General features: G+C 41.1%; 49 protein-coding genes and 1 pseudogene (2 of these 50 running past the window's edge). 7 read left to right on the plus strand and 43 right to left on the minus strand.

Going from position 1 to position 57,671, the window contains the following annotated elements:
* Both mukB and AACQ83_RS04325 read left to right on the plus strand, forming a co-directional pair.
* Positions 1–2,170, plus strand: the 3' end of a protein-coding gene (mukB, locus tag AACQ83_RS04320) for a chromosome partition protein MukB (protein WP_112876614.1). Its footprint begins 2,279 nt before the window's first position; 2,170 of the gene's 4,449 nt are visible here — the last part of the coding sequence; its start codon lies off the left edge, out of view; the stop codon is at positions 2,168–2,170.
* Positions 2,171–2,442: 272 nt separating this feature from the next.
* The gene (locus AACQ83_RS04325; protein ID WP_112876665.1) at positions 2,443–2,694 is read left to right on the plus strand and encodes a type II toxin-antitoxin system prevent-host-death family antitoxin; all 252 of its coding nucleotides are present in this window, start codon (positions 2,443–2,445) and stop codon (positions 2,692–2,694) included.
* A 138-nt stretch (positions 2,695–2,832) separates the two neighbouring features.
* Here the strand turns inward: AACQ83_RS04325 and AACQ83_RS04330 are convergent, their stop codons facing one another.
* The 3 genes from AACQ83_RS04330 to AACQ83_RS04340 form a co-directional block, all read right to left on the minus strand.
* Positions 2,833–3,876: a fucose-binding lectin II gene (locus tag AACQ83_RS04330; RefSeq protein ID WP_112876612.1), complete on the minus strand. Its 1,044-nt coding sequence runs from the start codon at positions 3,874–3,876 to the stop codon at positions 2,833–2,835.
* 62 nt (positions 3,877–3,938) lie between these two features.
* Positions 3,939–4,682, minus strand: a complete 744-nt coding sequence (locus tag AACQ83_RS04335; RefSeq protein ID WP_112876611.1) for a tail fiber protein — start codon at positions 4,680–4,682, stop codon at positions 3,939–3,941.
* Positions 4,683–5,185: 503 nt separating this feature from the next.
* Positions 5,186–6,076 (minus strand): N-acyl homoserine lactonase, encoded by an 891-nt coding sequence (locus AACQ83_RS04340; RefSeq protein ID WP_112876609.1) that lies wholly within the window; start codon positions 6,074–6,076, stop codon positions 5,186–5,188.
* Positions 6,077–6,259: 183 nt separating this feature from the next.
* On the opposite strand from AACQ83_RS04340, the gene AACQ83_RS04345 reads away from it, so the two are divergent.
* Together AACQ83_RS04345 and AACQ83_RS04350 are read left to right on the plus strand one after the other, a co-directional pair.
* Positions 6,260–6,964 carry a helix-turn-helix transcriptional regulator gene (locus AACQ83_RS04345; RefSeq protein WP_112876608.1) on the plus strand — a complete coding sequence of 235 codons (705 nt, stop codon included), beginning with the start codon at positions 6,260–6,262 and terminating at the stop codon, positions 6,962–6,964.
* 123 nt (positions 6,965–7,087) lie between these two features.
* The gene (locus tag AACQ83_RS04350) at positions 7,088–7,957 is read left to right on the plus strand and encodes a hypothetical protein (RefSeq protein WP_112876607.1); all 870 of its coding nucleotides are present in this window, start codon (positions 7,088–7,090) and stop codon (positions 7,955–7,957) included.
* Positions 7,958–8,197: 240 nt separating this feature from the next.
* Here AACQ83_RS04350 and AACQ83_RS04355 read toward each other — a convergent pair whose 3' ends face one another.
* The 36 genes from AACQ83_RS04355 to AACQ83_RS04530 form a co-directional block, all read right to left on the minus strand.
* The gene (locus AACQ83_RS04355; RefSeq protein WP_112876606.1) at positions 8,198–9,100 is read right to left on the minus strand and encodes a DUF4255 domain-containing protein; all 903 of its coding nucleotides are present in this window, start codon (positions 9,098–9,100) and stop codon (positions 8,198–8,200) included.
* Positions 9,101–9,124: 24 nt separating this feature from the next.
* Positions 9,125–11,209: an ATP-binding protein gene (locus AACQ83_RS04360; RefSeq protein ID WP_112876605.1), complete on the minus strand. Its 2,085-nt coding sequence runs from the start codon at positions 11,207–11,209 to the stop codon at positions 9,125–9,127.
* A 9-nt stretch (positions 11,210–11,218) separates the two neighbouring features.
* The gene (locus AACQ83_RS04365; protein WP_112876604.1) at positions 11,219–13,078 is read right to left on the minus strand and encodes a contractile injection system tape measure protein; all 1,860 of its coding nucleotides are present in this window, start codon (positions 13,076–13,078) and stop codon (positions 11,219–11,221) included.
* 81 nt (positions 13,079–13,159) lie between these two features.
* Complete coding sequence (locus AACQ83_RS04370; RefSeq protein WP_112876603.1) at positions 13,160–14,440, minus strand: tail fiber protein; 1,281 nt, start codon at positions 14,438–14,440, stop codon at positions 13,160–13,162.
* 150 nt (positions 14,441–14,590) lie between these two features.
* Positions 14,591–17,491, minus strand: a complete 2,901-nt coding sequence (locus AACQ83_RS04375; protein WP_112876602.1) for a hypothetical protein — start codon at positions 17,489–17,491, stop codon at positions 14,591–14,593.
* Positions 17,484–20,189: a hypothetical protein gene (locus AACQ83_RS04380; protein WP_112876601.1), complete on the minus strand. Its 2,706-nt coding sequence runs from the start codon at positions 20,187–20,189 to the stop codon at positions 17,484–17,486. Before AACQ83_RS04380 ends, AACQ83_RS04375 begins: the two co-directional genes overlap by 8 nt.
* A 43-nt stretch (positions 20,190–20,232) precedes the next feature.
* Positions 20,233–20,649, minus strand: coding sequence for a hypothetical protein (locus AACQ83_RS04385; RefSeq protein ID WP_112876600.1), 417 nt, complete (start codon positions 20,647–20,649; stop codon positions 20,233–20,235).
* Positions 20,646–21,092 carry a GPW/gp25 family protein gene (locus AACQ83_RS04390; protein WP_112876599.1) on the minus strand — a complete coding sequence of 149 codons (447 nt, stop codon included), beginning with the start codon at positions 21,090–21,092 and terminating at the stop codon, positions 20,646–20,648. Before AACQ83_RS04390 ends, AACQ83_RS04385 begins: the two co-directional genes overlap by 4 nt.
* 12 nt (positions 21,093–21,104) lie before the next feature.
* The gene (locus tag AACQ83_RS04395; protein WP_112876598.1) at positions 21,105–22,706 is read right to left on the minus strand and encodes a phage baseplate assembly protein V; all 1,602 of its coding nucleotides are present in this window, start codon (positions 22,704–22,706) and stop codon (positions 21,105–21,107) included.
* Positions 22,703–23,386, minus strand: coding sequence for a CIS tube protein (locus AACQ83_RS04400; protein WP_112876597.1), 684 nt, complete (start codon positions 23,384–23,386; stop codon positions 22,703–22,705). Before AACQ83_RS04400 ends, AACQ83_RS04395 begins: the two co-directional genes overlap by 4 nt.
* Complete coding sequence (locus AACQ83_RS04405) at positions 23,373–23,567, minus strand: DUF5908 family protein (RefSeq protein WP_112876596.1); 195 nt, start codon at positions 23,565–23,567, stop codon at positions 23,373–23,375. Before AACQ83_RS04405 ends, AACQ83_RS04400 begins: the two co-directional genes overlap by 14 nt.
* Entirely contained in the window at positions 23,564–24,022 is a 459-nt protein-coding gene (locus AACQ83_RS04410) for a phage tail protein (protein WP_112876595.1), read from the minus strand. Before AACQ83_RS04410 ends, AACQ83_RS04405 begins: the two co-directional genes overlap by 4 nt.
* A gap of 34 nt (positions 24,023–24,056) precedes the next feature.
* Positions 24,057–25,232, minus strand: coding sequence for a phage tail sheath family protein (locus tag AACQ83_RS04415; RefSeq protein ID WP_112876594.1), 1,176 nt, complete (start codon positions 25,230–25,232; stop codon positions 24,057–24,059).
* Positions 25,233–25,286: 54 nt separating this feature from the next.
* Positions 25,287–26,675 (minus strand): phage tail sheath family protein, encoded by a 1,389-nt coding sequence (locus AACQ83_RS04420; protein WP_112876593.1) that lies wholly within the window; start codon positions 26,673–26,675, stop codon positions 25,287–25,289.
* A gap of 11 nt (positions 26,676–26,686) precedes the next feature.
* Positions 26,687–27,769, minus strand: coding sequence for a phage tail sheath family protein (locus tag AACQ83_RS04425; RefSeq protein WP_112876592.1), 1,083 nt, complete (start codon positions 27,767–27,769; stop codon positions 26,687–26,689).
* Between the two features lie 174 nt (positions 27,770–27,943).
* Positions 27,944–28,393, minus strand: coding sequence for a phage tail protein (locus tag AACQ83_RS04430; RefSeq protein ID WP_088372255.1), 450 nt, complete (start codon positions 28,391–28,393; stop codon positions 27,944–27,946).
* A gap of 662 nt (positions 28,394–29,055) precedes the next feature.
* The gene (locus AACQ83_RS04435) at positions 29,056–29,262 is read right to left on the minus strand and encodes a hypothetical protein (RefSeq protein ID WP_370446042.1); all 207 of its coding nucleotides are present in this window, start codon (positions 29,260–29,262) and stop codon (positions 29,056–29,058) included.
* 125 nt (positions 29,263–29,387) lie between these two features.
* A complete protein-coding gene (locus AACQ83_RS04440; protein WP_112876591.1) occupies positions 29,388–29,666 on the minus strand; it encodes a type II toxin-antitoxin system TacA family antitoxin in 279 nt (92 codons plus the stop codon).
* A 178-nt stretch (positions 29,667–29,844) separates the two neighbouring features.
* Complete coding sequence (locus AACQ83_RS04445) at positions 29,845–30,708, minus strand: cytotoxic necrotizing factor Rho-activating domain-containing protein (protein ID WP_112876590.1); 864 nt, start codon at positions 30,706–30,708, stop codon at positions 29,845–29,847.
* A gap of 424 nt (positions 30,709–31,132) precedes the next feature.
* Complete coding sequence (locus tag AACQ83_RS04450; RefSeq protein WP_112876589.1) at positions 31,133–32,041, minus strand: hypothetical protein; 909 nt, start codon at positions 32,039–32,041, stop codon at positions 31,133–31,135.
* Between the two features lie 279 nt (positions 32,042–32,320).
* Positions 32,321–33,223 (minus strand): DUF4255 domain-containing protein, encoded by a 903-nt coding sequence (locus AACQ83_RS04455; RefSeq protein WP_112876588.1) that lies wholly within the window; start codon positions 33,221–33,223, stop codon positions 32,321–32,323.
* 24 nt (positions 33,224–33,247) lie between these two features.
* Positions 33,248–35,326, minus strand: coding sequence for an ATP-binding protein (locus AACQ83_RS04460; protein ID WP_112876587.1), 2,079 nt, complete (start codon positions 35,324–35,326; stop codon positions 33,248–33,250).
* A gap of 9 nt (positions 35,327–35,335) precedes the next feature.
* Entirely contained in the window at positions 35,336–36,970 is a 1,635-nt protein-coding gene (locus AACQ83_RS04465) for a contractile injection system tape measure protein (protein WP_112876586.1), read from the minus strand.
* 63 nt (positions 36,971–37,033) lie between these two features.
* Entirely contained in the window at positions 37,034–38,116 is a 1,083-nt protein-coding gene (locus tag AACQ83_RS04470; protein WP_112876585.1) for a tail fiber protein, read from the minus strand.
* A gap of 267 nt (positions 38,117–38,383) precedes the next feature.
* The gene (locus AACQ83_RS04475) at positions 38,384–41,344 is read right to left on the minus strand and encodes a hypothetical protein (RefSeq protein ID WP_112876584.1); all 2,961 of its coding nucleotides are present in this window, start codon (positions 41,342–41,344) and stop codon (positions 38,384–38,386) included.
* Positions 41,341–43,176 carry a hypothetical protein gene (locus AACQ83_RS04480; protein WP_112876583.1) on the minus strand — a complete coding sequence of 612 codons (1,836 nt, stop codon included), beginning with the start codon at positions 43,174–43,176 and terminating at the stop codon, positions 41,341–41,343. Before AACQ83_RS04480 ends, AACQ83_RS04475 begins: the two co-directional genes overlap by 4 nt.
* A gap of 206 nt (positions 43,177–43,382) precedes the next feature.
* Positions 43,383–43,799, minus strand: coding sequence for a hypothetical protein (locus AACQ83_RS04485; protein ID WP_112876582.1), 417 nt, complete (start codon positions 43,797–43,799; stop codon positions 43,383–43,385).
* Positions 43,796–44,257 (minus strand): GPW/gp25 family protein, encoded by a 462-nt coding sequence (locus tag AACQ83_RS04490; RefSeq protein WP_112876581.1) that lies wholly within the window; start codon positions 44,255–44,257, stop codon positions 43,796–43,798. The genes AACQ83_RS04485 and AACQ83_RS04490 overlap by 4 nt, the downstream gene beginning before the upstream one ends.
* Before the next feature lie 13 nt (positions 44,258–44,270).
* The gene (locus AACQ83_RS04495) at positions 44,271–45,872 is read right to left on the minus strand and encodes a phage baseplate assembly protein V (protein ID WP_112876580.1); all 1,602 of its coding nucleotides are present in this window, start codon (positions 45,870–45,872) and stop codon (positions 44,271–44,273) included.
* Positions 45,869–46,552, minus strand: a complete 684-nt coding sequence (locus tag AACQ83_RS04500) for a CIS tube protein (protein WP_112876579.1) — start codon at positions 46,550–46,552, stop codon at positions 45,869–45,871. The genes AACQ83_RS04495 and AACQ83_RS04500 overlap by 4 nt, the downstream gene beginning before the upstream one ends.
* The gene (locus AACQ83_RS04505; protein ID WP_112876578.1) at positions 46,539–46,718 is read right to left on the minus strand and encodes a DUF5908 family protein; all 180 of its coding nucleotides are present in this window, start codon (positions 46,716–46,718) and stop codon (positions 46,539–46,541) included. Before AACQ83_RS04505 ends, AACQ83_RS04500 begins: the two co-directional genes overlap by 14 nt.
* A complete protein-coding gene (locus AACQ83_RS04510; protein ID WP_112876577.1) occupies positions 46,715–47,173 on the minus strand; it encodes a phage tail protein in 459 nt (152 codons plus the stop codon). The genes AACQ83_RS04505 and AACQ83_RS04510 overlap by 4 nt, the downstream gene beginning before the upstream one ends.
* A 13-nt stretch (positions 47,174–47,186) precedes the next feature.
* Positions 47,187–48,380, minus strand: a complete 1,194-nt coding sequence (locus tag AACQ83_RS04515; protein ID WP_112876576.1) for a phage tail sheath C-terminal domain-containing protein — start codon at positions 48,378–48,380, stop codon at positions 47,187–47,189.
* A gap of 48 nt (positions 48,381–48,428) precedes the next feature.
* Entirely contained in the window at positions 48,429–49,910 is a 1,482-nt protein-coding gene (locus tag AACQ83_RS04520) for a phage tail sheath family protein (protein WP_112876575.1), read from the minus strand.
* Positions 49,911–49,921: 11 nt separating this feature from the next.
* Positions 49,922–51,001: a phage tail sheath family protein gene (locus tag AACQ83_RS04525; protein ID WP_112876574.1), complete on the minus strand. Its 1,080-nt coding sequence runs from the start codon at positions 50,999–51,001 to the stop codon at positions 49,922–49,924.
* Positions 51,002–51,054: 53 nt separating this feature from the next.
* On the minus strand, positions 51,055–51,504 hold the full coding sequence (locus tag AACQ83_RS04530; RefSeq protein WP_112876573.1) for a phage tail protein: 450 nt from the start codon (positions 51,502–51,504) through the stop codon (positions 51,055–51,057).
* Between the two features lie 383 nt (positions 51,505–51,887).
* Between AACQ83_RS04530 and AACQ83_RS04535 the strand changes: the two genes are divergently transcribed.
* A complete protein-coding gene (locus AACQ83_RS04535; protein WP_255566867.1) occupies positions 51,888–52,022 on the plus strand; it encodes a hypothetical protein in 135 nt (44 codons plus the stop codon).
* Positions 52,023–52,410: 388 nt separating this feature from the next.
* Here AACQ83_RS04535 and AACQ83_RS04540 read toward each other — a convergent pair whose 3' ends face one another.
* Positions 52,411–53,385 (minus strand): Rpn family recombination-promoting nuclease/putative transposase, encoded by a 975-nt coding sequence (locus AACQ83_RS04540; RefSeq protein ID WP_112876572.1) that lies wholly within the window; start codon positions 53,383–53,385, stop codon positions 52,411–52,413.
* 505 nt (positions 53,386–53,890) lie between these two features.
* On the opposite strand from AACQ83_RS04540, the gene AACQ83_RS04545 reads away from it, so the two are divergent.
* A complete protein-coding gene (locus AACQ83_RS04545; protein ID WP_255566880.1) occupies positions 53,891–54,217 on the plus strand; it encodes an ABC-2 family transporter protein in 327 nt (108 codons plus the stop codon).
* A gap of 167 nt (positions 54,218–54,384) precedes the next feature.
* Here the strand turns inward: AACQ83_RS04545 and AACQ83_RS04550 are convergent, their stop codons facing one another.
* Positions 54,385–55,362 carry a hypothetical protein gene (locus AACQ83_RS04550; RefSeq protein ID WP_112876571.1) on the minus strand — a complete coding sequence of 326 codons (978 nt, stop codon included), beginning with the start codon at positions 55,360–55,362 and terminating at the stop codon, positions 54,385–54,387.
* Between the two features lie 35 nt (positions 55,363–55,397).
* Between AACQ83_RS04550 and AACQ83_RS24535 the strand changes: the two are divergent.
* A pseudogene (locus AACQ83_RS24535) lies at positions 55,398–55,511 on the plus strand (IS630 family transposase); the annotation flags it as partial.
* Positions 55,512–55,691: 180 nt separating this feature from the next.
* Here AACQ83_RS24535 and AACQ83_RS04560 read toward each other — a convergent pair.
* Both AACQ83_RS04560 and AACQ83_RS04565 read right to left on the minus strand, forming a co-directional pair.
* Positions 55,692–56,687 carry a hypothetical protein gene (locus AACQ83_RS04560; protein ID WP_112876570.1) on the minus strand — a complete coding sequence of 332 codons (996 nt, stop codon included), beginning with the start codon at positions 56,685–56,687 and terminating at the stop codon, positions 55,692–55,694.
* A gap of 174 nt (positions 56,688–56,861) precedes the next feature.
* On the minus strand, positions 56,862–57,671 hold the 3' portion of the coding sequence (locus AACQ83_RS04565) for a DUF4255 domain-containing protein (RefSeq protein ID WP_112876569.1). 93 nt of this gene lie beyond the right edge of the window; only the last 810 of its 903 coding nucleotides appear in the window; its start codon lies off the right edge, out of view — the gene reads right to left on this strand; the stop codon is at positions 56,862–56,864.

Consider the following 57,671-nt stretch of genomic DNA (forward strand, 5'->3'; position numbering starts at 1 on the left):
CAAATCGTCTGATCGCCAATGGCGTTATTCCCGCTATCCTGAATTGCCGCTGTTTGGCCGCGCTGCCAGAGAAAACCGTTTGGAAGCTTTGAATCTGGAGCGCGACACTTTGGCAGAGCGTTATGCCACGCTCTCTTTTGATGTGCAGAAAATCCAGCGTGCGCATCAGTCGTTCAGTCAGTTTGTGGGTAAACACCTCTCTGTCGCATTTGATGCTGATCCAGAAGCGGAAATCCGCGAACTGAAACAGCAGCGTACAGAGTTAGAGCGGGAGCTATCCCGGTTTGAAGAGCAGACTCAACAACAGCGCCAGCAATATACTCAGGCTAAAGAGAGCCTGACCGCATTAAATCGTTTGCTCCCCCAAATCACGCTATTGTTGGATGAAACCTTAATTGATCGCGTAGAAGAAATACGTGAAGAATTGGATGAAGCGCAAGAAGCCGCCCGTTTCTTGCAACGGCATGGTTCGGCACTGGTGAAGCTGGAACCGATGGTTGCTGTTCTGCAAAGCGATCCACAGCAGCATCAACAGTTGCAACAGGACTATGAAACCGCCAAACAGAACCAGCATCAAGCTAAACAACGGGCTTTTACGCTGGTGGAAGTGGTACAGCGTCGTGCGCATTTTAGCTACAGCGATTCTGCCGGTATGCTCAACGAAAATGCGGATCTGAATGACAAACTGCGTCAGCGTCTGGAACATGCAGAATCGGACCGCAGCCGCGCCCGCGAACAATTGCGTCAACAGCAAGCGCAGTATTCCCAATTTAACCAAGTGCTGGCATCGCTAAAAAGCTCTTACGAAACCAAACAGGATATGTTGAAAGAGTTGCAACAGGAGATGAAAGATATTGGTGTTCAGGCAGATGCCAATGCAGAAGCGCGTGCTCGTGAACGTCGTGATCACCTGCATGAAGCGCTTAGCGCTAACCGTTCCAGAGTCAATCAGCTTGAGAAACAGATTGCCTTTTGCGAAGCGGAAATGGAAAGCTTGCAGAAAAAACTGCGTAAACTGGAACGCGATTACTATCAAATCCGTGAGCAGGTGGTTTCTGCCAAAGCGGGTTGGTGCTCAGTGATGCGCATGGTGAAAGATAATGGTGTTGAGCGTCGTCTGCATCGCCGTGAACTGGCGTATATGGAGGGGGGCGCATTGCGTTCCATGTCGGATAAAGCACTGGGTGCATTGCGTCTGGCAGTAGCTGATAACGAACATCTACGTGATGCGTTGCGTTTATCCGAAGATCCAAAACGCCCTGAACGTAAAATTCAGTTCTTTATTGCTGTGTATCAGCACCTGCGTGAACGTATTCGTCAAGATATTATCCGCACTGACGATCCGGTGGATGCCATTGAACAGATGGAAATTGAGCTGGCCCGTCTGACAGAAGAACTGACCGCTCGCGAGCAAAAGTTAGCCATCAGTTCAAAAAGCGTGGCGAATATTATCCGCAAAACCATTCAGCGTGAGCAGAACCGTATCCGAATGCTAAATCAGGGATTGCAAGCGGTCTCCTTTGGTCAAGTGCGTGGTGTACGGTTGAATGTGAACGTGCGTGAAAGCTACGCGATATTGCTGGATGTGCTGTCTGAACAGCAGGAACAGCATCAGGATCTATTTAACAGCCAGCGATTAACCTTCTCGGAGGCAATGGCGAAACTGTATCAGCGCCTGAATCCGCAAGTAGATATGGGGCAGCGCTTGCCGCAAACCATAGGTGAAGAGTTGCTGGATTACCGTAACTACTTGGAACTGGACGTTGAAGTTAACCGTGGATCTGATGGCTGGTTAAAAGCAGAGAGTGGGGCGTTATCGACCGGTGAAGCGATTGGGACCGGCATGTCGATTCTGGTGATGGTGGTGCAGAGTTGGGAAGAAGAATCCCGCCGTTTGCGTGGTAAAGATATTTCCCCTTGCCGGTTGTTATTCCTTGATGAAGCGGCGCGTCTGGATGCCAAATCCATTGCCACTCTGTTTGAATTATGCGAACGCCTACAAATGCAGTTAATTATCGCCGCGCCCGAAAATATCAGCCCTGAAAAAGGGACCACCTATAAACTGGTGCGTAAAGTATTTAACAACCACGAACATGTTCATGTGGTTGGGCTGCGAGGATTTGGGCAGGATGTGCCGGCAACTCAACTGATTTCAGATGCTACCGCTTAATTAAATGGATGGTTTACGGTCATTATAAGTTGGGAAAATAAAGAAAGTGCGCCACGGATGGCGCAATAGATATGTAGCTTGAAAAATTGTACCATTATTTTCTGCTTATTAAGATTCGGTATTATTGATACGGGAAAAGGACATATTATGCGGAAGACAACATATATACCTAATAGATTTCGAGTTGCAGCGAGGCGGCAAGGGAGCGAATCCCCGGGAGCATAGATAACTATGTGACCGGGGTGAGTGAGTGCAGCCAACAAAGCAGCAGCTTGAAAGATGAAGGGTATAGCGTTGCAGAGGGAAATCTTGCTTCAATTATGGACCAAGCCGTTCAGGATGGTGTACCAATATTGATCACCAGACAAAACGGTGGAGATTGTGTCATTATTTCAAGTTCAGAATATGTAAGTCTTGAAGAAACCGCTTATTTATTACGATCACCAGTTAATGCAAAACATTTACTTAAATCATTAGAGCAGGTGAGTGGTGGGGGTTTGCAGGAAAGGCAGTCAAATAAATAAACGCTTTAATAAAGAAAATGCGCCAAGGGTGGCGCAATAATTATTCTAATCTAGCAAGTATTTTTATTTAAATATTTGTATTATGTAATAACATCGATTTTATTTATTGATAGTGGGATTTATCTAAGTATTTTTAGTTTATGTCAGAGGCCAATTCAAGAACACCACGCTATCATTGTAATGACTATTGGTACCATTTTCAGCACCGATAATAGCTGTTCCCGGATTTCCATCAAATGTATTATCGAAATAACGAAGCTTACATGGTTTGCCATCTCCTGCAATCTCAATACAGATTTTGCCTGTACCTGATGTGTAGGCTTTAGTCGCCATGAGATTATTTTGTCCTTTACCGGTTAATGTATCTACCAGAAGATCGTCAATATATACTTTTACAGTTTGCGGGATATTTGTATTAGCGTAGGCTATCAGGCCGAATCGAATACTTTGAGGTAACTTGAAACAATATTTACCCGTATCATTAGTACCACATGTTCCATTACAGACTTTACTATTGCCTCCATTATTGTCTCGGTGACTGCCTAATAAATCAGTATCGATCGATACTGCCGATTGAATATTTTTGAAGGTTAACCCTCTCCAACCCTCATTATCGCTGGAGATGATGATTGGCCCGGCATCAAGTGCATTCAAATTTGGGTCGAACCGAATAAAAGAATCACCTTTGAAAAAATAAATAAAATTTCCATCGATATCTGGCCATGAAATAACAGCACCCAGATTGCGACTAAATGCTGCATATTTCCCGGTCATTTCCCACCGTTCTGAAATAGTGCTGATCTTAATTGTGTGTAAATCGATGGTGTAATCTACACAATGTTCACCTTTAAAGAAACAAACGGTGTTTGTAGTCAATTCTATGGCTGCATCTATTCCATTTTCCAGTTCTGTTCCTTTTAATCCAGGCCACCCATCTATAATGAAGTTCGGTCCATCAACGACCTGTGCTTTCGCGATATCGAATTTAAGATATAGTGAACCTTTAAAAAAATATAAAAAACCATTTAAATTAATAATATCGTCAATATATCTTTGAAACCCGGCAGGCAGGTTGGGCCAATCTTTAGCGATGGGTTGGGGATAACCAATGTATGTATTTAAACATTGATTATTGAACTTAATGTTTTCTTCATTGAGAAAGAAGTAACTAGATATATTCATTGTTATATATCCTTTGTGATTATAAAATGAGAGATAATTTAAATCTTTTTGGTACAACGGAATTAAAGTTTCATAATAAAAGCTAATAAATAATAAGGCGGAATGATATCAACACTATGATTATGTGAAGGGGACGATGCTGTTGCCGGGTGATTATGTCCTTGTCCTCCTCCTGTGTTTGATGTATATGCGTAACGAGGTGCAGTGTCTCTAGTCATTACTGCGGCAGAGGAGTTGTTTATTTCCTCTGTTGTTGTTATCCCTAAAAGGTATAAGGTTCCATATTTCATTCCATGATTAGTCACATAAGCCATACCCCCAATATGTTTATGACTAGGTATTTGTGACTCTGTTAATATTGTATCTTCCACAGTAACATTGACCGAAACCGCAGTTGATGTTGTATTTTTGGAAAAGTTTTTTTCGGTGCCACTACCATTAGCTTTACTACTGCTTTGCCCTGTTTCAGAAATAGTTTCACTGCACATGACAAAACGGCTTCTTAAATCAGGGGTTCCATTATTGCCATCACAAAAAGCCCAGCCTGTAGGAGCATCCATACCGGAGAACATCATAATCATTCCTTTTGGCAGTACATTATTGGGATCAATACTGATGCCGTTACTGTCTACTTTTAAGCCGCCGTTAGGGTTAATTTTTATTGCTTGTGTATAGTCATCACCCGGTTTTAGCGCTGAATTTTGATTATCAGTCTGACCGGGCGTTTTACCAACTGTATGGCGATCCATAGTATTGGTATTCTCTGTGTTGGATTCTGAAGTGGACCGGTTATATTTTTTTTCCATTTTTATCACCTTGTATATGATATTGAGTTGTTTTGTTCAACAATGAAATTGATGATTTTTTCCTTTATTTACTATTTACATTTAAAATATAAAAAGCATTTATTACTTGGTTTTTATTGAAAAGTATAGCTACCGCAATAACATGATTTATAGATGTTATTGTTTATATTTAAAAATTTATCCAATAGTTATTTAAATGAATTTTCGTGAAACAAAACAATTATGGGGGGAGGATTTTTAGACACAACATCAATTAATAACAGAGATTGTTAATCGATATGTATTTTCTCTGGTTGTTCAATTTTAAGTATGACAGGTCGGGGATAATGAATAGTGTTATTTTTATTGCTTGGGATAAGTGGATTGGTTTTATTTTCAATGCTGTCCTTTTGCGACACCCTCTTCAGGGTGAGGAGGATGTCAAAGCAGAGTTCTGCTTCATTACGAAGAGCTACAGGTAAGCTCAGTATGAAAAATAGAGCTTACAGTAATCCAATAATCGTTTATGGCTTAATAACTTGATCTTCAATATTGAATTTGAATAATGCATCCTCATTTAAAGTTCTTGGTAGTAGCATTTTAACAATAGGTAAAAATTTACCTGTTGCGTTTTTATAATCACGCTGATCTTTTTGTGCATCAGCTAAACCTGAATTTTCTGAATAAAAAAGGGCTTCAATAGGTAATTTACTAGGATCATTTTCTTCCCAGGTTGAAATTCTGATTTCATTCTGTTTTGGTGGAATATTAGGAGTACGTGGAAGTTTTTTGATACTTTCTAACATTTGATAGAAAGCTATAGCTGGATTATCTACATCTTTAGTAACATTAAATCCACATTGAAAAAGATCTTGAGAGTTTACTTTCCTATAATTTTTTATCCAATCATCGGAATTCATCACATTTTGTTCTTGGCAAGATTTACCTTTATCTTTCGCCTTAGTAATATTTTCACCACAACCTTTATTCGTTCTCTCATTTGTATAGCCATCAATAGGAAATGCACACAATACAGAAAAATCGACGCTATCTTGAGGTGCTATATGTTCAGGGAAAACAATAAATCCATTTTTATAGCCATAAGCTAAGCGTTTAAATTTAGCGTCTTTCCTTAAATATGAAAAAGAAACACCACCACTTTTTATAGATGATGGGCTAGGTTGCCAAAATTTATGATTATTTGAATGTGTAGTGCCACGCAATATAACGCCAGAGCAAAGAAAAGCAGGTGATTGAGCATCACCACAATCTTTAACGGTATTATTATATTGTTGAGTTAATATACTCGCAATATTATTTTGTACCTCGGTTTCATTTTCCGTTTGAGTGAAAGCAGAAGTATTTTCTGAAAAAAAGACAATACTAAGGAGCAAACCTACAATAGGCTTTTTCATAAAATCCTCACTTAATTTAAAGTGTATTAATTGAAATTAAATTGTTCCTCGTTCACTTCCTAGTAAAGTCTTTCACTGTTTTGTTTATATCACAACTATCAGATTTGATAGTTGTTCTAGTCAATTATTGGACTAATCTTAGTATTAACATTTTGAAATATTTAACAATACCCAGGTTAAATTATGATTGACTTGTATGAATTTTATTCAGATTGTGTTGTTGAGGAATTTAATGATCTTCATTTTGTTATTAAAACCATTCAATCTATTACTGATATAGAATGGTACTCTCTCTTTTACTCTTCAACTAAAAATAATATTAAAGAAGCAAATTTCATTACCAATAATGATAAATTAGCCTTAACATATCAAAAAGAAAAATATATCAATAACAATCCCGTTTTTGAATATTGCATAAAAAACACTATCCCTTTCATATGGGATTGCAATAAACTAGAAGAAAAATCACTTTTTTTACATGAAATTAAAGATTATGGAATAAACCATGGCATATCTTTTCCTATGCATGGTATTAATCATGATTTTGGAATTTTAACTTTATCTTTTTATTGCAAAGAAGATGATTATACAAGGACAATAAATAAAAATTTCAATCAACTAATGGCATTAAGAGATATAATACTACATTATTTAATTATTTTAAAAAACAAAAAAAATAAAAAAAACAACATTAAATTAAGTGAAAGAGAAAAAGAAGTTTGTTCTTGGTATTTAATTGGCAAAACAACATGGGAGATATCACGCATACTTAATTGCTCAGAAGCAAATGTTAATTTTCATTTTAAAAAAATTAGAGAAAAATTTAATGTTAACTCTAGAGGCGCAGCCATAATAAAGGCCATTGAAAATGGCCAAATAGAATTATGAAGCCTTGTTTTACTATCAAATCTGATAGTTGTGATATAAGCAAAACAGTGAAAGACTTTACTAGGAAGTGAATGAGAAACAATTTAGTTTCAATTAACACACTTTAAATTAAGTGAGGATTTTATGAAAAAGCCTATTGTAGGTTTGCTCCTTGGTATTGTCTTTTTTTCAGCAAATACTTTTGCTTTCACTCAAACGGAAAATAAAACCGAGGTACAAAACGATATTGCCAATATATTAACCCAACAATATAATAATACTGTTAAAGATTGTGGTGATGCTCAATCACCCGCTTTTCTCTGCTCTGGAGTTTTGATGAGAGGGACTCGTCCTGGATTTAAATTTTGGAAGTTAAATCCATCTTCTATAAAAAATAATGGAGTTTCTTTTTCATATTTAAGAAAAGATGCTAAATTTGGCAATACATTTGCTAGCGTTAATGGTTTTATTCTTTTTCCTGAACAGATGGCCCCTGAAGATAAGGTTAAAGTTCCTGTATTATGCTCCTATGTTCTTGATGCAAATACTTGGGGGCGTCAGGGAAATTATTGTGGTGCACCGCCTAAACCTTCAGAGGGGAAATCATGCCAAGACTTTGGTGTTTTCACGGCTCATCAATTAAATAAAGCTATTGTAAGAAAATCTGCATGGGGAATCTGTGCATTTGATGTTAGACCGACGGCTAAAAATCCAGCAGATGCTTTTTATCAAACATTACTTGCAATGCCTTATCATGGTAATGGTTTAAATTATAATGAGATAGTCGTTCAACCTTGGGATGAGAATAAGCCACAAACATTACCTATTGAAGCCCTTTTTTATTCAGCAAATTCAGGTTTAGTTAATGCACAAAAAGATCAACGTGATTATAAAGATGCAACAGGTAAATTTTTACCTATTGTTAACATCGAATTACCTAAAGGTATAAATGTAAAACAGGCAACAGATGCTGTATTTACATTTAACCCTAAAGATCAAGTTGTGAGTCAGTAATATAACATTTTAGTTATATACCCTATGGATTTCAAATGCATCGCGACGGCAATTTATTTTACGGCATTAATGAGTAGAAAATAAAAAAATGCGCCACGGATGGCGCATAGATATTTAGTCTGAGATTGTACAGTTTATTTTCTGTTTATCAGGTTGAATGTTATTAATACGAAAGTTGGAAGAGCATGTTTTAATTTGTTGTTATTCTCGCGTGGGTATTCTATTGAATAAATAATAATTTTATATTGAAATTAAACCATCAGAATTTTCTTTAACGATAATAATACCTATCCCATTTACTTTAACCACGGATTCTTGCTTGTTTACCCATATAGAAAGAATATCTTTTATTTTGGGTAGATAGGTTGAGAGAGTAATACCTGAAACTTCAAGAATAACACTTTCATTTTTCTGATTATAATTATTATCTGGTGTGGATTTGGTTATCAGATTCACTTTAGCCAGAGCAAGGCGAATATCTTCTGTACCACCTAAATCGGCACATAATTTATCTGCCAGAGCTTGGCTTATTTGTGAATTATCCAGACTGGGTTTTTGAACCACGGAAGTGGATATTTGGCTAATTGGTGTAATATTGTCTTTAATATCTTGCAGTTTCATCGGTGCAGTAATGGAATAGAGTAAAGAGAGGCGAGGGCGATTGCCGAGAGATTGCCAAAAATTACCCAGGCTGTTTAAATTTTCCTGTTGGGGAATAACCCGGGTATAAGCACCGGGAATGCCGGTTAATTGGCGATTATTGATTAATGCATTTAAAACCCGGGTCATCACTTGTGCGGCTTGATTATTGGGTTGGCTGTCTGGGCTGGAGCTGTCGCTAGAGGGCTTACTGGCATCCCAGTAGGTAATTAAATAGTTACAATTGATATTGACCCATCCCGGTAATAATGTGTTGGTTGCCGGATTATAACGTCTTGATTCGGCGGATCGTAATTGTAGATCTTCATGGATTTCATAAAGAAATACACTGACTGTCGGTTCTGATTGAATGGAGTTAATTTCGGGTAGATCAAAACGAATATCAATTTTTTGACCGGGAATGTCTAAATATTGAGATAAAATAGTATTTAATGCTTGATTAATCTCGATAATCGCATTGTCAGATGCAATGATGGTTGTCATGTTTGTTCCTATTCTATTGAATATTTAAAAAGCTAATCGGCCAGTTTTATTTAATTCAAGTATCACGGCTCGATCTATATGTCTATTTTCGATTTGTTCACAGTTATCATCTACTGCTAATATTGATGACAATAAAGCAATATTTCTGATATTAGCACCAGTTAAATCAGCCCGTTTAGCCAGATGGGCAAAATCAATTTCATTAGATAGTGTCAGTTGTTCCGGCCAAATGACTTGCCACATTTTTTTACGTAACTCTTCATCGGGGTAAGTAAAGCGGGTAATAAAGGTAAAACGGCGGTTAAACGCGCTATCTAAATGACTACGATTATTGGTGGCTAAAATCACTAATCCCGGATAATTTTCCAGTCGTTGTAATAAGTAAGATACTTCAATATTCGCATGTCTGTCTTGAGCATCTTTGGTCTCGCTGCGTTTGCCAAATAGGGCATCGGCTTCATCGAAAAACAGTACCCCAGAATCTGCTTCGGCCAGATCGAAAATACGGGAGATATTTTTTTCCGTTTCACCGATGTATTTATTTACCACGGTAGAGAGATCAACTTTAATCAGATCAACACCAAGATAACCGGCAATTACCTCAGCAGCCATTGTTTTGCCGGTACCCGATTCTCCGTAAAATAGGGCGCTAATTCCGGTGCCGTAACTGATTTTTTCCTGAAAGCCGGCACCCAGAATTTGGTCACGGTAATTAATCGCTGAGATAATTTCTTTTAATTGTTGTGCTAATGTGTCTGAAACCACTAAATCGTCAAAACTGCGCTTTGGAGTAATTCGTTGAGCCAGTTTGCCGAAATTCTGTTGGGCGCGAAAACTTAATGCTTGACGCAGATCAGTTTCTTCCAGTTGGCCTTCTGGTTGCCGGATCATTTGATATTGATAAGCTTCTTCAAGAATGAGCGGTAATGTTTCCGCAGTAAAAGAGAAGCGCTGACATAGCCGAGTAATATTAATTTTTTGAGCAATATTCTCCGATAAGCTTGTTTTCATTAAGGTTTCTTTATCGGTCAATGTTGCACCGGGCATATTAATTTGCACCATTGGCAGATGCTTAATCCAGACTAATGCATCTCCCGGTTCTACCAGACAAACCACACGTAATTTCGGCTGATTTAGCAAAATAGATAAATCGCGGTGTAATATTTTCTTTGCCTCTGTAAGCAAAGAAAAATTGCGAATTAATAAACAAGCGTTATGTAGCCGGGTTTCTCGTATTGCGTCCGCCAGCAGGCCGGATATTCTGGTTGTATTTTCTTCATCGGTCAGGTGGGCTAAATCAAGCGTTAAGGTATGAATACCATGAGATCCCATAATATTACTGACTGCTAATTCTCTGGCGCTGCCTTCTTTTCCTCTGAGTATGACCAATGGACGTATTCCGTTGGTTTCATTCAATAATATCTTTTCAAATGCATGATAAAGAGTTTGTGGATACCCATTATATGAGGCAGGTGTTCGCCAGTTAGCACAGGTTATCAAGGGGGGCAAAAGGGTTCGTTGTCCCAATAAAAAATGCCAGACAGCACTATGGGTTAAGAATTGCGTTTGTAACCAGATAGATTCTTCGTGATTATTGAGTCGTAATAATTGGTTATTGATTAATGGTGTTTGCGGTAAAAAGCTGTTTTGCAGTAATTGCCGATCACTTTGACGTTGGCTAAATAATTCAATGGCTAAAGTGAAGCTGGGCCACTGTTTTTTACTGTTGCCATTCAGAGCGGCAAATAATGTATGGTAACGGCTATCGAAATGGGGTAATAAGCCTAATAATAGAATATCACGCTCAAATTCAGTCAGTTCAAAACGTTCGACCAATAATGATAACGCATCAAGGGCAGGGCTTTCCTCGATTTCTGGATGGCGAATAGGATTATTCGTTTCTGCCAGCCAATGAGGTATACCTTGCGGTGATATTAAACTCTGTTCTACTTCCTCTTCGGTCAGTAAAAAACTTTCCGGTAATGAATCGTATTGGTCTCCCTTTTGATAATAGTATTGCTGTAATAGCAGATCGATACGTTCCAAATGGGGATAAATCCAGCGTAATTCAGCCATGTTACAGGGATTATTTGTTAGTAGGTAGTCCATATAAACCTTCTAAATATTTTTCCAGTCAATCTTTAAAGGATGAGCTAACCAAGGAAGCTTGGCGATATTTAATGGCCAAGGCCAATCGGCTAATAGCACATCAAACGGCTGATGCTCTGGCGTGATTTTGATTTCCTGTTCATTTATCAACAATTCACCTGGTCGTTGTAAAAACAGTTGGCGAGCGTCATTACGGGTTAATTTTTTCCAGCCGGGAAGTTGGCTGATAACGGCGTCTAGCCATTGATCTATAATCAATTGTTTTTCTGGTTCAACAGGCGCTAATCCAATAGGTTTGTTAACCATTAATCCGCACAGAACGTTATTCAATATATTTAATTCTGTCTGTATTTCTTCGTTTCCCCAAATCAGATAGTTAAGGAAATTAACCGCGCTAAATTGTGCTTGACGATGAATAAATATTTTATCATCAAGTAGGCAAAATTGATTAAATAATGCAGGCAGCATCGGCCATAAAACTAATATTCCAGCATTATTTATCTGATATAGAAGAGTTTGTTTAGGCAATAAAGCGTATTCAGAATGTGTTTTATTGATATTATGTAATTGGTTAGAATTATTTCCTGTAATATGTGAGTTATTCGATGTTGATAATATTTTATGGTTTTTGGATATTACCTTCTGGTTTGTTGCATATTTATATCTATGAACATTTTTAATATCAACATGAGTTATGGATAATTTCTTGCTGGATTTATCTTTATCTGCATGGTCTGAAATAAAATGTTCAGGTAAATACTGCTCTTCCTGAATATTGATGCTGTCATGATGAGTAGCAATTAATTTTTTATCGAGTATATCTTTATCCGTATGATCTGAAAAATAATACTCAGGTAAATATTTATTTTCCTGAATGTTAAATTTGTCATGATTAGTGACAATTAATTTTTCACTGAGTATATCTTTATTCATATGATTTGAAATGAAACGCTCGGATAAATATTGATATTCTTTAGCCGATAGGTGTTTTTTACTGAATGTTGCAACAGTAATAGTTTGCCATAACTGTTTTAACCAATTATTCAATGGAATATTGCGAGTGATAATTTGGCGAAATAACGGAATAGTAGATGCTGCATTAAGTATACCGCTATCTAATTCAGTGGTGAGATGTGATAGCACTTTCACATCCAGTTTAGGTATCTCCTGTGTATGATTTAGCTGTATATATTGCAACGCATTGAGTATCAATTGTCCGGGGGAGACAGGCTCCCCAAAGTATTGTGATCTGTTTATCCTTTCGGATAGTCTGTGGTTAATAGAGCTTAATAAAGTGGGTTGTTTGAGCATTAATAACCGTTGTAGACTTGGTTCAGATAAACAGCTTTTTGCTAAAAATAAAGTTAATTTATCTTCTATTCCCGCTAATTGATTAACTAATTGCCGGATATTGATGTCAATATTTTGATGATGAGTTTTAATCTCTATTGAACTCAATGCGGAATTCTTTTGATTTAAATAATGAATGAAATCTTCAACATTAATTGAATTGTTGACATATAATAAAGAAGGTTTGTTGGTTGTTTTTTGCAATTTTGATTCTGTTAAGGATGTTTTTTTCTCCTGATGATTAATTTGATATTGGCTTAATGCTTTATTTAGCGCAGTATTAAGCTTTACAGGGAATAGTGAATTGAAATTATGTAGATTTATTTCACCAAGATCCAGAGTTAATGTTTCTAAATAGATATCCTGATTAATGGGATGTTGAGTAAAGAATGCGTTAAATAACTTATTGATATCAGCTTGATTAAGCAGGGAGCCATGTAATACTTTTTTAGCCACCTGTTGATTATTAGCCTCAATAGTAATGATAATCCGGTTGAACAGATTTGGCTCCCAAGGCATATTAGTATCTCATGTTTAATTGATAAATGTAGTTAATATAAAAGGTTTTATATATGGAGTATATTATACTGATTAACGAGTCTATTTTTTCATTATGAATCTAGCATGAGCTGCATGTATTCTTGGATGATCTCCGGTACTTAAATATGTAAAACTTTCACTTATTTGGTTCCAACCTGAAACTAAGTTGAGATTAGATGATGTATTGTTTAGATCAGGTGTTCCATTATTCCCATCACACCATACCCATCCATTAGGTAAACCACCATCACTATAAAATGGCACAATTGTTCCTGGTGGGATAATTAGGTCTGAGAGTGCTGATACAATTGATTGTATATCAATGCTTACGCCATCACTGTCTACTTTAATACCACTACCAGCCTTAGCTTTTACAGAGACGCCATTACTATCAACGTTAATACCATTACTGGCCTTAACATCCAATCCTCCTCCAACTTTTACCCCCCAACCAAGATTCACAGATATTCCCGTAGGATCAACGCTAATTGTGTTATCTTTGGATTTTACAGAGACACCATTCCAATCAGCGGTAATACCATTGCCGGCCTTAACATCTAATCCATCACCTATTTTTATTCCCCAACCAAGTCTTACGGATATCCCTGTAGGATCAACGTTAATTGTGTTGTCTTTGGCTTTTACAGAAACCCCATTCCCATCAACATTAATACCATTACTCGCTTTAACTTTTACACCGTTTTTACTTAAACTCAAACCACTGGTGCCACTTGATCCATGTGTATCACCTCCTTCTAGTTTTAAATAAATACCCGTATTGTCAGTGACTTGAATACCACCGTTATCCCAACATTTAACATCTACACCCTCGTTATCAACGGCAATAGCGCCATTAGCCTTAGCTTTTACAGAGACGCCACTACTATCAACATTAATGCCATTATTCGCCTTAATTTTTACACCGTCTGACCCCAGGCTCAATCCACTGACACCATTCCAACCATTACCGGAATTACCCCCTGCTAATTTTAAATAAAGACCAGAACCGTCAGTGACTGTTATACCACCGCTCGGCCAACATTTAACAGCTATGCCGCTCGAATCAACAGAAATACCGCCGGCAGGGTTAGTTTTCACCGATAGTCCATGATTATTATCCAGTTCCAGTCCTGAATTTGGATTATCTGTCTGATCTGGTGCTTTACCCACTGCCCGGCGACCGATATCAGCAATATCAATCAGGTCTGAATAATCAGTTTGTAGGGGAATACTTCCCGCTTTAAAACGATTCTTTAATTCATCTGATGAAGGTCCTTTTGATTCAGGATTGGTATTTTCTGTATTGGATTGCGAAGTAGACAGATTATGTTTTTTTTCCATTTTAGTGACCTTATATATAATATTGAATTATTCTATTTTAAATATCCTGTAAATATTGCTTGATCATAAGAGAGTAATCGGAGGATATTTTATTTAGTAATGAAATTGATGGTTGTTTTTATAGTGCGATATTAATTTCTGCGACTATTTTTATTTAGATTGAATATTAGCTTGAATTTTCGGTACATATAATAACTGATTATCTTCTATTACCTTTTCGTTCCATTCGGTTCCTGATTCCCCAATGACTTCTATTCGTTGCTGTTCGGTGGCGATTCGCATATTACCTGTACCGGTGGCTGCCGAAGGTAAACGCCCTAGCGTTAGTGTTTCTAAAATATTATACGCTTCATCACCCAGAGGCGCGCCATTATTCTGCCAACGCTTATAAGTACTGGCAAAATTCTTGAAATGTTCTGGTGATAGCCAGTGGAAAATCATGGAAAGATGGGCGGGAAATTCGGCTAAGATCTCTGTTTTTACCCACGCTTCCAGTTTATAAGGATCGACCTTGTCATTCTCAATAAGCTGACGATTAATCACTACACTGACCATAAATGAAAAGCGGTCAGCTAGGGCATATTTGTCATTGGAAAAGTACCAGTGGTAGCGCCACGCATCTTCTGGTTTTGGAAAATTATATTGTTGGCCTGATATTTTTTTAAGTAATATTCGGCCTTTAATGCGATCAAATTCCACGACTTGTGCTTTGAGTTCATAATAGGTTGGAGAATCACTATTAGCTAATATTGTTGTCGGTGGTCCATCGGGGGTAATAATATATTTCAGGGTGACTTCATCCTTTACTTCGATCATAGTAGGGAAGGGACTTTGGGGGCTGGAGGTGATCCAACGTTCGTCTTCTGCTCCCGTTTGATATGTCTCACTGGCGTAAACCAGTTGATAATCCATATCTTCCATCCATACCGGGCTATTACACCAGCGTAAATTACCTTGTTCAAACGCGGTTTTCACGCGATCTAAATTACGCTCTAGATCAGTACTATTACGGGTATTAAGAGAGAAGGCGTCCCCTGTAATATCGGTGATCATTTGGCCCCGTAATGTGAATTTTCTGTCGCCCTCAATAATAATCAGATTAATTACCTGCCCGTGCAATAATTGGTCCGCTGCTCCTTTTTGGGTAATGATTAATTGATGATTTTTAGCATTGGGCTCACTTTTTATTTCCAGATTATCGGGCTTTTGCTCACTATCGAATTTTTTGTCAGGCTTTACCGGTAATAGCTGACGATGTTCAATCAGATAGAAAGGCAAATTAGCCAAGTTGGGGTTGTCTTTAAAACACTCTCCACCTAAGCCAATACGGGCGGCAATCCGTTTTTGCAGCGCTGACACTTTATCAATACGAATATTATTACGCTGGTAGGTCAATTCAGGTTGTTGAGCCAAATAACCGCGCTGAGTAGAGAGAAAATCCAATGAATCCAGAGTGAGTGGTCTGGCCGCGCGATGAGTGCCAAAATATTCCAATAAGTCATTCAGGATTGATAATTCTTTTGCATAATTTTGCGGATGGATACCGTCATCATTATTAATTTGGGAATCATTATTTAGTTGTTTGATTAAATTGGGCATGATCTCCTGATGGACTTTCTGACCAACAGTATTGGCTTTAAAAGGCCATTGTGCACCATATACTGCATTTCCCCGTTGTTTAAAGGCTAACAGTTTCGGCAAAATAGCGAGTTCGGCGCAGCCGTTAGCCAGCATCTGTTCAAAAGGCAACATAAATTGGTGCAAGTGTACTTGCTGTTGAGTTTCCGCGTAGGTCTGTAATCCATAGCAGGCGGGTAATTTATTGCTGATCGGATAATAGTCCAAGACTTTACGATGTTTGCCCCAGTTTAATAATTCAGGCTGTGTCTCAATCAATGGCTCAGCAATAATTTTGCTCTCTATATCTTGTTTAGATACGGCGACTTTTACTCCACCTTTGGCGGTAATAATGAGCGGACTTGTTGGTGAAGTAATTAAGCTTAAGGGATCACTGCCCCATAGCCTGGGATAATATCTTTGAGCGATTGTCCAGGACCAATTATCGTCCGCCAGCGGAGAAATGTTTTCATCGTGTTTGCCTAATGCCAATCGGGTAATACTTTGTACTCCGGGAATAGCCAATAAACGATTAGCCAAATGGCTGAGCTTTAATTCTGTCGGCTTGGTGTAATCTTTGGTCGCAGGTAGTTCAGGTATCCAGCCGTGATGTAAATAAGGTCCCGCGAATATTTCTTCATTGCTGTAGCCTAATTCTTTCATGGCTTGAGTGGTATAACGTAACGGTTTTGCCAGTATCGTCTGTGCCGTTGTTATATAGACTTTGGCGAAGATGTCAGCAATATCTCTCACATCATCATCCAGCTCAATAGCAAGCTGCAACAGGAAATCCGTGGGTTGTAGCCAGATAATTTTACTGACGGATTCCCCCAGATTACGGTTGTTTTTTAAGAAAGCCGCCAGACTTTGCTGTGCCAGTACCTTATCGGCCTCAGTTTCCCGGCTAGGGAGTAGATAAAGCCAGTAATTGCCTCTTAGTGTTAACTGTTGGCTATCTGGAGTTTTAATGAAACTGTATTCACGTTTTTCTTTGTTATACCAGTATTCATAGCGTTCGCTTGCAGGTTCACGAACTAGCTGTACATCGTTAAAGAAAAAATAACCCGTGCTTTTGTCGTTAATGTTATCGCTGCTATGCAAATCCAGTAAGGCGCGGCGATAATCTTCTGCGGTAATTGGGCCACAGGTCAGCATTTGTTGCGGGCCGAATTCCTGTGGAAAAATACCATTATCCGGTGTCTGTTCCTCTTTTTTAGGCGTGAGGAGATCCCTCAGTGGCAGCGAATGGCGATAGGCTAGATCAGATGCACCGTAACAACAGGCTTCTAATAAAGTGATACCGGGATCATTTTCTGCTGTATTGCTCCAGAGTTGCCCAGACTGTTGTTCAACTACCGTCTTGGCTTGAGTGAGTAAGGTTTCAAAGGCGATATCGTCTTTAATGATGGGAAACAGGGCATCCTGATTATCCATTGTCTGCTCCTTTATTAGCGGAACTCTTTTCTGACCAAACCAAAATCAGTACTTCATTATCAGCGGCCTCTACGCTGTCACCGACTGCTTTTGCGATTTGGGGCAATTTTTTCAACGTTAAGTTGGTGACCCGTTCCACTAAAGGTGACTGTTGAATCGTGGCTAATAACGGATAGTAATCAATGCGATTACCGGTTGTGACGCCGATAGCGCTATCTTCTGCCCACGGCATATATTTTCGGCTGAGTTCCTGCTGTAACTGATGGCGGCCATAGTCGGGATTAACCCCCGTAGCAAATACCAGTTGATAGCTGATCAGCACGTCAACGTATTTGGGATTGTCGATTTTGAGAGTGGTCCAGGGACTGCTGAGTTGGCTTATCCAGTCGGCCATTTCCGCCAGTCGGGCCGGATTCAGGATCGGACGCAGCGCATCGTCGTTATCTTTGTAACGACTGTCAGGGATCACAATCAGTTGTTGCGTTTCTGGAGCCGGGATTTTGGTTAATTCATTGGCGGAAGGGTATTTGACATCAAATATACTGATAAAATTCTCTTTCAGTAGCGTAACGATATTATCCCAACTTAAAGCACGGTTACGATGGGACAACCGGGGCGGAATTCGCGTGAGAAAAGCGGATTCTGTTTCTTTCGGATGACCGTTCCAAGAAGCCCAGGGTTGCGTCACACGGCTAATGGCGACGGACGCGCTGACTGTCTGCTTAATAGTGTCGGCGACCAAGCCATTAATAAAGTGATCATTTTCAATGGTTTCTGGATTGATTAATGTCGCGGTAGTGGCGTTATACAGTATGCCTTGCATTTTTGGGTAATTTTCAGGGGCGGTCTGTTGAGTGATCTCTGCTTTCAGCCAGTATTTTCCTGACGGCATTAAGGTTGCCTGATTTGATGCATTCTGTGGCAATAACGTACTCCATATCCCCCGGTCGAACAGGTTGTGAGTTTGATCATGAACCAGTTGATTTAATGGACTCCAGACATTTTCCTGATTCAGATAAGACCAGAATAGCGTAAGTTCTTGAACACCGACCAGTTGCCAGTATAGGGATAAGGTTTGTCCCGGTAATACGTTGGTGAAGCCCAAATAGAGTGCGTCATTAGCGAATGAAGGCGTTTCAGCGTTCGCGTTTCCCCAACCAAAAGGAGTAAGAGGATAAACGGTGTATTGCTCAGTTTTTGCTTTAACGTTGAATGTGATTTGCAACGCACTGATTTGTGGGGTGTAGGGTAAATTTTTACCGGTCGGATCTTGCCAGTATTGGGTGTGCATAAAGTCCTGTTCAGCCAATTCTAAGCGCACTGACGCGGGCCAGTCATTAGGTGATGGGCTATCAGTAACGGAGTAGTCCATTGCCGGTAAGGTAAAACTCAGGTTTTGTCCTTGTGGTGCATCGGTTCCGCCAAATAACGATGGGGTGCCAGTGAGCTTCTTTCTTTCCTGAGGCGTGACTAAATAGCCTTGGACTTTAAACGCGCTATTATCCGGTTCAGGGGTGTACCCTTTATACCACGCTTTAAAACTCTTGGTGGGCAAGCCAACCCATTGCGGAGTCAGGGTAAGTGTCGCGTTTTCAGAACCATACCATTCAGGGGCAACCAGATTAAAACCGGAACCCAACGAGGGAAATTGACCAAAGGGGAAACTGGTTTTATCTGTCTGTTCAGTTCCGCCATCAGAGGCATAGCGCACACTACGGTTGCCATTAATATTGATTTCAATACTGGTAATTTTGGGCAACATGGGTTGCTGAGTAGTGCCTAATGTTAATACCGGGACGTCGAATGTCATGCCATCAAGGTTATCTGGCGGGCTGATAGGATCAGCCGTGGATGATAATCCCAGTTCAATGTTCTTTTTATCGATAAGTTTTACCGACAACGATAACCAGTGATCTTCTGCACTGATTTTAGCGGTGAGATGTTCAGCTTGACCTGCCCAATCGTTTTCCAGCGTCAATGTGATATGACGTTCTCCAGCGGACATAGCAAATAGAGATGAGGTAATCAGATAACCAGATAGCACCGCAATATCATTGGTTGTTGGGCTAAAAAGTTGAATACCGTTTTCGGGTAATGCAATGTTATCCGAAAGGCTAAAGGGTATCGCTGATTGCCAGCCATTGTTGCCGTTTTTCCGATACCAACGCAGGTCGGTCAGCACCCCTTGATTCGCTAATAAATCCGCATCTGACGCATATTGCAACGAATTACCGGCACCATCTTGCCCGGCATCAAACAGCGTACTTTGTGCTACCAGAAATTCCGCGTTATCTGTATTCAGGACAACGCTGATGGCGACACTATCCGCCTGAGCATTTTTAGGATTCAGCCCTAGTAATTCTCGATAATAAAGGTCGCGGTGTCGTGCCGGAAAGGTGTTTAATAATCGTTTGGTTGTTTCCAGTAGTTTTAAAAAAGCCAATATAAACGCCTGATGTGGCGGTAAAAGGCCATTGGCTTGATTAACTTGTTGGTAAATACAGGCTAATTGCTGAGGATTATTTTTCTGAATAAAGTAAAAACTGTCCCAAAACTGTTTTTTATCTTGATCGAAAGGAATAATTGCGGCGTATTTTTTAAGCCAGTTTAAAATATCCAGCGTACTTCTTTCATCAAGTTTAAAAGCAGTATTTGGCACGATAGCGGAGAGTTTATTATCTAACTCGGCCTGTCCCATATTTATACCACCTGTTATTTAAAAATAAGGTTGAAAAGGTTATTTATCCGGCACTGACGATATATTGGCTGGCAATAAAACGGCCTTTTCCCATACTCGGCGTTGTCACATCCGGGCCGCTCGATGGATTATTCGCCGGTTGTGTCGGGGTGAAACGGGCGGTAAATTGCTGACCGACAATAATCACCGTGGCGGGGCTGCGGCAAAAGTTTGCTTGCTGGCTGGCATCCAATTGAGCAATGGTGACCATTCCCATACCGGGTATCGGGTGGCTAGGGGTAATATATTGCGCCTGAAATTGGACCTTTTTTTCGTCTCCCACAATGGCGATCTTTTTGCCTTGGATCTGGGCGTGCCCGCTGCCTCTAATGGTGGCCGGTCCCAGAAGGGTGACTTGCCGGTTGCCGAATAACGGTTCAAATAGCAGATTGTCACCATCCACCACACATTGTTTACTCATAGGTTCACCCACACTTGGCCTTCGCTGACCTCAAGGATGCCATCAATTTGTTGGTTGATTTCGCTGCCTCTCAGGGCGTAAGTCACCTGAACATGCAGGGTATTGGGTAAGTCCGTTCTTTGATTGACCTGAATCATCGTGATTTGCGCGCGCGGTTCATAGCGCAGTACCCGTTCTTCAATTCGAGTTTGGATTTCTGCTATCAGTGCATCATTAATATTGGCAAACAGATAATCATTCAGACCACAACCGTAATCTTCACGCATAATGCGTTCGCCGGGTTCAGTGAGAAAAAGAATTTTCATGCTTTGGCGGACATTCTCTGCACCTGATGCCATTTGGACTCCGGTAGGTATTTCTGGATGCGTATTATCTTTAATAAAAAACTGTGGTGGAAAAGCCCAACCCCGGCCATAAATATCGGCTAATATATTGTCTGTCATTTCGTTGTCCTATTATTGTGTTAAGTTAATTTTCGCACCTTTAATATCGACGCCGGACTTTCCAGTGGCTGACAAGGATTTTTCCGCCTGTAGGTTAATTTCCTGGGCTTTGGTGATCAGATTTTTCGCTGAATCTAGCGTGATATCTTTATCCTGTTGCAGTGATAATGAATGTTTTCCGCTATTAAGGGCGGCAATTTTATCTTGATGATTGAACACTAATGCTTGTTGATTATCCCCTTGTTTAATGACCAAGGTTTTTATTGGATTTTTTTCACTGGGTGCTATTGGCGCTTTATTTTTCGGGTTGTGCATAGCGCCTAATATCACCGGGAAGCGGGGATCGCATTCAAAGAAACCGATAATCACCTCATCCCCCGGTTCCGGGTAGAAACAGAACCCGCTTTCATGACTGGCATAAGGTTTACCCAGTCGGGCAAAAAGTACGCTGTTGGTTAAATTTAACGCCGGTATCCTGACCGGAATTCGATCCAGTGACTGCTTGTCTTGTTGGTATTTTTCCACAATCCCCACGTGCAGCTCTTTAACCTGCGGGACCGCCGGTTCTGTCTCCGGCAACAGGCCCAGAGTTAACCGGGTACGCCAGCCTTGTCGCTGATTGATGGTTTGACTGACGCCGGTGATAACGCTTTTACCATCCATTCCCTGACCAAAGCCGCTTAACGCCAGAACATCCCCCGGTTGATAGCGGCTATTCCCTGCAACTTCAACATTGCCGGAGATGTTATCATTTCGCAGGTTATTCAGGATGCCTTGCGCAAGGTATTTGGCTTGTTCATTATCTTGCGGATAACTGAAAACCCATTGCCATGTCTGATCGGTTAAAGTTGCTAAACTGTCTGGCGCGAGTTGACCACTGCCAAGCCGACTGTTTTTTGCCTGAGTGGCCTGAGACAGTTTTTGTTGTGCGATATCCCAGAATTGTACGCTCACCGTTTTGGGGCTGTGTCGGTTATCCCATTGCAGATCTGCTTCAAACAGCACAATGTCTTGATCGCCGGCACGTTGTTTAATCGTGTGCTCGGTCGATTGATTAAGTGATTCTGGCGTTGCCAGCGTGACCGTCTCGTTACCGGGTAATAACCAGATATTGGTTGCGGCCAGCCGGTTTTTTAAGAATTTCCAGTCATGGCAGCGAAACTGGACCATTTGCTCATGTTCAGTTTTAAGCTGAGGCGCCTGTTTTATCGTGACCGGTATACCCGCCTGACTGAATAGTTTTCTGATAATGGCTTCGTCACTTTGTTGGCTAAATAGCTGTGAATGGAAATTGTTAGTGAGTTTTTGCAGTGGATGTTTCGCTGTTAGGGTAACCAGACTGTCCTGACCTTTGAACTTAAGCGCTTGCCGAACAATGATCCCCTTAAACAACACGGTTTTTTGCAGTTGCACGATCAGTTCTTGATTGGGCCGACAGCTTGTGAGTTCAGCTTGAGCTTTAGCGGTAAAAATCGCGTTGGCGTCACCGGCTACACTAAGCGTGATATTGGCTGTGGGGATACCGTTGATTTGATGGTTTACGGTCAGACTAATGACAGAAAACTGGCTGAGGGTTTTTCCCGCTATTTTAACGTCTATCGCCGGTATCTTCATGCATCCCCCTGTGCCTGTAGCGTTTGTCCCGGGGTGAAATCATCCAGATTATCCAGATTGTTTTGCCAGGCGAGGGTAAGGTAATCAATGCCGCCTGCCAGAGAGGCCCCGGCACCTAAGGCGATTAACGGCAGAGAGAGCATATCGGTCACGCTGACTGCGGTGATCGGCGGTGATTTTAACTGCTGTTCAGTGGCTTGAATAACAAAGCTTTCGTCCGCGACTAAGGATAAGGCGGCGCTAGCCCGCAATGGAGTCGCATCACGATCAAATAGGGTGTAATTAATGGCAAGACCGCTGGCTCGGCAGGCGAAATAACCTTTGTTTTCCCAACGCATTTTGCCCCATTTGATTTTGAGGAAGTGGGGAACGCTGGTGCTGGCATCCACTGTACACAGGGCTTTCAGCGTCGCTAATTGGGTTTCTACCGGGATAGTGTTGCCCGGCATGGTGGCGTCAAATAGCAGGACTAACGTCAAACCGGCGGGTTGTGATAGCACATAGCGGCTGCTTTGGCTGGCATTGTTAACACTTTCATCCTGTTGGTAGCGGGTTTGATAATCGAGCTGAATCCCATCAGGGTTATACATCGCCTGTAAGCTGCCCACGGAGATTTTCCCTTCCCGGTCTTTAAAGGCGGTCAGGGTGAGTTTGGACAGGCTGCGTTCAATTAAGCTCATAATAGCCTCCTGTTTCACGCAACGCCTCTAACACTTCCTGTTTGACGATTTCGATCAGACGGGCGTTATCTAGCGTCTCTTGGGCTAATGTCTGTGGTGTGACGGGATTAAGTGTGATGGGATTACGTTCGGAATCAGTCACTTTGGCCTGAATAATCAGCTCTTTAATTTCGACGGTCATACTTTTACTCCTAACCAGCGCATATCCTGATAACGCAATTCCAGTGAGTTCACCAGAACGGTGTTGCTATTGGCGTCAAAGTCACCGGTGGACCAGCGCACCGGTAGCGCGTTGCTTAATGTCCAGCTTGCCACGGGTAACGCATTTTCATTCAGTAACATAATCACGACATCGGCATAGACCGCTTTTTCGCCACGCAGGACATGATCAAACACCAGCGTGAGTGGTGTCACTGTCATCACGCCACGCTCCAATATTAGACTGCCATGCTGGATCTTCTCAGCCAGCCAGACATTTCTGGCATTTTCCCCGCCTTGGCTGTGTTGGCTAGTTTGTAACTCACGGCTCAGGCCCGATATCCGTTGAAAGGCGATATCCAGCGGGCTGGGAATGTTGTTAAAAAGAAAACTGGCGATAAAACGGTGTGACACAGCCGGGGTGTAGAGGTTGTTCATATTTTCCTCTGTTTAACTTTTGCCTCTGTTTAACTTAGCGGGTGATACCGATATAGGTATCGAATGTCAGGTTTAGCTCAATAAATTCCGCTGGAATTAAGACCGCAAGGCTGATTTTTATGATCATTTTTCCGGCCTGTATATCGGCTTCACTCATTGATTCACCCACACCCAATAACACCTTGAACGCTTGATCTTCTTGGGTGCCTCGTAGCCCGCCGTTTGACCATAACTGACGCAGCCAGTTATGGGCTTGCCCTTTAAACTTCATCCAGGTGATGGCGTTATTGGGTTCAAAGACGAAGGCCCGGCCTAGTTGAGTCATATGGGCTTCGATATAAGAAACCAGACGACGGATTTGGATATAACGCCAGAGGGAACCGGGAGTATTGTCCAAGGTTCGGCATCCCCAGATCCTAATGCCTTTGCCGGGAAAGCTGCGCACCAGATTCAGCGAGGCGCCATCCGGGTTAAAGAGCGCATTCGCTTCAATATAAGAGTGTACCGGGCTAATGACTTTGGCTAAGGCAATGTTGGCCGGAGCGGTCCATACGCCTTGTTGGTTATCGTTACGCTGGATAACGGCAGCTACTGCGGCGGTGGGTGAAAGTATGATAGGGTTTTGCGCATTATCCTGATAGGCGCTTTTTAGTCGCGGCCAGTATACGGTGCCCCATTGTCGATCAGCGGAAGAAAACTGTTTTAAACACTCAGCGGCTAATGTCGGATCGTCTGGCGCATCCAATAACCCTATAATGCCGCGTCGGCTCTTGCAAAGATTGAGCACCGATTGCCAAAATTGTAACCAAAGATCTCTTTGAATATAGGAAATCTCTGTCTGATTAAAGCGGATAACATCCGGGGTGATAATCAGGGTAATGTCGTTCTCTGCGGAAATCGTTTGTGTCAGCCACGTTTGTTGTAGTGCGGTGATCAATGACGGAAAATCGCTTAATTGTTTCTCCGTACCCAGTGACAGCACATAAGCTTGTTGACCGCCGTTTTCAAAGAAGTGGCGCACGGAATAGTACATTAATCCTGACTCAGGAAATGACCGGGCAAAATCGGCCAGACTGTTAAGTTTGATAGCCGTTTTATTGACCAGCGACGAGGTATAACCAATAAAAACCGGTATACCGATAAACGTGTCATCCTGTTTTGGGGATATCATGTTTTCTGTGACGGTGACGCTCGGCTGTGTTATTTCCATTATCGTCTCCTTAACGACTGAATAGACGCGGTGTTTAACCGCGTCTCAGTACGATTACTGTGCTACATTTTGTGAAAACTGAAGGATAATAAATTCAGCCGGACGTACCGCGGCCATGCCCACTTTGACAATCATTTTCCCTTGTTTAATGTCGTCATCAGACAGGGTGATACCTTTACCAATTTGAACAAAGTAGGCTTCTTGTGGTTTATTTCCCGCTAATGCCCCTTGTTGCCATAAGGAATAGAGATAGTTGTCAATGGCTGACTTCACCCGTTCCCAGGTGGGCTGGCTGTTGGGTTCAAAGACGGCGGATTGCATAGCTTGTTTGATATCCCGCTCTGCGCTATTAAAGAGACGCCGTACCGGAATGTAGCGCCAGTTGTCATCATTTTGCAGAGTACGTGCGCCCCACACGACAAATCCCCGATGGTTGAAGTAGCGAATGGCATTGATGCCCTGCTGATTCATGGTGCCTTGTTCATCGTCATTGAGTCGTTCAGTGACATCACTAATTCCGCTTAGCACGACATTCGCCGGGGCTTTCCAGACACCACGGCTGGCGTCAGTGGCACAATACACGCCCGCCATCACTGCGCTGGCAGGAATAGTGTTGCCGTTGGCGGCTATTTTGTCTTGTATTGCTTTAACCGCTTGTTGATAGACAGTGAGATTTTTCTGTTTGAGTTGCGCCAGATTTTTGACTTCGCTTGCTGCCGCATCTTCATAACCTGAAACTGCGATCAGGCTATCTTCCACTGGAATAAGTTGTGAGACTTTCACTGCCGGATAGTAAGTTGCGGTTTGCGATTGCACATTAACGCCAGGTATGCTGGTTTTAGTTTGGCTGTCAGCGATAAGGAAATACCCGGCATTCAATAATGCGGGTGTTAAGCTGTTGTATATTGCGCTCTGGTAAGAAGAATCCTGTTCAGGGCAGACGATTAAAGTAATCTCCAGAGCTTGCTCAATTAATTCGGGGATTAATGCCGAAGTGGCAGTGTCTTGGGGATTAACAACGGGCAGGATATAGCAAGGTCCACCGCCATTTTGAAAATAAAGTTTTACCGCATCACTACTTGTTGTGTAGGTACCAACAGCTACAGCGTAAGTGTAACCGGAGCTTGTATTACCTGCGTTAAGAGCGATATCGGTTGTAGCAACAACTGTTGTATCGCCCGCAACTTTCCCGGAAGGCGGAGTGGGAGGCGGTGGCGTTGGCTTGGTCGATGTGATGGCGATTGACGTAATACAACCGACATTAAATAGATTCGTAAAATCCAGCCAGCTACTAACACGTACCGCTTTTGGGGTTGTGCTGGTTTTTTTAGGTTGGAAACGGCCAATAAAAACGGGTATTGCGGTGTTCCCGTGGCTGACAGAGAGCGATAATGACGCATCTTCTTCAACATAAACGCCGGGATAGGTCGGAGTTGTTGGCATGTTGCCTCCAATTATTGTGCGATATTCTGTGTGAACTGCAAGATAATGAATTCGGCTGGACGAACCGCAGCCATGCCGATTTTGACGATCATTTTGCCCTGCTTGATATCGTCATCGGTCATGGTGATGCCTTTACCGATTTGCACAAAATAAGCCTGTTCAGCTTTGCTACCCATCAATCCTCCTTGTTGCCAGAGGGAATGGAGATAGTTATCAATCGCCCGACGCACGGCCTCCCAGGTTGGTTGGCTGTTAGGCTCAAATACCGCGAAACTCATGGCGTTTTTAATGTCTCGTTCCGCGCTATTAAACAGGCGGCGAACCGGGATATAACGCCAGTTATCGCTGTCCTCAAGGGTTCTGGCTCCCCAGACCAGCGTACCGCTCTTAGGAAAGGTACGGATCATATTCAGCGCCTTACCTTGGTTATATTTTCCTTGCAGGTCGTCGGTCATCGGATATTTAGGTTGTAATCCTCCTTGAACAGGAACATTAGCGGGAGCTTGCCAGACGCCTCGGCTGTTATCGACACTAGCATAAATACCGGCCATGACGGCACTCGGTGGAATATCAACCAAGGTTCTCTTTTCTCCCCATTCAGCGGTCAGCCAGGGGTAGTAAACCGCGCCATATTGGGTTGCTGAATAAGATTTAAGAACATCGTCTGGTTGTAGACTTGAGGTTATTTGGGTGGTTGGGCCATCAAAAATGGCGAATAATCCTTTGCCTAATTGGCAAAGTGTCCCGACGGCGGTGGTGATCTCTTCTCCGGCAGCAACCAATAGCGTGACATCATCAAGTACTGGAACTTGCTTTTCTAAATCTTGCGTTTTGACGAGATAAGCATATCCACCGCCGTTAATAAAATAGGCACGCAGTGCGATATCCAGTTTATCGGAAGGATTAAATTGTCCACCTTTTAGTGTTAAATACTCCAGCCAGTTACTGACGCGAATATAGGGCTTAGCTGATATTAATGAATGATTATTTGTGACGGCAAAAACAGGCACTGCCGTTGCACCCGAACGAACCGAAAGTGCGGGTGAAGCGTCCTCTTCAATATAAACGCCGGGATAAGTTGGGGTTATTGGCATATTGTCTCCAAGTTCTTGTGCGATATTTTGCGCAAACAGTAGGATGATGAATTCGGTCGAACTAATGGGCCATGCCAATGTTGATCATCATGTATTAGCGCATGGATAATTGGCGATGTCAGACGATTATCTTCTTCAATATAAACAACGTAATAAATCGTTATTGTCGATCTATTAAGGTGCTTGAATGGTGACTCGATCCGCGACCAATGCGATTTCTTGAATAGCGATATCATTGCTGGTGGCGTCAAAAGAGGGGGAAGTGAATGACGTTGGGAAGGCGTTTGTCACATTCCAGGTCATCAGAATTTCGGTGCCGGCTTCATTGGTCAGGCTAATTGCGATATCTTTTTTCTCAACTTGATTAAGTTGAATAGAATTAATCCAGTCAAAAAGCTTAGTGTCGCCGGAGAAGACGCCTTTACGCAGGGTAATATTGATAGATTGACGTTGGCCCGGCATTTTATAGTAATTACCGGTACCATCTTTATACTCGATGACGTCATGAGAAATATCTAGCCCGGAAACGTTGTTAAAAGGGATTTTCTCATCACCAATAGAGACAACAAACCGATAAGCAGGAATGGGATAGTCAACAGCAATTTGTTCTGGAGTTATAGCCATGATTTTTTCCTTGATTGTTTACATTTGAAATATAAGGAAAACGTCTATTACTTTGTTTTCCTTAGTACCTAACGATTGGGTATAGCTACCGCAACAACCTGATTTATAGAGGTTATTTTTTATATGAAATAATTTAGAGCCTATTCCTCTTCATTACAAAAAGGCCAAATAAAATAGCCTCAATGTGCTAGGTAGTTATTTGACGATTATTTAAATCACCTCTCGTGAAACGAAATAATTATAGATACGGAATTTCCAAGTGCGATTATCAATTAATAATAATAATGATTGTTAATTGATATAGCAGGTTTTGATAATTTTATGCATCAGCATATCTTGATTGATTTCTATAAATAGGGAAATAAAAACGCCCGTAACTTTAATCTGGATTAATACTTCAAATCCATGCTATCGCTTATTGCCAGATGGTTGTGTTTTGTTTTTCAAGTTATACCCGTTATCTTTCAAGTTGCCTCTTTGTTGGCGGCATTCGCTCACCCCGGTCACATAGTTTGCTATGCTCCCGGGGATTCACTCCCTTGCCGTCGCGATGCATCTTGAAATCCATAGGGTATATCACTATTTCATTTTGGTACAATTGACGCCATGTAACAAAGATGTCTGGAGGCAATTGTAACTTCGGGGATATTTGATTTATTCATTCAGAGTTTCCCTGTTATCATCAGCGCTGCATGGATTGTTTTAAACGGCAGCAACAGTGATAAAGGAGCATCCAATAATGGAACAGCACTATATCCCGCATACCAGTTAGCGACACGCTCATTTTTAGCATCAATCAGCAACGCAATCCCACCTGCCTGAGCTGCAAGTGACTGCTCCCCGCCGTAAAAAACGGCGAGGCTTCCCACTTCTCAGGCTCATGATTCTGCCTTGTATGGCGATATAAAAACTGATTCAACAAACCATCGCCACAATCGAAGGCTGCACGATCATGATGCTTGCTGATGGGTTCTTCGTGCCAAGTATAGTAACGTTATGGCAGTTCCGGCAAAGCAAAGGCAACAGCCATGAGCTTATTGTTGGGAGCCGGTGGATTATCCAAAAGGTCCAGGGCATATAAACTGTCTTTCTCTGTCAGTTCAAGCTGTTCGTTCTCATCGATAATCTTCCGCGTTGCCGAGACGACGTTGCGGATCACAAATTCGGTCAGATTGGTGTGTTGTATGGCTGCTGCACGCATCAACAGTGATTTTTCTTCAGAGGCAATACGCAACGACATACGGTTATTGGTTTCTACTGGGATTTGAGGCATGATTGAAGTTCTCCATTTTGTACGCATTAAAATAGTACACATACTAGGTATGGGTATATAACAATCAGTACACTTTCAAAGTGTACATGATGAGTGTCAAATACAAACGTTTTTAGTACAACTGCGACGGCTATTGATCAGACTCCGCATATTCCAGGTGAATGTCACATCTGGCAGACTATAACAACCGTTTTTTGAGTGAATTGATAACCTCAATACTATTACCGTCTTTACCAGGTGAAACGATAGCATCCTCCGATAATACTTTGACGTTCACCTTACCGTTATCATTAGCCAGCAGTGCATAGCTATAGCCGGCTCTAATAACCGGTCTTCCCGGCTTGATTTCATCGTAGTTAAAAACACTGACATTTTCTGCGGTATTATCAATCACAACCGCCTGTTTTCCCATATAGGTAATAACGCTCTGATCATATTCTGCAAAAATATTCACTAAATCGTTATTTTGTTGGTTAACCGCAATCGGTTTGCTATCCGATAAAAGGGCTTTGTGACTCTGACCGGTAGTGACAACGCCATCTTGGCCGGTTTTCCATTCATCATCACCCGGTTTCTGGCCCGTATGATAGGCAAAGAAATAATTATCCTTCACGGCATACACCATGGTACAACCGCTTAATGTCCCGGACGTGACAATGACCGGATACCCAGGCCGAATATCTCGCAAGGCAATTTTTATTCCTACGGTTCCCGATGCGCCATTAACTACATTAATGCCGGTAATATTGTGGCCTAATCTATTTTTTCCCCAATGTCTTCCTATCGTTCCAGAACCCGATTCTGAAGAGGTCACTTGGTCACCACTAAATCCCATAATAACATCATGAAAAGGGTTCTCCTGACCAGAGTCACTATTTCTCAAAGACCTTGCCTGAGCAAGTTGCTGATGGCTGTCATAGCGATGCGCTATCACCGGTATGTCGATTGGGGCATTATCGCTACCCACTAATAACCCCTTGTTCTTTAGCGGGGAAATATGCCCTTTATTAAGTTTGCTGTCTGCGGTAGAGTGTTTGAACATTAATAAGTCCTCTAATTAATTAAATTTGCTACGTTTAAGATTTATCTGAAAATAATTATTCAGATGATCTGATGCTATGAGTTTGAAATCCATAAGGCATATGTATTTAATCATAAATTTAAAGAGTAGGTATTTAATTGAGAGATATTTTCAGATTTGTCTTGTTTTTACTATCAACATTTTGATGTAATAATTACCTGACTAATCAGAAAATAATAGAATAGATGGATTTAAAAATTAATTATTATGGAAAATAACGGGAGCTATGTTATCAAATACAGCTCCCGGTTTTTCCATGTAAGTTATTATAATCTAGAATACTTGTTTCAAGTTTACTATTTTCTATTTTTACGACTTTAGAATATTGGGGGGCTGTTTGTTAATTTTATAATGATGAACATATTAGGAATAAGTAATATATAAATTAATTATCATTGATATTCTTCCTATTATACCCAGAAACTTTCATATCTTTAGAGATAAAGGTGTCGGCTTCAATTGAAGGCTTACTGAATGACCACCGATTAGATTTAGATTTTATATTTATGATATTAGGGGCTGCGGCTATTTTCTGATAGTGAAGTTGCCATTGTTTTTCCTCCGGGTTAAATTTTAGGAATGCAGAACCATAGGTATTTTCCATAACTTTGCCATCGGCTTCGTGGTATCCATAATCGCAGAATTCCATTGCTGCAATCATACCCATTCCGTGATCAATATTTTGGTTATTATATTCAACGTCTTCTTGACCACCTTGTACGTGCCGAACCCGGAGAATATCTTTATTCATTTTATCGACAACAAATGAACATCCACTGAATCCTGGGGTGAATACATACTGTGGATGGCGACTGAGATTGGGTTGTGTTGGGATATCAACATATCCTCCTTGTGGGGCCCAATAAGCTAAAATGGACATGTCTTTATCCGGTATTTCATTTTGCCAGGTATCGACAATTTTTAATGCGTTGAATGGCACAGTTTCATCTGATGGTTTAATTTGTAGTGCCTTGAACACCAGATTTCCGCCTCCTTCTTTGTTATTTAAAATATCTTTTACTCCTTCTGACATTTTTATCTTTTGCGGATTAATTAAATCGGTAATAATCGGTTGTGAAGTTAGTGCACTTTCACTTAATATATCAGACATTGCTATTGGAATTGCGCTATATTGTTTTTGTTTAGAATGAGACGGAATAAAAGGTTGTGCACCTTCTATATTCCGTTCATTCCCTGTTCTTAACTTTTTCTCTAACGGTAAATCCAATCCTAATCCTAGTGAGCAGCTACTCATAGTATTATATTCGTTAGGATATATCGAGCGTTTTTCCATTCTATTTCCTGAATGTTGAATTTTTTCACTGTATTTGTTGTTTGGCATATTATCATCTGTTAGTTTTTAGTGGGAATAAATAATGTATTTTTATTCTATTGATATATACCCAATGGATTTCAAGATGCATCGAGACGGCAAGGGAGAGAATCCCCGGGAGCATAGCAAACTATGTGACCGGGGTGAGCGAGTGCAGCCAACAAAGAGGCAACTTGAAAGATAACGGGTATATTGTGTTTTTACATAAAGGTGTCAGCTATATTAATAATGAAGATAAAATTAAACTCCAATTAATTTGTCAGAGTTCTCTTTGGAAATAATAATACCGACACTATTGATCTCAACAACAGCACTTTGACTATTTTGCCATTTTGCAAGAATATCTTTTATTTGTGGTAAATGAATTGAATGGGTAATGCCAGAAGTTTCAAGAATAACACTTATATTTTGCTGACTTTCATTATTGCCTATAGCGAATTCAGTGATCAGATTGACTTTAGCTAGGGCAAGGCGAATATCCTCCGTACCACCTAAATCGGCACACAATTTATCTTTCAAAGCTTGATTTATTTGTGAATTATCTATATTTGGTTTTTGATTCACAGAAGAGGATATTTTTCTGATTGGTATTACACTGTCTTCAATATTTTGTAATTTCATTGGTACGGTAATGGAATACATTAAAGAGAGGCGAGGGCGATTACCGAGAGCTTGCCAGAAATTACCTAAGCTATTTAAATTCTCCTGTTGGGGAATAATTCGAGTATAGGCACCGGGAATGCCGGTTAATTGACGGTTGTTAATTAATGCATTCAGAATACGAGTCATCACTTTCGCCGCCTGATTATTGGGCTGACTATCCGGGCTTGAACTGTCGCTTGATGGTTTATTGGCATCCCAGTAAGTAATTAAATAGTTACAATTGATATTGACCCATCCCGGTAATAGTGTGCTGGTCATCGGGTTATAGCGTCTTGGTTCGGCAGAACGTAATTGAAGATCTTCATTGATATCATAAAGAAATACACTAACCGTCGGTTCCGATTGAATGGAATTAATTTCGGGTAGATCAAAGCGGATATCAATCTTATTGCCATTGGTATTTAAATACTGGGATAAAATAGTATTTAATGCATTATTTACTTCAATAATTGCATTGTCAGAAGCAATTAGGGTTGTCATGTTTATTCCTATTCTATTGAATGTTTAAAAAGCCAATCGGCCTGTTTTACTTAATTCGAGTGTAACCGCCCGATCTAAATGTTGATTTTCGATTTGTTCACAGTGGTCATTTTTCGCTAACATTGATGCTAATAAAGCAATATTTCTGATATTAGCCCCGGTCAAATCAGCTCGTTCAGCCAGATATTCAAAATCAACTTCATTGGATAATGTCAGTTGTTCCGGCCAGATGGCTTGCCACATTTTTTTACGCAATGTTTCATCAGGGTAAGCAAAACGGGTAATAAAGGTAAAACGGCGGTTAAATGCGCTGTCTAAATGGCTGCGATTATTGGTGGCTAAAATCACCAATCCCGGATAATTTTCTAGTCGTTGCAATAAATAAGAAACTTCAATATTAGCGTGTCTGTCTTGGGCGTCTTTGGTTTCGCTGCGTTTGCCAAATAGAGCATCCGCTTCATCGAAAAATAGCACTCCAGAATCCGCTTCGGCTAAATCGAAAATACGGGAGATATTTTTCTCCGTCTCACCAATATATTTATTCACCACGGTAGAGAGATCGACTTTAATTAGATCAACACCGAGATGCCCGGCAATCACTTCTGCGGCCATGGTTTTTCCGGTCCCGGATTCTCCGTAAAATAGTGCACTAATGCCGGTGCCATAACCGATTTTTTCCCGAAAGCCAGTAGCCAGAATTTGGTCACGATAATGAATAGCAGCAATAATTTCTTTTAATTGTTGCGCTAATGCGCCTGAAATGACTAAATCATTAAAGCTACGTTTGGGGGTTATTCGTTGAGCTAATTTACCGAAGTTTTGTTGGGCGCGGAAACTTAATGCCTTTCGCAGATCGATTTCTTCCAATTGACCGTTTGGTTCTCGGAGTATTTGATATTGACTCGCTTCTTTAAGGATTTGCGGCAATGTTTCTGCGGTAAATGAAAAACGTTGGCATAACTGAGTAATATTGATTTCCTGAGCGATATTATCCGGTAAGCTTGTTTCGAGCATGGTTTTTTTATCTGCCAGAGTAAGTGCGGGCATATTAATTTGCACTATTGGCAGATGTTTAATCCATATTAATGAATCTTGTGGTTCTGCTAGACAAACTACGCGTAATTTTGGTTGGTTTAATAATGTAGATAACTCGTTGTGCCATATTCTCTTTTCCTCTGTCAATAAAGAAAAATTGCGGATTAATAAGCAGGCATCGTGTAACCTGACTTCCCGGACTGCATCCATCAGCAAGTTAGATATTGCTGCGGTGTTCTCTTCGTCCGGCAGACGGGCTAAATCCAGGGTTAAGGTACTAATATCATGAGACGCCATAATATGACTGACAGCTAATTCTCTGGCGCTATCCGGTTTTCCTCTGAGTATGACCAACGGGCGTATTTCATCGGTTTCATTTAGTAATATCTTTTCAAGTGAATGACAAAGAGTTTGTGGATACCAACGATGTGAGGCCGGAGAATGCCAATAAGCACAGGTTGTCAACGGCGGTAAAATAATTTGCTGGCCTGATAAGCAATGCCAGACAGCGCTATGAGTTAGAAATTGGGTTTGTAGCCAAATAGACTCTTCGTGATTATTGAGCCGTAATAGTTGGTTATTGATTAACGGTGTTTGTGGTAAAAAGCTGTTTTGCAGTAATTGCCGGTCACTTTGGCGTTGGCTAAATAATTCAATAGCTAAAGCAAAACTCGGCCACTGTTTTTTACTGTTACCGTGCAGAGCGGAAAATAATGCATGATAACGGTTATCGAAGTGCGGTAATAAACCTAATAATAAAACATCCCGTTCAAATTCAGTGAGATCAAAACGTTCGACTAATAGTGATAATGCATTGGGGTTTTCTTCGATTTCAGAGAAATTAATAATATCATCCTGTTTGGTTATCCAATGAGGAATACCTTGTGGCTTTACCAAATGCTGTTCTAATTCATCTTCGTTAAGTAGAAAGCTTTCCGGTAAATAATCGTATTTTTCTCTGTTTTGGTAATAGTAATGCTGTAACCGCAAATCAATACGTTCCAGATGGGGATAAATCCAGCGTAATTCTGTCACCATATGGTGGTTGTTTTTAAGTAAAGAGTTCATATAAACCTGTTAAATGTTTCGCCAGTCGATTAATAAAGCGTGGTCCAGCCAGGGAAGTTTGGCGATATTTAATGGCCACGGCCAATCGGCCAGCAATGCATCAAATGGTTGTTGCTGAATGATGATTTTAATTTCCTGATCATTGATCAGCAATTCACCTGGTCGTTGTAAAAACAGTTGGCGGACGTCACTGTGGCTTAATTTTTTCCAGCCGGGAAGTTGAGTAATAACGGTATCTAGACATTGCGCGGTTATTAATTGTTTTTTTTGTTCAAGAGAGATTGATTCACTGTTTTCATCAGCCGTTAATCCACACAGAATATTATTGAGTCTCTTACGTTCTGCCGGTGTTTCTTCGGTTCCCCAAATCAGATGGTCAAGGAAATTAACGGCGCTGAATCGGGCTTGACGATGAATAAATTTTTGCTTCTCAAGTAAACCAAGTTGATTAAATAGTGCGGGCAACATCGGCCATAAAATTAATATTCCCGCATTACTGACTTGGCATGGAAGGACTTGTTCAGGTAATACAGTTCGTTCAGAGTGTGGTCTGTTAATAGTTCGAAGTGGGTTAGGTCTATTTCCTCCTGTAACCGATGTTGATAATGCTTGCTGATCTTCGGCAATTATCTTTTGGTTTGTCGAATGTTGATATTGCTGAACGTTTGAGAAATTAACGTTATTCATGGTTGATTTTTTACTGGGTAGATTTTTATCTGTGTGGTTTGGCATAAAATATTCCAACAGATATTGGTATTCTTCAACCGATAGATGCTTTTGGCAAAGTCGTGAAATAGAAACGGTTTGCCAAAGTTGTTTCAGCCAACTATTTAATGGACTATTATCGGTCATAGTCTGGCGGAATAATGTAATAACAGATGCAGCATTAAGTACGCCGTTATTGAGTTCAGTTGTAATACGTGAAATGATTTTCGCATTGGGTTTAGGTATATCCTGTGCATTATGTCGATGTAGATATTCCAGTACATTAAGTATCAGTTGCCCGGAGGAGACAAGCTCCTCCTGATGTTGTGGTTTGTTTACTCTTGCGGATAATCTGCGGTTGATGGCGCTTAATAAAGCGGGTTGCTTGATCGCCAAAAATCGTTGTATACCGTGTTCAGATAGGCAGCTTTTTGCCAATAGCAATATCCATTGGTTCTCTATCTGTGCTAATTGATGGGTAAGTTTATTAATATCTTTATTATTGGTTATTGCCTCCAGTGTATTTAATTGGGGATCTTGTTGATATAACGAGTGAATAAAATTCTCTGCATTAATGAAATTATTATCGCCAGATAAAGATAACTTATTGATAAATTTACTGGATATTGATTTATTCAGTAGAATTTCTTCTTTATGATCGTTTACCTGATATTGGCTAAGTGCTTTATTCAGCTCTATCTTTAGACGAGCGGGAAATAATGAATTAAAGTTATGGAGACTTATTTCACCAAGGTTCAGGGTTAATTTCTCTAAAGAGATATCTTGATGAATTTCATATTCATCAAAGTATGAATTAAGTATTTTATGTATATTGGTCTGATTAAGCACGGAGCCATGCAATACTTTTTTAGCTACCTGTTGATTATTAGCTGCAATAGTAATGGTAATCCGATTTAACAGATTTGGCTCCGAAGTCATATCGATATTTCCTTGGTAATGAGTAAATAATAGGTAATTTAAGTCTGTATTTGTAGAATAGAATTAGAGTTTCATAATAAAAGCTAATAAGTAATAAGGCGGAATTACATCAACTCTATGATAATGTGAAGGGGATGATGCTGTTGCCACGTCCATACCCTCTGAGGTTAATTTAAATTCGCCAGAAGTCCAGTGTGCAGTATTATTAATAGGTTTTCTCACATCAAGGTTGACAAAAACCGCAGTTGGTGTTGTATCGTTGTGATATTTTTTTTCATTACCACTACCACTGGCTGAATACTGGCTCTTTCCTTTATCAGAAAAGTTATCTCCACACATGACAAAACGATTTCTTAAATCTGGAACTGTAACCCCATCATAAGTTCCTCCATCACAAAAAGCCCATCCAGTAGGAACACTACTACCAGAGAACATCACAATCATTCCTCTGGGGAGTACTTTATTGGGATCAATACTGACTCCGCTATTGTCTACCTTAATGCCATTACCAGCTTTGACAGATACTGTCTCATTACCTACAATAATGCCATCACCCTGACCGACGGTTATTCCACCAGATCTGTCAATCAGACCATCATTAAGTTCTACAGAGAAAACATTATTTCTGAGTCTTAATGAAGAATAACGGGAATTTTTAGTTTCCCCAATATTTAAACTGACTCCGTTACTGTCTACCTTAATACCTTCACCAGCTTTAACTTTTATCCCTTCATTAACTATTTCAATACCGTAATGATTATCGACTTCAAGTTTATCGTTGTTAATTCTCAATCCTCTGCCGGTATTGACTGCTAATCCGCTATTATCAGCTAATAAGCTTTTATTTTTGATTTTTACGCTCACACCATTGTTATCAGCTTGTAAGCCGCCGCTAGAGTTAACCTTTACCGCTAGTCCGCTATTATTATTCAGAACTAAGGCTGAATTTGGATTATCCATCTGATTGGGCGCTTTACCAACAGCCCGGCGGCCCATATCAGCAATATTAATTAGGTCGGCATAATCGGTTTGTAATGGAATACTGCCTTCTTTAAATCGTCTTCTTAAATCATCTGCTGATGGGCCATTTGATTTGATATTTTCCATATTGGATTCTGCATTAGGTAGATTAGATTTTTTTTCCATTTTTATTACCTTATATATGATATTGGATTATTCTGATTTAAATGTCTTGTATACCCTTCATCCTTCAAATTGCTGCTTTGTTGGCTGCTTTCACTTACCCCAGTCATATAGTTATCTATGCTCCTGGGGATGCGTTCACTTGCCGCCGCGCTGCAACTTGAAATCTATTGGGTATAGATGTTTCTGTATAATTAAACAGGAAGAGATATTTAATGTTAAAATAAATTTTTTGTGATGATATATTCATTTGTTTTTATATGGGATAAATTAATTTCTATTTTTGATATTATTTTTATTAATCATTGCATTTAGTTTAGTTATTCCTCCGGTATAAGGTACATATAATAATTGATCACTTTTTATGACTTCTTCATTCCATTTATCTCCAGACTTACCAATTACCTCAATACGTTGCTGTTTAGTGGCAATTCGCATATTACCAATACCGGTTGCATCAGAAGGTAGGCGTCCCAAGGTTAAGGTTTCTAAAATATGATATGCCTCGTCCCCTAAAGGTGCGCCATTGTTTTGCCAACGTTTATAGGTGCTGGCAAAATCTTTAAAATGTTCCGGTGATAGCCAGTGAATAATCATCGAAATATGCGCGGGAAATTCAGCGAGAATCTCCTTTTTCACCCAAGACTCCAGCTTGTAAGGGTCAACTTTGTCATTCTCAATTAACTGACGATTAACGACCACACTAACGACAAATGAGAAGCGATCGGCCAAGGCGTACTTTTCGCTGGAGAAGTACCAGCGATAGCGCCATGCTTCGGTCTCTTTTGGAAAGTCTTTATGCTGTGAGTTTTGATTGCGTTTAATTAATATCTTGCCTTGAATACGATCAAATTTAACCACCCGTGCTTTGAGTTCATATTCAGGCGGTTCAGGGAGAATTGTACGAGCTGATATTTTTTGGGTTGGCCCAGATGGGGTAATGACATATTTCAGGGTGATTTCATCATCGACTTCGATCATGGCAGGGAAGGGGCTTTGAGCACTGGAAGTAATCCAACGTTCATCTTCGGTAACATTTTTATATGTCTCATCGGCATAAACCAATTGATAATCCATATCTTCCAGCCACACTGGGCTATTTTGCCAGCGCAGATTACCATCATTAAATGCCAGTCTTATTCTGTCAAGATTGCGTTCCAAATCGCTACTGTTACGGGTGTTAATGGAGAATGAATTTCCTGTCACTTCGGTGATCATTTGGCCCCGTAATATAAACTCTCTATCACCTTCAATAATAATCAGGTTAATTACCTGACCTTGTAATAACCGACCTGCAATACCTTGCTGGGTGATGATGAGTTGATGATTTTTAAAGCCTGAATTCTCTTCAATTATTTTTAGATCGTCAGGTTTATGTTTATCATCGAATTTCGCATCGGGTTTTATTGGTAAAAGCTGACGATGCTCAATTAAATAGAAAGGCAGGTTAGCCAGATCGGGTGTGTCGCTGAAACATTCTCCGCCCAAACCTAACCGGGCAGCAATTCGTTTTTGTAGCGCCGACACTTTATCAATCCGAATATTATTACGTTGATAGATTAGTTCGGGTTGTTGAGCCAGATAGCCTTGCTGAGTAGACAGAAAATCTTTGAAACCCAACAGTGAGTTTGATGTGAGTGGTCTGGCGGCAAGTTGAGCACCAAAATAGCCTAACAGATGATTCAGAATTGTCGCCTCTTTTATATAGTTTGACTTCTGAATATGGTTATCAGTATAGATTTGTGAATCACGGCTTAGTTTTGCGGTTAAATCAGCAATGATCTGTTGATGAACGTTGTCACTGACCGTATTGGCTTTAAAAGGCCATTGTACACCGTGTACCGTTTTCCCTCGTTGTTTAAAGGCCAGTAATTTCGGTAACAGAGCCAGTTCAGCACAGCCGTTAGCCAACATTTGTTCAAATGGCAGCATAAATTGGTGCAACTGCATTTGTTGTGGCGTAGGTTTACTGGTCTGCAATCCATAGCAAGCCGGTAACTTATTGCTTACCGGGTAATAATCCAGAACTTTACGATGTTTACCCCAATGCAGTAATTCTGGCTGTGTATTAATCAGGGATTCTGTAATAAGCTGTTTCTCTACATCTTGTTTAGCAACAGCAATTTTAACGCCCCCTTTGGCAATAATGGTAAGCGGGCTGTTTGCTGAGGTAATTAGTGCCAATGGATCGTTACCCCATAGTCTGGGGTAATATCCCTGAGCGATTTTCCAGGACCAATTATCGTCCGACAATGGCGTAATGGTTTCGTCGTGATTAGCTAATGCCAGCAGGGTTACACTTTGAATACCTTTAATAGCTAATAATCGGTTAACCAGATGGCTTAAATTTAATACGGTAGCGCCGGTGTAATCTTTGACTTGAGGTAATGTCGGTATCCAACCGTGATGTAAATAAGGGCCGGAAAATATCTCTTCATGATTGTAACCCTGATCTTTCATGACCTGAGTGGTATAACGTTCGGGTTTTGCCAGCACCATCTGTTCCGCCGTCATATAAACTTGGGCGAAAATATCGGCAAAATCGATGACGTTCTCTTCAAGTTCAATATCAATCTGCAAGGGGAGATCAGTAGGTTGCAGCCAGATAATGTGACTGACGGATTCCCCCAGATTACGGTTATCTTTTAGGAAAGCGTGGAGCTTTTCCTGAGCCAGCTTATTATCGGCCTGCGTTTCCCGGTTAGGGAGTAAATAGAGCCAGTAATTTCCTCTTAGCGCTAATTGGCTGTCTGATCCGGAGTTTTTAAAGCTATATTCACGTTTCTGTTTGTTATACCAATATTGATAACGTTGATTTTCAGGTTCACGAATTAATTGGACATCATTAAAGAAAAAATAATCTTCGTGGGTGTCATTAATCGTGTCACTGCTGTGCAGGTCTAGCAAAGCCCGGCGATAATCCTCCGCGGTGATGGGGCCACAGGTCAGCGTTTGTTGTGGGCCAAATTCTTGGGGGAAAATACCGTCGCCGGGTATCTGTTCCTCTGGCTTTGGAGTAAGAAGATCTCTCAGTGGTAATGAGTGGCGATAGGCCAGATCGGAGGCACCATAACAACAGGCTTCCAATAAGGTGATACCGGGATCATTTTCACTGGTATTGCTCCAGCATTGGCCGGATTGCTGCTCAATCACCGTTTTGGCCTGAGTGAGTAAGGCATCGAAGGTAATATCGTCTTTGACGATGGGAAATAGGGCATCCTGATGATTCATTGGTTAACTCCTTGGTTTAAGGGGCGCGGCTCTGGCCAGACTAAAATCAGCACTTCATCATCGGCGGCTTCGATACTTTTACCCACGGCACCGGTGACTCGGTTAGCGATGGTTATGCTTAAATCGGTGACGCGTTCCACCAGAGGAGATTGCTGGATCGTGGCTAATAACTGGTAATAATCAATGCGATTACCGGTTGTCACGCCGATAGCGGCATTTTCGCCCCACGGCATATATTTGCGGCTTAACTCCTGTTGTAGCTGATGATATCCGTAGTCGGGGTTAACACCTGCGATAAAGGTCACTTGGTAGTTCACATTAACGTCAACGTAAGTGGGATTGCTGATCTCAAGGGTTGCCCAAGGGCTGCTGAGTTGTTTGATCCATTCGACCATCTCTGCCAGCCGAGCGGGGTTTAATTTTGGACGCAGCGCATCATCGTTATCTTTGTAACGGCTGTCAGGAATCACAATCAGTTGCTGTTTTTCCGGTGCCGGGATTTTGGTTAATTCACTGGCAGAAGGGTATTTGACATCAAACAGGCTGATAAATTGCTCTTTTAATAAAGTGACAATGTTGCCCCAACTCAGCGCCCGGTTACGGTGAGATAGCCGGGCAGGGAGTCGGGTCAGGAAGGCTTGTTCGGTTTCTGGCGGGCGACCGTTCCACGAGGCCCAAGGTTGAGTTATTTCATCGATTCCAACAGATGAGTTCACCGGCTGTTTAATGCTGCCGACAGCTAATCCATTTAGCAAGTGATCCGACTCAATGGTTTCTGCGTTAATTAGAGTAGCGGTTATAGCGTTATACAACAGTCCTTTAATTCTTGGATAATTAGGCGGTTTTTCACCAGATACCGTTGGTACCATCTCAGCTTTTAGCCAGTATTTATCTGTTGGCATTAGAGAGGTTTGATTTGAAGCGTTTTGTGGTAACAAAGTTCGCAAAGTTCCCCGATCAAACAGGTTGCGGGTTTGGTCGTGAACCAGTTGGGTTAATGACTGCCATGTATTGTCTTTATTAAGATAAAACCAGGATATGGAGAATTCCTCAAAGCCGTCTAACTGCCAGTATAGAGATAAAGTTTGCCCCGGTAATACATCGGTAAAGCCTAAATAGAATGTATTATTGGCTAGTGATGATATATTTGCTTCTCCCCAATTTATGGTGGTAGATTGAACTTTGACATCATGGGATGTTTCGCTAAAAAGTTTAATACCGTTTTCAGGTAATTTAATATTATCTGAGTGGCTTAATATTATTGCCGATTTCCAGTCGGTGTTATCTTTCCGATGCCAACGCAGATCGGTCAATTTTCCTTGATTCGCTAATAGATCGGTATCTGATGCATATTGTAACGGATTTCCGGCGCTATCCTGTCCGGCATCAAATAGGGTTCCTTTAGGGATAAAATATTCTGCATTATCTGTATTTAAGGTAATGCTTAAAGCAACGCTATCTGCTTGCGCTTTTTTAGGTTTCAGCCCCAATAATTCCCGGTAGTAAAGATTACGGTGCCGGGCCGGGAAGGTATTGAATAATATTTTGGTTGTTTCTAAGAGTTTTAAAAAAGCCAAAACAAAAGCTTGATGGGCCGGTAAAAGACCATCGGCTTTATTAACATTTTGGTCAATGTCGGCTAATTGTTGAGGATGATTTGCTTGAATAAAGTAAAAGCTATCCCAGAACTGTTTTTTCTCTTGATCAAAAGGAATTTTTTCAGCATAAGCTTTAAGCCAGTTTAAAATATCTAGCGTGCTTCTTTCATCAAGTTTAAATTCAGTATCTGGCACAATTGCAGAGAGTTTATTTTCTAACTCAGCCTGTCCCATATTTTACCACCTGTTATGCAATTATTCCCGATATACCCTTCATCTTTCAAGCTGCTGCTTTGTTGGCAGCTTTCACTCATCCCAGTCACATAGTTATCTATGCTCCTGGGGATTCGTTCACTTGCCGCCGCGCTGCAACTTGAAATCTATTAGGTATAGATTTTCAGGGGATCGTGATTATTTAAAATTAAAGTTGGAAAAATTATTTATCCGGCAGTGACCGCATATTGACTGGCAATAAAACGGCCTTTGCCCATACTGGGGGCTGTTACATCCGGGCCACTCGATGGATTATTGGCTGGCTGTGTCGGGGTAAAACAGGCGATAAATTGTTGTCCGACTACAATCACCGTGACTGGACTACGGCAGAAGTTTACCTGCTGGCTGGCATCCAATTGAGCAATGGTGACTATTCCCATGCCGGGAACCGGGTGGCTTGGGGTAATATATTGCGCTTGCAGTTGGACCTTTTTTTCATCACCCACTATGACGATCTTTTTGCCTTGAATTTTGACGTGTCCGCTACCCCGGATGGTTGCTGGCCCCAGAATGGTGACTTGTCGGTTGCCAAATAACGGTTCGAACAGCAAATTGTCGCCATCCACCACCAGTTGTTTGCTCATAAACTCACCTGCACCCGGCCTTCATTAACTTCAAGGGCGCCTTCAATTTGCTGGCCGATTTCGCTGCCTCTCAGGGTGTAAGTGACCTGAATATGCAAGGTATTGGGCATGTCTGTTCTCTGATTTACCTGGATCTCGCTGATATCGGCGCGGGGTTCATAGCGCAATACTCGTTCTTCAATACGGGTTTGAATTTCGACCATCATTTCGTCACGGATATTGGCAAACAGATAATCATTCAGGCCGCAACCATAATTCTCATGCATAATTCGTTCGCCGGGTTCGGTGAGAAAAAGAATTTTCATATTTTGGCGAACGTTTTCTGCTCCTTCCGCTATTGCTACGCCGGTTGCTATTTCAGGATGCGCATTATCTTTGATAGAAAATTGCGGCGGAAAGGCCCAACCCCGACCATAAATATCGGCTAATACTGTGTTGGTTAATACTGTGTTTGTCATCTCATTACCTTAATTATTGGGTTAAATTAATTTTCGCACCTTTAATATCCACCCCGGATTTCCCGGAAGCAGACAGCGATTTTTGGGCCTCTATTTTAATTTCCTGAGCATTGGTAATGAGGTTTTTAGTCGAATTAAGCGTGATATCTTTATCCTGTTGCAGAGATAAGGTATGTTTTCCGCTATTTAATGCGAGGGTTTTATCTTTATTATTGAATAATAATTCCTGCTGGTTCTCCCCCTGTTTAATCACTAAGGTTTTCACCGGATTTTTTTCACTCGGTTCTAACGGTGCCTTGTTTTTAGGGTTGTGCATGGAGCCTAATATCACTGGGAAGCGGGGATCACATTCAAAGAAGCCGATAATCACCTCATCCCCCGGTTCCGGGTAGAAGCAGAAGCCGCTTTCATGGCTGGCGTAAGGTTTACCCAGGCGGGCGAAAAGGGTGCCGTTGGTTAAGTTTAAGGCCGGTATTTTGACCGGAATACGACCTAATGACTGGCTATCTCGCTGGTATTTTTCCACGATCCCGACATGCAGCTCTTTCGCCTGCGGTATAACTTGCTCTGTTTCCGGTAGTAGCCCCAGCGTTAGCCGGGTACGCCAGCCTTGCCGCTGATTGATGGTCTGACTGACGCCGGTGATAATCGCCTGACCATCCATCCCCTGACCAAAGCCGTTTAATGCCAGCACATCACCGACGTGATAACGGTTATCGCCTTCGACCTCAAAATTACCGGAGACGTTATGACTTCGGCGGTTATTCAGGATACCTTGAGCAAGCTGTTTGGCCTGTTCATTGTCCAGCGGATGGCTGAAAACCCATTGCCATGCTTGGTTGGTCAATGATGTCAGGTTATCTGTGGCGAGTTGATTGCGACCCAGTCCGCTGCTTTTTGCCTGATGGGCTTGAGACAGTTTTTGTTGGGCGATATCCCAGGATTGTACACTCACGGTTTTGGGGCTACGTTGATTATCCCATTGTAAATTAGCCTCAAATAACACCGCATCCTGATGGTTAGCCCGCTGGTGGATGGTATGTACGGTTGACCGATTCAGTGATTCCGGGGAAACCAGCGTCACGCTATCGTTACCGGGCAGTAGCCAGGTGTGGGTCGCGAACAGCCGACTTTTTAGAAAAGTCCAGTCATTACAGCGAAACTGTACCATTTGCTCATGCACCGTTTTAAGCTGAGGCGCTTGTTTTATCGTGACAGGGATACCCGCTTGGCTAAACAGCTTCTTGATAATCGCCTCATCACTCTGTTTGTTGAACAGTTGTGAGTGGAAGTTGTGAGTTAATTTTTGCAGCGAATGTTTGGCGGTCAGAGTAATGATGCTGTCCTGACCTTTAAGCCCCAATGTTTGCCGAACGATGTTCCCCTTAAACACCACGGTTTTTTCAATCTGCACGCTAAACTCATGATTCGGATGGCAGCTTGCCAGTTCAGCTTGCGCCTTGGCATCAAAGATATGATTTGCATCACCGGCAATACCTAAGGTGATGTTGGCCGAGGGGATGCCATTGATATGATGGTTTACTGTTAAGCTGATAACCGTAAAGTGGTTGAGTGTTTTGTCGCCTATTTTGAGCGTTATCGCAGGTATCTTCATGCCTTCCCCCGTGCTTGCAGCGTTTGCCCCGGCGTGAAATCATCAAGATTATCCAAATCGTTTTGCCAGGCCAGCGAGAGATAATCAATCCCCCCTGCCAAAGAAGCTCCGGCGCTTAAGGCGATCAACGGCAGAGAGAGCATATCAGTGACGTTAACCGCAGTAGCCGGGGGTGATTTTAATTGCTGCTCGGTAGCTTGAATGACAAAGCTTTCATCTGCTGCCAGAGATAGGGTAGCGCTGGCCCGCAACGGTGTGGCGTCCCGGTCAAACAGGGTATAGTGAATGCTGAGACCACTGGCGCGACAGGCAAAATAGCCTTTATTTTCCCAACGCATTTTGCCCCATTTGATTTTAAGAAAGTGAGGGACGTTAGTACTGGCATCCACGGCACATAAGGCTTTTAGCGTTGCCAGTTGGGTTTCTACCGGCGTGTTGTTGCTGGGCATGGCGGCATCAAATAACAGGATTAATGATAGACCCGCCGGTTGGGATAACACATAGCGGCTGCTTTGGCTGGCACTGTTAATGCTTTCATCCTGCTGATAACGGGTTTGATAATCGAGCTGGATGGCATCAGGGTTATACATCGCCTGTAAACTGCCTACGGAGATTTTCCCCTCGCGGTCTTTGAAGGCGGTGAGGGTGAGTTTGGACAGGCTGCGTTCAATTAAGCTCATAATGACCTCCTGTTTCACGCAATGCATCTAATACTGCTTGTTTCACCTTTTCAATCAGGTGGGCGTTATCCAGCGCTTCCTGCGCCAGTGTTCGTGGAGTGACCGAGTGACTCGCTGAGTCGGTGACTTTGGCCTGAATAATCAACTCCTTAATTTCAACAGTCATGCTTTCACTCCTAACCAGCGCATATCCTGATAACGTAATTCCAGTGCATTCACCAAAACGGTATTGCTATTGGCATCAAGGTCGCCGGTAGACCAGCGAACCGGCAGGGCGTTACTTAATGTCCAGCTTGCTACGGGAACTGAATGTTCATTCAGTAGCATGATGACCACATCGGCATACACCGCTTTCTCGCCGCGCAGGACGCGATCAAATACCCAGGTCAGCGGCGTAACGGTCATCACGCCGCGTTCCAGCACCAAACTGCCGTGTTGGATCTTCTCGGCTAGCCAAACGTTTCTGGCATTTTCTCCGCCCTGACTGTGTTGGGTGGTTTGCAGTTCGCGGCTGAGGCCCGATATCCGTTGGAAGGCAATGTCGAGTGGGCTAGGGATGTTGTTAAACAGAAAACTGGCGATAAAACGGTGTGACACCGACGGGGTGTATAAGTTGTTCATATTTTGCCCCTGTTTAATGGGTGATGCCGGTACGGGTATCAAATGTCAGACTCAGCTCAATAAATTCCGCCGGAATTAATAGCGCCAGCCTGATCTTCATGATCATTTTCCCGGCCCGCAGATCCGCTTCGCTCATCGATTCATCAACGCCCAGTAACACCTCAAAGGCTTGATCTTCCTGAGTGCCCCGTAGCCCGCCATTTAGCCATAACTGACGTAACCAGTTGTAAGCCTGACCTTTAAACTTCATCCAGGTGATGGCGTTATTCGGTTCAAACACAAAGGCTCGGCCCAGTTGAGTCATATGGGCTTCGATATAGGAAACCAGACGGCGTGTCTGGATATAGCGCCAAGGAGAGTCGGGGGTGTTGTCCAGCGTGCGGCATCCCCAGATCTTTATCCCTTTGCCGGGAAAACTACGCACCAGATTCAGTGAGGTGCCATCCTGATTAAACAGGGCATCTGCTTCAATATAAGAGCGTATTGGGCTTATAACCTTGGCTAATGCGACATTCGCGGGTGCGTGCCAGACCGCCATTTGGTTATCGTTACGCTGAATAATGGCGGCCACCGCCGCAGTCGGCGAAAGAACAACAGACCGATCTTGTTCCTGATAGGCACTGTTCACTCTTGGCCAGTATACGGCGCCCCATTGCCGATCACTGGAAGAGAGCTGCGTTAAACATTCCGCAGCCAATGCGGGATTATCGGGGGCATCCAGCAATCCCATGATGCCACGTCGGCACTGGCAGAGGTTAAGTACTGATTGCCAAAATTGTAGCCAGAACTGAATCTTGTCGTATTGATCGATTTCTGAATCGGGAGCATCCATCTGATTCAGATAGACAATATCGGGGACCACAATCAGCGTGATAGCACTCTGTGCCGCAATCGCTTGTTTAACCCAATCTTGTTGTAGGGTAAAGCTCAATGATTGAAAATTGCCGCGTGGTTCATCAGATCCTAACGACAGTACATAGGCTTGTTGACCCCCGTTGTCAAAAAAGTGACGCACGGAATAGTACGTTAATCCTGATTCACCAAATGACAGGGTAAAGTCGGTCAGGCTATTTAACTTGACGGCGGTTTGGTTGTCTGGACTTTTTGCGGTGTAACCAATAAAAACCGGTATACCGATAAATGCCTCATCTTGTGGCTGGGATATCAGGTTCTCCGTGATAGTGACGCCGGGCTGTGTGATTTCCATTCTCGGTTCCTCAATAGAACAGGCGCGGCGAACCGCGCCTCAGTACGGTTACGGTGTTACATTTTGCGAAAATTGCAGGATGATAAATTCAGCCGGACGGACCGCTGCCATGCCAACTTTGACGATCATTTTGCCTTGCTTAATATCAGTGTCGGACATGGTGACACCTTGACCAATCTGGACAAAATAGGCTTCCTGCGGGCTATTACCGGCCAGCGCTCCTTGTTGCCAGAGTTGATGCAGATAGTTATCAATGGCTGACCGAACGCGTTCCCAAGTAGGTTGGCTATTGGGTTCAAAAACGGCAAATCGCATGGCTTGCTTGATATCCCGTTCTGCCGCATTAAATAAACGCCGAACCGGAATGTAGCGCCAGTTGTCATCATCTTGCAGAGTACGAGCGCCCCAGACGACAAATCCTTTGTTACTGAAATAACGGATAGCATTGATGCCTTTTTGATTTATGGTGCTTTGTTCATTGTCGCTGAGCCGATCCGCTACATCACTAATTCCGCTGAGAACAACATTCGCCGGTGCTTTCCAGACGCCGCGGCTGGCGTCAGTGGCGCAATAGACACCAGCCATGACTGCACTGGCAGGAATGAGGTTTTTGTTCTCTGCAATTTTTTGTTCTATTACCTTGGTAACTTGTGTATGGAGTTTTGGGTTTTGCTTTTTGAGTTCTGCCAGATGGGTAACTTTTTCATCCCGATAACCTTCAACTGCAATGGTACTCTTTTCCACCTGAATAAGTTGTGAGACTTTAACCGCAGGATAATAAGTTGCGGTTTGTGATTGCAGGCTAACATTGAGTGCGGTTTCTTTATCCTGATTATCAGCGATAAGAAAATATCCTGCCTTTAATAAAGGGGTCAGGCTGCCATATATTGCACTCTGATAAGAAGAATCCCGTTCAGGGCAGACGATCAAGGTAATTTCTAAAGCTTGCTCAATTAATTCAGGAATTAATGCCAGAGTAGTATCTTTGGTATCAGCAATTGGCAGGATATAGCAGGGACCGCCACCATTTTGGCAATAAAGTTTTAAAGCATCACTGCTTGTTGTGTAGGTGACGGCAGTTATATTGTAAGAATCACTGTTATTTTTATCGTCTGTATCAAGCGTACTCTTTTGGGTGGCAAAAGTTTCTACATTGCTTTTGGCTTTTGTATTGTTTTCGGTTTCTGCATCGTCCTTGGTTTTTACATTATTTTCAGTTTCTACATTGTCCTTATCTTTTGTATTATTTTCGGTTTTTTCATTACCTTCGTTTTTCTCAGGAACGGAAGGGGCTGGTGGCGGAGTAGGTTCAGTTAATTTGATTGCTACCGACCTAATACAACCCACATGAAACTGGTTAGTAAAATCTAACCAGCTACTCACGCGTGTTATTTGTGGTGTTGCGCTGATTTTTTTCGGTGAGAAACGGCCAATAAAAACCGGGATTGCCGTATTCCCTTGGCTAACGGAGAGAGCCAGTGATGCATCTTCTTCAATATAGACGCCAGGATAAGTTGGTGTTGTTGGCATGTTGCCTCCGATTATTGAGCGATATTCTGCGTAAATTGCAAGATAATAAATTCGGCTGGACGAACTGCCGCCAGACCCACTTTGACAATCATTTTGCCCTGCTTGATATCGTCATCGGTCATGGTGAGACCTTTACCGATCTGGACGAAGTAAGCCTGTTCGGCTTTGTTACCCATTAAGCCGCCTTGCTGCCACAGGGCATAGAGATAGTTATCGATAGCGCGGTGAACCGCTTTCCAGGTGGGTTGGCTGTTGGGTTCAAATACCATAGCACTCATGGCATTTTTAATATTTTTCTCTGCACTGTTAAACAGACGGCGAACCGGGATATAACGCCAGTTATCGTTGTCCTCAAGTGTACGAGCCCCCCAAACCAGCGTGCCGCTCTTAGGAAAGGTACGGATCATATTCAGTGCCCTGCCTTGGTTATATTTCGTTTGCAGGTCGTCGGTTACCGGGTATTTAGGTTGTAATCCTCCTTGAATAGGAACGTTAGCAGGCGCTTTCCAGACCCCTCGGCTGTTATCGACACTGGCATAAATACCGGCCATCACTGCACTGGGCGGAATATCAATGGCGGCTTTATTTTCTCCCCATTCAGCGGTTAGCCAAGGGTAGTAAACTGCGCCATAAGCGGTAGGAGAATAAAGTTTGAGGACTTTTTCTGGTTCTTTTATGTCAGTATCATTTTGTGGGCCATCAAAAATGGCAAATAATCCTTTGCCCGGCTGGCAAAGTGTACTTACTGCATCTTTAATTTCTTCGCCGGCGGCAACCAGTAATGTCACATCGTCGAGTTTTGGCACTTGTGTTTCTAAGTCTTTAGTTTTGACGAGATAGCAATATCCACCACTGTTAATAAAATAAGCACGCAGTGAAACGTCAAGGATATTCTTGGGATTAAATGGTTCGCCTTTTAATGTTAAATAGTTCATCCAACTACTAACACGAATATAGAGTTTATCTGATATTGATGAACCGTTGTTTGCAACAGCAAAGACCGGCACTGCTGTTGCACTGGAACGAATGGAGAGTGCGGGTGAAGCGTCCTCTTCAATATAAACGCCGGGATATGTTGGTACCGTTGGCATGTAGCCTCCAATTATTATGCAATATTCTGAGTAAACCGCTTTATAAATGCGCTTTAAGCTGCTTGAATGGTGACTCGATCTGCGGTCAGGCTAATTTCCTGAACAGCAACTTCGTTGCTGGTGGCATCAAAAGCAGGAGCGGTTAATGAAGTTGGGAAAGCATTTGCCACGCTCCAGGTCATTAAAATTTCAGTACCAGCTTCGTTAGTCAGGCTAATTGAAATATCTTTTTTCTCGACCCGATTAAGTTGAATAGAATTAAGCCAATCAAAAAGTTTAGTATCACCGGAGAAGACACCTTTACGCAGGGTAATATTGATCGCCTGACGTTGGCCGGGCATTTTATAATAATTGCCTGTGCCGTCTTTATATTCGATGACGTCATGAGAAATATCGAGCCCGGAAACGCTGTTAAAGGGGACTTTTTCATCACCGATTGAGACAATGAAGCGGTAAGTAGGGATAGGATATTCAACAGCGATTTGTTCTGGAGTTGTAGACATAATTTTTTCCTTATTGGTTATTTACGTTTAAAAGATAAACAAAGTGTTATTGCTTTATTTTGATTAACACTGAGGTTTTGACTAGCACTGAGCTATGGGTATAGCTACCGCAGCAACCTGACATATAGGTTATTATTTATACTGAAAAAATTTACTTAGCGATTATTTAGTTCGCATTTAATAAAGCGGCATGATTATAAGTAATGAATCTTTAGAGGGAATATTAATTAATAATGAAGGCTAATTATTAATTGGTATGGTAGAGGTTAACCATTTTAGGTATTTGTGCTGTTTTATTTGGTTTTAGGGGTAGAGAAATTATGAATGGAGAATTATTTTCTGTTTCATCGATTAATTTATGATCAAAAAATCGATAGGTAAGTATGATTATACAAATCGCTATAGGAGAAAATAATCTTGGTGGTATAAGAGGAAAAGTATCTCTTCCGATTAGAGAAGAAAAAGATAGTCTTATTGCAGTGCTAATAAAATGGATTTTTTACGGTAGTAATAAATAGATAAAATGAAATCATGTTTGAAGTTAGATTGTTTCTTTAGGGCGACAGATAATACGTCTATTATAGTTTGAAATTTGAAATCAATATTAATTATGTTCAGTAATTGGTACTTTTTTGATTACTTATTGATTATGAGATTTAGTAGTAATTCGATTTAATCGATTTTCTACGAAGTTCAGTAAATAGTTAAAATTGATATTTGTTCATTAAGACAATAATTGGTTTATTATAAAATTATAATTTTTTTTATAAACCGTGATTTTGTTTCCGCAAACAACTCACCTAATCGCGTTCCCCATGCTCTTAAGGTGTCATTTTGCTCCCTATAAATAAGAACAAAAATGCCGATTTTGAATATCGGCATTTTTCTGTGAAAAAGAAGATTAATTTAATGCTTTAACGCTTCAATTTTATCCCGGCTCAGTCCGGTACTGGTGACAATAATATCCAGGCTAACGCCATGCCGTAATAAGGCTTGAGCCGTTTCCACTTTACCTTTCTCTCGGCCTAGTTCAATACCTTCCTCCCGGCCTAGTCCAATACCTTCCTCTCGGCCTAGTTCAATACCTTCCTCTCGGCCTTGCTCAATACCTCGCTCAAGCCCTTTTTGTTCAAGCTGTTCTGCAATAGTCATCAACATCGTTTCATGCTCCGGAGATTGTTCAATCAATTGATGGACAAATTGGGAGAGATCCAGCGTATGTCCATTCAGTAAAATATAGCGTAACACCACATTGCGCTGCTCGGCTGTATTATACCCTGCATTCAAGAGTTCCACCAATTGGGGGACCCATTCCAGCATATCCCGACATCGGATGTGTTTTTGCACCAGCTCCATCAGGGCAACGCCTTTATGTGTCAGGATTTCTTCATCGCTGAGCACACTGACGTCCACTAACGGAAACGCCTGACGGTATAAGCGAGCAGCTTGTTCAGGGAGCGTAAAACAATCCAGCCACCGGTTTGAGTAAGGATAAGGACGAACCTCACCATGATAAAACAGCAGAGGCGCCACCAAAGGGAGTTCAGTATGGCCTTTTTTCAGGTGAGCCGCCATGGCTGACATGGCGTAATACATCAACCGCCAGGCCATCAATGGGTCAGGAGTGGACTGATGTTCAATCAGACAATAGATATAGCCTTGTCCTCGAACTGTTTTAACCGAGTACAGCACATCACTGTGCAGTTGACGTAAATGCCGGTCCACAAAACTGCCGGGTTCCAGTTTTAATGTGGCTAAATCACACAACGACTGGACCTCTTCGGGCAGATAAAGGGATAAAAATTCCCTGGCCGTTTCGGGCTGCGTTAAAAAATGCTTGAATAATGCATCATGGTGAGGCCGTTTTTCTTTCTTTGCCACAATCTGTTTCTCTGTCTTATCAGTTAGTCATTACCACTCATTGTCAAGGTATAGTATTTCTACCAAGTTACAAAAAACATTGTTTCAGATTTCCTCAGGCAAATCTTTACCGAATACATTAATATAAAAGCCTAAAGAATAAAATACTATATACCCGTCATCTTTCAAGTTGCCTCTTTGTTGGCTGCACTCACTCACCCCGGTCACATAGTTACCTATGCTCCCGGGGATTCGCTCCCTTGCCGTCGCGATGCATCTTGAAATCCATTGGGTATAAAATAAAAAACGAGAAAATATTATATTTACAACAACTACTCAATGAAAGTTATTTATTTAAGTAAGTTTTTAACTTACGTTCGCATAATAATAACCATTTTATCAAAGCATCGATTACTTATATTTACGTTAATATTGGATGTTCAGAACGCAAAAATTTAACTGAATTCCCTTTAGATGATCTATTATTTTGAAATGTTACTTAGGAAGCAACAAAACCTTTGCTTCATTGAGCTTTCATTTTATCAATTTACTTCTGTACATTTTGCTGTTGCTGACTGGAATGATAACGTACTACAGTATTTGGTTTATTTGGACTGCTAATTCGTTTTGGTGGCTTGGTAATGAACACCGAGATTCCTTGTTTTTAAATAATATTATTATTGCGCGTTTTCCTATTGGTATCTTTAATGGCAGGTTCGGTTTTATTCTTAAAATGATGATTCCTCTGACATTAATTGCGAATCCTGCTGCTATGGCGTTAATTGGAAATGTTGGATGGGAATTAGGAATAATGTCGGTTTTCATTTCGCTTTTTTTCTTAACCCTATCATAAGCCAGAACGTCTCGATATTACGTCACAATCTCTTGTAAAACAGACCACGCGGTGGTTTGAAAGGTAAAACGCTTTATGGGATTATTTTTGAAAAAATGAGAACGTAAAAATGCTCTATCTTTTGTCAGTGAGTCTGTACACTATTATGCTATTCCTCAACAATAGGATTATTTGCTTTTTTTATTTCTTCTTTTATTGCCGGCAGCAATGCGAGCTTGTATCTCCTCTTGAGATAATGGTGTTTTAGCTGGTGATATTTGTGGCGTAATATCAAAAATATTCCTATCATCGAATTCAGGATGGTTAATAAATGGCAAATATCCGGCAGGAACAGTCAGATTGTATTTATTAACTACATCTCTTAATTCTCTGTTCGTTGGTACTCTATCTAAAATAACCATCAATCGTGATATTGCTAATTCTAGCTTATCTAATGGTGAAAGAGTGACTATTGTTACCTCATCTTTTCCACTTAAATGAGCATAATCATCTTTTTTACTTATTGAATAAAAAAATGAGTCGTCTGCCATTTTATTATATATTTCATTATTCTTCCTGGTGTCTCGATAGCTATCCAATCCTCTATAGTAAATTTGATTCAACTGAATAGCTAAAGCAACCTTACCTTTTGATAACAAGCTGGCTTGTTCGGAACTGTATGCGTTATACTCTCTCGCCTTTTCTTTATCTTTACTATCTGGTTCGGTTTTATTACTGCCAATATGAGCTCTATGATTTTTATCGAACTCTTGATAAGCATGTCCAAATGATTCCAATACTTTACTTATGTTATTTGCTCCTCTGGGCGCATTATTGACAAGTATGCTATTCAATATTGTATGTTCAGAAGTTAAATAGGGTCTCTTTCCGTCTTTTTTTGCTTTGTCGTAATAGCGTAGAATTTTATCTTCATTACTAAATAAACGGTCTGATTCATTTTGTCTATATCCATGTGCGCCAATATTATCTTTATTAAGTGTAAGGAAATCTTGGACGGTCATTTTTTTGCTATTTACTGCTGATGCACCAATTTCATTCATGATTTCTTTATTATCTGGTATATCTTCTTCATCGTGTTCAACAGTATTATTCGATTGAGATGGGCGTTTTTTTTGCTTTTCTTGTTTGCTATATTTTTTGACCATATTATCACCTGTCAATTTTTTTATGAAATATATTAGTAATTTATGTCGCCAAAACCCTTCGTGCCACATGCTCTTCTGTCAATCGTTGGGTTGAGTGGTTTACATTATATGGGCTGGAAGGGCTTAAAAGTTTACCGGTCTATTTACCGTGGTTGAATAAAATAGAATGGTTATAGTAATCACTATACGAGACAATAACTCTAAACTATTGCTGTCAATGTATATGTCAGTTGTTCAATTATGTTGATACCTTTTTGGAATCATTTTCATTGCAGAAAAAATTGGGGAGACAAAAAATATGTATAACACTATTATGAAACCTTATTTAATTATTCATTTCTGTTGTATGAGGAAAGTTTTAATACTTGTTTATTAATACTGTTAATTTTAATTTCTATTTTGTTTTTTGTCCTTACCATTGTATCTAAGGTTAATTTTTTCCTCATTATTTTAGAAGATAGCCCAGAAAGACCCATTGCATTGTCGCCATAGTTTTCACGCATAAATGCGACCGCATCAGAGTGGCTTTCATTGAGAACTTCACGAATACTATTGGTAAAATCTAATATGTGTCTGGTTTTATCATCACTCAATCCTTCTAATGCCCTATGGTGTGATATAGCCAGATCAGCAAGTTTATAAGCAGGGATTTTTATTGGTAGTAATTTTTTCATAATTTCTGATGTTAATAAACTTCCTGCGGTGACTTTTAGATTCTCTTTATTGAATGTCTTTTTTATTGCTTTAGTGATGGGGTTTTTATCGTAATTGTTGATATCGATTATCATGTTTCTTGTTTTAGGGTAAGGGTGAGCTACCTTCAGCTTTTTATTTAATTTTCCAATAGCTGTATCATTAAGGTAATTTAATCCTGTTCCGGCTAATGCGCCAATACCCGAGCCCGCTATAGTGCCGACACCTGGTGCTATAACACTTCCTATAGCGCCGCCAATAGCGCCGCCGGCTATACTGCTTCCGGTACTTAATAGTGTTTGTAGTGCAGTTGTCCCTATATTTTTAGCCACATTATTTCCAGCAGATTCAGGGGAGTCCATTGATTTTAAGGTCCAGTCTAATTGTGTTAAGTGACCTTTGACCACAACCATCCATTTGTAATATTCAGAAATGTTTTCTTTCCAGAATTCATAGTCCTGAATTTGATCTAAGCTAACAGAACTATTTCCCATTATGGTATCTAAATCCAACCCGATTTCTAACGGAGCACTGTCTATATCATCATTAATAGAATGATTTGACTGTATTGGCAGCTCTTTTGCTCTATTTTTAAGATGGTTTTTATTTTCACTGTGTTTATTTTTTGGCATATTATCACCTAATGGTTTTATGATAAGAAAAATATTGGTAATATTTATCTATAAGATTCATTCGATAAAATAAAAAATTGAATTTATTAATAAAATATTTTATATAGAATACCAATTAATAGATAGGAGATTGTTTGTCATCCTGTTGATGAAGAGAATAGTTAAAAAATAATTTTAAATTCCGATCAATTTTTCAGAATCCTCTTTTGAGATAATAATGTTTATCCCATTTACCCTAATAATAGCTTCTTGACTTTTTACCCATATGGAAAGGATATCTTTTATTTTAGGTAAATAAGTTGAATAGGTAATGCCCGAAACCTCAAGAATAATGTTTTTATTTTCATGACTATCATTATTGTCTGTGGCGGATTGAGTGATCAGATTCACTTTATTAAGGGCAAGGCGAGCATCTTCTGTACCGCCTAAGTCGGCACATAATTTATCTGTCAGGGCTTGATTTATTTGTGAACTGTCCAGGCTAGATTTTTGATCTACAGTAGCGGATATTTGGCTAATGGGTATGATACTATTTTCAATATTTTGCAGCTTCATTGGCACGGTAATAGAATAGAGTAAAGAGAGGCGCGGGCGATTACCCAGCGCTTGCCAAAAGTTACCCAGACTGTTTAAATTTTCCTGTTGTGGAATAACCCGAGTATATGCACCGGGAATACCAGTTAATTGGCGATTATTTATTAATGCATTTAAAACCCGTGTCATGATTTGTGCCGCCTGATTATCCGGTTGGCTATCTGGGCTAGAGCTATCACTTGAGGGTTTATTAGCATCCCAGTAAGTGATTAAATAGTTACAATTGATATTGACCCATCCCGGTAATAATGTGCTGGTTGTCGGGTTATAACGTCTTGCCTCAGCAGATCGTAATTGTAGATCTTCATGTATTTCATAAAGAAATACACTGACCGTCGGTTCTGATTGAATAGAATTAATTTCGGGTAGGTCAAAACGAATATCGATGTT

It is taken from the genome of Photorhabdus sp. S10-54 (assembly GCF_963878145.1).
In the GTDB taxonomy this organism is placed as follows: Bacteria; Pseudomonadota; Gammaproteobacteria; order Enterobacterales; family Enterobacteriaceae; genus Photorhabdus; species Photorhabdus kayaii.

Excerpts from the sequence above, each read along its gene's own strand:
- AACQ83_RS04330 (WP_112876612.1), bottom strand. The coding sequence starts at position 3,876 with ATGAATATATCTAGTTACTTCTTTCTCAATGAAGAAAACATTAAGTTC.
- AACQ83_RS04335 (WP_112876611.1), bottom strand. The coding sequence starts at position 4,682 with ATGGAAAAAAAATATAACCGGTCCACTTCAGAATCCAACACAGAGAAT.
- AACQ83_RS04340 (WP_112876609.1), bottom strand. The coding sequence starts at position 6,076 with ATGAAAAAGCCTATTGTAGGTTTGCTCCTTAGTATTGTCTTTTTTTCA.
- AACQ83_RS04345 (WP_112876608.1), top strand. The coding sequence starts at position 6,260 with ATGATTGACTTGTATGAATTTTATTCAGATTGTGTTGTTGAGGAATTT.
- AACQ83_RS04350 (WP_112876607.1), top strand. The coding sequence starts at position 7,088 with ATGAAAAAGCCTATTGTAGGTTTGCTCCTTGGTATTGTCTTTTTTTCA.
- AACQ83_RS04355 (WP_112876606.1), bottom strand. The coding sequence starts at position 9,100 with ATGACAACCATCATTGCATCTGACAATGCGATTATCGAGATTAATCAA.
- AACQ83_RS04360 (WP_112876605.1), bottom strand. The coding sequence starts at position 11,209 with ATGGACTACCTACTAACAAATAATCCCTGTAACATGGCTGAATTACGC.
- AACQ83_RS04365 (WP_112876604.1), bottom strand. The coding sequence starts at position 13,078 with ATGCCTTGGGAGCCAAATCTGTTCAACCGGATTATCATTACTATTGAG.
- AACQ83_RS04370 (WP_112876603.1), bottom strand. The coding sequence starts at position 14,440 with ATGGAAAAAAAACATAATCTGTCTACTTCGCAATCCAATACAGAAAAT.
- AACQ83_RS04375 (WP_112876602.1), bottom strand. The coding sequence starts at position 17,491 with ATGGATAATCAGGATGCCCTGTTTCCCATCATTAAAGACGATATCGCC.
- AACQ83_RS04380 (WP_112876601.1), bottom strand. The coding sequence starts at position 20,189 with ATGGGACAGGCCGAGTTAGATAATAAACTCTCCGCTATCGTGCCAAAT.
- AACQ83_RS04385 (WP_112876600.1), bottom strand. The coding sequence starts at position 20,649 with ATGAGTAAACAATGTGTGGTGGATGGTGACAATCTGCTATTTGAACCG.
- AACQ83_RS04390 (WP_112876599.1), bottom strand. The coding sequence starts at position 21,092 with ATGACAGACAATATATTAGCCGATATTTATGGCCGGGGTTGGGCTTTT.
- AACQ83_RS04395 (WP_112876598.1), bottom strand. The coding sequence starts at position 22,706 with ATGAAGATACCGGCGATAGACGTTAAAATAGCGGGAAAAACCCTCAGC.
- AACQ83_RS04400 (WP_112876597.1), bottom strand. The coding sequence starts at position 23,386 with ATGAGCTTAATTGAACGCAGCCTGTCCAAACTCACCCTGACCGCCTTT.
- AACQ83_RS04405 (WP_112876596.1), bottom strand. The coding sequence starts at position 23,567 with ATGACCGTCGAAATTAAAGAGCTGATTATTCAGGCCAAAGTGACTGAT.
- AACQ83_RS04410 (WP_112876595.1), bottom strand. The coding sequence starts at position 24,022 with ATGAACAACCTCTACACCCCGGCTGTGTCACACCGTTTTATCGCCAGT.
- AACQ83_RS04415 (WP_112876594.1), bottom strand. The coding sequence starts at position 25,232 with ATGGAAATAACACAGCCGAGCGTCACCGTCACAGAAAACATGATATCC.
- AACQ83_RS04420 (WP_112876593.1), bottom strand. The coding sequence starts at position 26,675 with ATGCCAACAACTCCGACCTATCCCGGCGTTTATGTTGAAGAAGATGCG.
- AACQ83_RS04425 (WP_112876592.1), bottom strand. The coding sequence starts at position 27,769 with ATGCCAATAACCCCAACTTATCCCGGCGTTTATATTGAAGAGGACGCT.
- AACQ83_RS04430 (WP_088372255.1), bottom strand. The coding sequence starts at position 28,393 with ATGGCTATAACTCCAGAACAAATTGCTGTTGACTATCCCATTCCTGCT.
- AACQ83_RS04440 (WP_112876591.1), bottom strand. The coding sequence starts at position 29,666 with ATGCCTCAAATCCCAGTAGAAACCAATAACCGTATGTCGTTGCGTATT.
- AACQ83_RS04445 (WP_112876590.1), bottom strand. The coding sequence starts at position 30,708 with ATGTTCAAACACTCTACCGCAGACAGCAAACTTAATAAAGGGCATATT.
- AACQ83_RS04450 (WP_112876589.1), bottom strand. The coding sequence starts at position 32,041 with ATGGAAAAACGCTCGATATATCCTAACGAATATAATACTATGAGTAGC.
- AACQ83_RS04455 (WP_112876588.1), bottom strand. The coding sequence starts at position 33,223 with ATGACAACCCTAATTGCTTCTGACAATGCAATTATTGAAGTAAATAAT.
- AACQ83_RS04460 (WP_112876587.1), bottom strand. The coding sequence starts at position 35,326 with ATGAACTCTTTACTTAAAAACAACCACCATATGGTGACAGAATTACGC.
- AACQ83_RS04465 (WP_112876586.1), bottom strand. The coding sequence starts at position 36,970 with ATGACTTCGGAGCCAAATCTGTTAAATCGGATTACCATTACTATTGCA.
- AACQ83_RS04470 (WP_112876585.1), bottom strand. The coding sequence starts at position 38,116 with ATGGAAAAAAAATCTAATCTACCTAATGCAGAATCCAATATGGAAAAT.
- AACQ83_RS04475 (WP_112876584.1), bottom strand. The coding sequence starts at position 41,344 with ATGAATCATCAGGATGCCCTATTTCCCATCGTCAAAGACGATATTACC.
- AACQ83_RS04480 (WP_112876583.1), bottom strand. The coding sequence starts at position 43,176 with ATGGGACAGGCTGAGTTAGAAAATAAACTCTCTGCAATTGTGCCAGAT.
- AACQ83_RS04485 (WP_112876582.1), bottom strand. The coding sequence starts at position 43,799 with ATGAGCAAACAACTGGTGGTGGATGGCGACAATTTGCTGTTCGAACCG.
- AACQ83_RS04490 (WP_112876581.1), bottom strand. The coding sequence starts at position 44,257 with ATGACAAACACAGTATTAACCAACACAGTATTAGCCGATATTTATGGT.
- AACQ83_RS04495 (WP_112876580.1), bottom strand. The coding sequence starts at position 45,872 with ATGAAGATACCTGCGATAACGCTCAAAATAGGCGACAAAACACTCAAC.
- AACQ83_RS04500 (WP_112876579.1), bottom strand. The coding sequence starts at position 46,552 with ATGAGCTTAATTGAACGCAGCCTGTCCAAACTCACCCTCACCGCCTTC.
- AACQ83_RS04505 (WP_112876578.1), bottom strand. The coding sequence starts at position 46,718 with ATGACTGTTGAAATTAAGGAGTTGATTATTCAGGCCAAAGTCACCGAC.
- AACQ83_RS04510 (WP_112876577.1), bottom strand. The coding sequence starts at position 47,173 with ATGAACAACTTATACACCCCGTCGGTGTCACACCGTTTTATCGCCAGT.
- AACQ83_RS04515 (WP_112876576.1), bottom strand. The coding sequence starts at position 48,380 with ATGGAAATCACACAGCCCGGCGTCACTATCACGGAGAACCTGATATCC.
- AACQ83_RS04520 (WP_112876575.1), bottom strand. The coding sequence starts at position 49,910 with ATGCCAACAACACCAACTTATCCTGGCGTCTATATTGAAGAAGATGCA.
- AACQ83_RS04525 (WP_112876574.1), bottom strand. The coding sequence starts at position 51,001 with ATGCCAACGGTACCAACATATCCCGGCGTTTATATTGAAGAGGACGCT.
- AACQ83_RS04530 (WP_112876573.1), bottom strand. The coding sequence starts at position 51,504 with ATGTCTACAACTCCAGAACAAATCGCTGTTGAATATCCTATCCCTACT.
- AACQ83_RS04535 (WP_255566867.1), top strand. The coding sequence starts at position 51,888 with ATGATTATACAAATCGCTATAGGAGAAAATAATCTTGGTGGTATAAGA.
- AACQ83_RS04550 (WP_112876571.1), bottom strand. The coding sequence starts at position 55,362 with ATGGTCAAAAAATATAGCAAACAAGAAAAGCAAAAAAAACGCCCATCT.
- AACQ83_RS04560 (WP_112876570.1), bottom strand. The coding sequence starts at position 56,687 with ATGCCAAAAAATAAACACAGTGAAAATAAAAACCATCTTAAAAATAGA.